A 56,408-nucleotide genomic window follows, 5' to 3' on the forward strand; every position below is an offset into this window, starting at 1 on the left:
ATGGAGCGGGTGGCGGCCATGGCCGACGTGCCCTACGTCCACCTGGAGTGGGCCACCGACCTGCCCAAGGCGCTGCTGGGGGAGGGGGTGCGCGTCGTGGAGGTGCGCACCGACCGCGCCGAGAGCGCGGCCCTGCGCCGCCGCCTCCAGGAATCGGTGGACACCGCCCTCGCCGAGGCCCTCTGACCCGGGTGAAGCCCCTGTCGGCCGGTCGTCCATCGGAGGACGGCCGGCCGATCACCGGAGTCCCTTTTCCCTCTCATCGGGCGCCGTAGGTTTTTTTCCTGTTTATTTGTTTTCCAGAAAAAAAATTCCAGAAAACGGACTTCGCAGGACGTTTCAAGAAAAAAAGCCCATGGCGTATTTGTCTCGCCCCTTCCTCGGTTGTATGCTCTTCCGAAAAGAGAGGGTCGGTGTGCATGCGCCTAAGGTTGCCGGGCCGCCAGCCGCTTGCCTCCGAAGGGTTGACTAAGTTCGCCTGGGCCATAATTCTCTTCTTGGTCGGGCTGGTTCTCCTCGTAATATCTTTTTATCTGTACATGTGGGATCAGGTTGTTCGGTTCTTCTCGTCGCATATCACGGACGAGCGTTTCTGGGGAATTTTTCTCCTGCTGCTCTCCCTGGCAGTTCTCTGCGGAGCCGTCTGGGCGGTGCTGCGCAAGGTGTCGAAGGGCGGAGAGGTCCCGCTGGCCCCCGCCGTGGTCCTCGCCGTCTTCTTCTTTCTCTTGATCTCGTTCTTCGGCCTCTTCTTCGCCTGGGTGCTCATGAACCGCCCGGATGTCGACTTCCCCGGGACCCTCGGTCCCAAGCAGGTCGAGATGATCATGACTCGGGTCTTCTCCGTCTCCGCCGCCCTGAGCGCGATCCTTCTGCTTGCCGTCACCTATCGGAAGCAGAAGGTGTCGGAGAAGGGGGAACAGAGAGAGGAGATCAAACATTTCGTCGACCTCTTCTCCAGCGCCGTGGAGCAACTCAGCCACGAGCATCCGACCGTGCGCCTGGCCGGTGCCAAGCACCTCGCGCTCCTGGCCGACAGCGCGCCGGACGGAAAGTACGCACAGCACTGTGTCGATCAGCTCTGCTCCTATCTGCGTACGCCGCACAAGGATCTGGCGTCCTGGGACAGGAACGGCCCGTTGACGGGCTTCTCCGACCCGGTGGAGGGGGCGGAGTTGCGGGCCGCCTACGAGGTCGATCAGATGATTATCCGCATGATCAGGGAACGCTGCCTGGAGACCTCGGAGTACGCTTCGTGGAGTGGTTGCGACTTTGATTTCACCGGTGCGGTCATTCACGATATGGACCTCTCCAGTGCCGTTTTCAAGGGGCGTGTCGATTTTCGCAATGCGCGTTTTGTCGGTGGGTTTGTGGACTTCAATAAATCGATCTTCGTGGGCGCTTCCCATGAAGCATGCATCGATTTCTCGAATGCCGTTTTCTCGCCCAAGGGAGTGAGTCTTAAAGAGATCGCCATAAAAGGTGCGTGCAGTTTCAGTGGTGCCGTTTTCGAAAAGGGTTATGTCGAGATATCCTTGGTCGAAACAGACAGGGGTGGTGATCTTCGGCGGGAGATCCGCTTCAACCAGGCCGAGTTCTCCGGAGGGCATGTTGAGATCGGCTTCCACCAGGGCGGGAGGACCACCGTATCCCTCGCGCAAGCGAAGATGACCGATGGTTGGTTGCGTTTTTCCAGCGAAGGCTTCAGTGAGGGCTACACGGTCGATTTGGGCCAATTTGATATCACTGAAGGAGAGCTCATCGTCCCTCCGCCGGCCCCCGGCCCCCCATGGCTCGTCAAATATCTCAGGGAAAAACCTGCTGCCGAACCTTTCGTGCGCGTCTCGTCTCTCCCGAATCGGAAAAGAGAACAATGATCATGGCCTGGCCGCCGGAGCCCGAGACCCCGGCCGAAGTCCGCTGGACGCACATACGAGGAGGACCGTCCACCCTCAGAGCCGGCATCGTCGGCACGGTCGAACCCGGGGGCGATCGTCCGCTGGTCGTGGCGACCATGGGATACCGGGCCTGTGTGGACGACTTCGAGATGCAACGCTTCCGCCTGCTCTCGGAGGCCCTGGAATGGGACATCGTTGTGCTGGACACCCCCGGTTACGGCTATTCCCAGGTCCGTCTAGATCGGCGGCAGCGGGGCGCCCTGTACCGGGGGGACTTCCGGCCACTGGTGGAGGACATGGCCGAGGCGCTGACCTCGCTCGTCCCCGGGCTGGACCGACGCGCCGTGTCGGTGCTGGGGTACTCGCTCGGGGCCTGTAGCGCCGCGGCCCTGGCAGGCCTGCTGGTGGAGCGGGGGGACGTGGCCGCCCTGGACAGGATGATCCTGGTCGAGCCGGTCGCGGCGCACCGGTGGACGCTGCCCGCCTTGGGCCTGGCCCGCCTGGCCGAGAGCCGGGCCGAGGAGCACTACCTGGACCTCAACCACCGTTTCGGCTGGGCGGTCCCGCCCACGGACCGGCGCTCCGGTCCGCAGTCGGTTCTCCCCCGACCCGCGTCGGCCGACCTCAGGGCCATGATCCACGGTCTCTCCCGAGGCCTGTTGCCACGCGACCTCATCGCCCTGGTGCGCGCGGTTCCCGGCCTGCGGATCGAAACCGTGGTCGGCGAGTCCAGCGCGATGGTCCCCGCAGAAGGACGCGACCGACTCTGCCGCCTCCTGGCCAGGGCCGGAGGGGACCACCGCGTCCACGGCATCGCCGGAGCCCACCACGCGCTGTGGCAGTCGATCGAACACGTGGGTGTTCTCGCGCGCCGCCTCGCCGACATCGATCAGGGCACCCTTCCCGACGACCGATCCGCGGAGGTGTGATGGGCTCCCCCGACCGTCACGGCAAGGTGACCTGGCTCGAATCGCTGTACGTCTCCGAGAAGGCCAAAGCCAACGACTGGGTCCTCAACGTCGTCGCCACCAGGATCAGTGTGTACGACGGGTACCGCGCCTTCATCACACGGGCGCTGCTGGCTTGCGGGATCATGGCCATCACGCTCTGGTACCTGCTGTTCTTCCCCGGGGCCGAACCCGCGGCCGCGGCCGCACTGCTGGTCTGCGGAGCGGTGAGCCTCATCCAGAGCACCCTGGAGATATTTGGAGAACGCAAGGGCCGTCAGCACCAACTCGACCGCAGCTACGCGCACAGGTCCGTGACGGGGACGTCCCCCTGGCGGCGCCACTTCCCCATCAACAACACCGGTCTCCTGGGCACGGTCACCTGTATCGCCAACATCCTGGCGGTCACCTTCCTCCTGCCCCCCGAACTCGGGCTTATCAAGGTCCTCGCCCTACTGCTGGCGGTGCTCTACATCAACTCCGGGGCCTCCGCCGTACTGGTCGACGCCCCTTTCCAGAACCGTGACGCCTTGCCTCTGCGGCACATCCGGTGGCGTCCTTTCGCCGGAACCCTGCTCGCCCTGTTCATCCTGGGCTGCCAGGTATACGTCTTCCAGCTGCTCCCCGAGGGAGGGCGCCCCTGGCCGGGCGACGGTACCGACCTGGTCCTGGGAGGCGGTTCGACGGAGGTCCTGGTCTCGGTGGCCCTGGTGAGCCTGCTTCCCATCGCCATCAGCCTCAGGGTGGCCGAGAACGAGCGGATACTCTCCGCGGCCCGGGACATGATGCTCACCGAAACCCGGCACGGCCTCGTCGAGGGCGCCCGATGGCTCTCCCGCCTGCTCGGCCGGGAGATCGACCGGGTACACGACATGGCCATGGCCGGTGAGGACCCGCGCCGGATCGCCGAGGCGGTGGACCGGCTGCGGGCGGTGTCCGACGACCTCCTGCTGAGGGGCGCCTCCGCCCGGCACGAGGACGCCGTTCCGCACGACAGGATCCTGCGCTGGGCGATCGACCTGATCGAGAAGGACGCGCAATCCCCGACCGTGTACCGCTTCTCGCCCAGTGTCCAGGTCCAGGCCATGTACGGCGGAGAGGACGCGCTCGCCGGTGAGATCCTGCGCCGCCTGTGCGGGAAGCTCGAAGTGAACCGCGCCACCAATCACTTCCTCGTCGTGCTGGACCAGGTCGACAACGACGAGGTGGACGATCACGCCCGGTTCTTCCTCCGCGTGGCCAATGAGTCCGTCGACCGTTCGGACGAGGACATGGAGAGGCTGTACGACGAACTGAGCCGCGAGAGCGGGTGGCGCGCGGACGGGACGACGGGCCATCGCAAAGAGCGGGTCCGCAGGGTCGCCCTTCCTCACGGAGAGGACGGCGCGACCGTGCGCGGCATCGAGGTGAGCTGGGTGGGACGGAAGGTACGGACATGAGCGAGACGCACCACCCGCACGACATCCTGCTGTACACCGATGATCCGACCCTGGCGTCCGGCGTGCGGCGCTCCGGCGCCGACCTGGCCGGGATCATCGTGGTCGACTCCCCGGCGGTCCTGTTCGCCGAGATGGATGCGCGACCGGACGCCCTGGTCCTGGTCGACCCCCGTTCCGGCCGCGACACGGTGGATCTGACCCCAAGCTGGTGGGAGGGGCCGAAGGCCGGTCCGCCCGGTGCCGGGGGCCCTGCCCGCACGGGCCTGGGGGTACTCGTGGACCTGCACCGCCAGGGGGTCACCGACCGTTGCCGCGCGTTCTTCCCGTTCGGCAGGTTCCGCCCGCAGGAGCACCCCTATGCCGCGGCCTGCGCGTGGTTGCTCGGTCCCGAACGGGTCGTACACTCAGTGCCTTCCAGCGCCCTGCTGGACCGTTCCACTCTCTTCCTTGACGAGGGCGGGGGCGGGGCGGGAACGGAGGGGGTCTTCGTCGAGGACACCCGGCTTCTCGCGGAGCACACCGCGCTGCTCTTCCAGGCGATGGAGAAGTCCCTGGCCGCCCCCTGGGGGTCCTTCGCCCTGTGGCTGCGCTGTCCCTGGGCCTCGTCCAGCAGTCGTGCCGAACTCGATCGCGGTCGGCGCCTTGAGAAGAGCCACTCCCTGCGTTCCTGGATCGAGAAGATCGAGCGCTCCCGGGGCAACCTGCGATCGCTGGCCGTGCTGCTGGGCGTCGACATGGTGGCCATGGCCATCCGTCACAAGGAGCTGAGCCGGCACATCGGCCTCCTCGAAATGTTCGCTGGCAACCCCGTCCCTGACAACGGCAGGGAGCTTTACCACTTCGTCCAGGAACGGATCGAGTTCTTCCGGGAGGACGCCTGCACGGAGGCCTGGGAGATCGTCAGGGGCGGTCTGGGGCGAGCGCCCGTGAATCAAGGAAAAGACGGGCCCGTACCAGCACTAGGCCGATGACGACCAGCACCAGGCTGATGGCCGAACAGGACAGGATGACCAGCGGCCAGCCGCCGAGGCCCGGGCGCAGGAAATCGTACGGGGGCTCGCCGACCCCGGTCACTGCCAGAGCGACCATGACCACCACGTACACCACCGCCGGAACCGGCCACAGCGTGACCGCGTCCGCATGGCGTAGCGGTCGTACCCGGGGTGACCGGAGGAAGTCGACCACGGCCAGGACGGGGAGCGGTACATGCAGGCACAGGGCGCCGATCCACGCCATGGCCCCGTCGGCGGCGGACAGAGGCTGGAGCGGTAGCAGCACGGTCAGGTAGACCAGCATCGAAATGCACAGGCTCCCGCAGGCGGCGTCGCGGACCGGTTCCCAGAAGCGGTTCGAGCGACCTGCCAACAGGCCGATCTGGGCGATGCCGCACAGGAGCGCGGACAGCACGGTGAAGTACAGCAGGGACAAGGTGGGGTCGGCCCGTTGGACCGTTTGAGCGCCCACACCGACGATCACGAGAGCGATGATGGCCACGCGGACACGGCGTGCGGCCCGGACGTCGGAGAACAGGGGGGAGGGGGGTCCCGGTCGGTCCATGGGCCGACTCTACCCTCACAGGCCCGCGGGTGAAGGAGGCTTGTCCGCTCCCGACCGCGGGAATGCGGGGCGGCCACTCGGCGGGGCGGTTCTCTCCCACGAGATCTCTGCTCTTCCCCGAGATCTGCGCGCGTCGCGATGAGTTCCGCGGTGTTCGGTGGTCATACCGTCGAACCCGGAACCGAGGAGGACCTCCGATGCGCAACGTGATCTGCTCCATGGCCGTCTCGCTCGACGGCTACATCGTCGGGCCGGACGGCGGATTCAACTGGTCTGTACCCGACCAGGAGGTCTTCGAGCTCGCCACCGACGAGGTGCGCCGGGTCGGCGTCCACCTGCTGGGGCGGCGGCTGTACGAGACGATGGTGTACTGGGAGACGGTCGACCAGAACCCGGAGCACGACCACTCGACGCGTGAGTTCGCCGAGATCTGGCGGGCGCTGCCCAAGGTGGTCTTCTCCACCACGCTCTCCGAAGTGCGGGGCAACACCCGCCTGGCCTCGGGAGGCCTGGCGGAGGAGATCGAGCGGCTGAGGGCCGAGCCGGGGGAGGGCGACATCGCTATCGGCGGCGCCACCCTGGCCGCCGAGGCTGCCGCGCTGGGACTGATCGACGAGTACCGGATCCGGGTCTACCCGGTTCTGGTCGGGGGCGGTATCCCGTTCTTCCCCCGGGCCGAGCGCCACGTGGACCTCGACCTCGTCGAGTCCCGCACCGTCGGTTCGACGGTGGTCTACCTCCGCTACCGCGTGGTCCGCTGACCGGCGCGCCTATCCGGCCGGCTGCCGGTCCGACCGTCGGGTCTGGTCCCGGAACCTCTTGGGCGAGACGCCGACCACGCGGCGGAACGCGGTGCTGAAAGCGCTCTCGGACCGGTAGCCGGTCCGGGAGGCGAGTTCGGAGATGGACATCGTGCCCTGGCGCAGTGCCTCGCGTGCCAGGCGCATGCGCCAGTGGATCAGGTACTCCCGCGGCGGGACCCCGACCTGGTCCTTGAACGACCGGGCGAACGCCGAACGCGACATGTGGCCGATGTCGGCGAGTTCCTGGAGCGTCCAGGCGTGCGCCAGGTCCTCGTGCATGGCGCGCATGGCCGTGCCGATCCCGTCGGCGCTGAGCGCGCAGAGCCGGCTGAAGGGACTGCGGGCCCGGCTCGCGTGGGCGCGGAGCAGGTGGATGAGCAGGACCTCCCCCAGACGGTCGAGGACCAGCGACCCGCCGCCGGCGGCGGTGGCCTCGAACCCGGCGACCAGGAGCCCTATCGGGTCGCTGTGGGCGGAGGGCTGGAGACCGACCTGCCCCGAAGGGTGGGGCAGCCCGTCAGCCGCTCACCACGCAAGGATGTAGGAGCTCATCCGGTGTGGGGAGGACCGTCCCGCAGGACGTGGTCCACTCGGAGCCGCTGGGTGTGGTGTATCGGCGGTTCGTCGATCTCGGCGGGCGCGAACCAGCGCACCTCATGTGATTCGTCGCTGACCGCGAGTTCTCCTCCCACCACCCGGGCGCGGAAGCACACGTTGAACCGGCGGCGCACCTCGCCGTCGCCGTAGGCGATGACGTGCCGGGCGTCGGTGCAGGTGCCGACCAGACCGGTCACCTCCACCTCGTACCCGGTCTCCTCGCGCACCGCCGCCTGCGGCAGGCTCTCGGTCATCTCCATCGCCCCGCCGGGCATCGCCCACAGTCCTTTGTCCACCCGCCGCTGCAACGGCAGCCGTCCCTCACCGTCGATGACGGCCGCACCGGCCGCGGCCACCAGACTGTTCGGGGCCGGTGCGGCCGGGGCGTCGTAGTGCTCGGTACGGGCCATATGCAGAGTCGCTCCTCAGGTGACCGGTCGAAGCCCCTCGGCCTCAGTCTTCCGCCATAGTCGCCTGGGCCGAACGAACGAGTTCCAGGGCCTGGTGACCACTGACCGCCGTGCGCGACAAAGCGGCGAACACGCGCCGGTAGGGTTCGACCGCGTCGTCGTCGGTCAGGTACAGCTCCGCGCTGACGGTCTCCACGATCACCCGTTCGTCGTCGTAGATCCAGAACCCGTGCATGGGGGAGACGGCCAGGGCCGCCGCCAGCGGGATGATGCCGATCCCGCCGATTCCTCGGCGGATGCACGTGGTCAGGTGGTCGAGTTGCTCGATCTGGACCTGCGCGGACGCGTGCCGGGTGCGCAGGGCCGGTTCCCACAACAGGATCCGCACCTTCCGGTCCCGGTCCCGGAGGATCGTGCGGCGCTCCATGCGCTTGCGGACGCCCTCCTCGATGTCGGCCGGGGTCCCGTAGAGTTCCACGGCCCGGCTGATCATGGCGCGGGCGTAGGCCGGTGTCTGCACCAGGCCCGGGACGCACACCGACTCGAAGATGTGCAGGGTGCGGGTGCGGTGCTCCAGGTCCACGGCGTTCTGTTGGCGGGCCCGGTCGCCGGCGGCGAGGCGGCGCCGCCATCCGGTGTAGTGGGTCTCCAGCGCGCCGAGCTGGGCCCCCAGTCCTTCGGCCGCGTCCTCGCGCCCGCACAGCAGGGCCCAGCGGCGCAGGTCGGCGGCGGCCGTGGTCTGGTTCCCGCGTTCGAGACGGGACACCTTGGAGGGGTGCCAACGGGCGCGGGCCGCCAGTTCCCGGCCGGACAGCCCGGCCTCCTCCCGGAGTGCGCGCAGCCGGACACCGAGGGAGGCACGGGCGGTCTGGTAGTCGGTCATAGGGCGCGAACCTCCAACCGTCGGGAAAGCGCCGGCATGCACCTCATGTCGACAGATCCCGGCCGATGGTCTGGACGAGTCGCACGGCTCGGGGACCGCGCAGGGCCGCGGCGGAGAGTTCCGCGAACGCGCGTCGGTAGGGCCCGGTCGCGAGGTCCTCGGTCAGGGACAGCTCGGCGCCGATGGTCTCCACCAGGACCTGTCTCTCGTCGAAGATCCAGAACCCGTGGGAGGGGACCACGTCCATGCTCGCCCCCATGGGGATGACGCCGATATCGGCCCGGCACCGGGTGATCTCCGAGGCGATGCGGGACAGCTGCCCGGCCATGACCGGGTCCGGACCCAACCTGATCCGCAGGGCCGGTTCCCAGATCAGGATCTCGAACCGCTTGCCGGATGCGTCCAGGATGCCCTGGCGATCCATGCGGGCGCTGACCGCCTTGTCGATGTCCTCGGGGGTGCGGTGGTGGCGCACCCCTCGGCGGAACATGAACGTCGCGTAGTCCGGTGTCTGGAGAAGGCCCGGCACACACGCGGTTTCGAGGATGCGAAAACGATGCGTCGCGGCGTCCAACGGGGAGTAGGAGCGTTGGAGCGGTTCGTGACCGCCGACAAGTCGCCGACGCCAGCTCGCATAGTGCGTCTCCAACGACCTCAACTGCGCCGATAGTCCCTCCGCCGCTTCGGAGCGCCCGCACACCCGCGCCCACGACCGGAGATCCTCCAGGCTCGCCGTCTGCTTGCCGTGCTCCAGTTTCGACACCTTGGAGGGGTGCCAGCTCAGACGCGCGGCCAGCTCCCGTCCGGACAGCCCGGCCTCCTCCCGGAGTTCGCGCAGGCGAACGCCGAGGGAGGCGCGGGCGGTCTGGTAGTCGGTCATAGGGCGCGGGCGGCCATGTACTCCGTGAAGGTCAGGGCGTGGTGCCAGGCGGCATCACGCGCCTGGAGGGAGGCCAGGACCTCCGCCGGTTCCTCACTGAGGTGGACGCCCAGGAACCGGTCGCCGTCGAAGGCCAGGCGGGCGACGGTGCGGCTGTCGAAAACCCAGAAGTCGTGGTCGGGCAGTTCCGCGACGATCGGGTGGGTGCGGGGCAGGTAGCGGATGTCCTCGCCCGCACCGAGGTTGTAGGGGGTGCCCCACAGCTCCCAGCGCAGGTAGTCCGACGGCGGGTCGTCGATGATCCGGACCCGTTCCATGCGCTTGCCGGTGGCGGTCTCCTCCCGCACCATGCGCAGCCACGGGGTGAACCAGTCCAGGTCGGGCTCTTTTCCGGTCAGCCATTCCTGAAAGGGCCGGTCCTCGTCGAGCTTGCCGTAGTAGGTGCGGGTCTCCAGTCTCCAGGCGGTGTGTCTGTACCGTCGGAAGAGGTCGTCAAAGGCTTCTCCGGATACCAGGTCGGGCACGTCACTCCTTGGGGGCGAAGCGGGTCAGCAGGGCTCGGGGGACCACGACGAACTCCTCGCCAGGCAGTACGTCCGCGAGCTGAGCGAGGGCTTCGGGATCCGTCAGCCGGTCGCCTTGGACCACGATGTCGCCGGTGTCGGTCTCGTACAGGGTCGGGCATCCGCCGTTCTGCGAAGTCGTGCCTATTTTGCGGAGTTTCGCAGAGGCTCCCTGTCTAGGAGGGGTGGAAACCCAGTTTCACCGACTCGGTTCTGCGCCCGCCAGAGCGGCGTCGACACCGCGCGAGCAATTCCGAGCAATCCCCGCTCGCGTGGCCCGAACCCGGGATTACGTTCGTCGGTACGCCGACCCTACCGACGAAGGAGACCTTGTGCGATCGGTGGAACCCCGCCTTGACGAACCCCGGGTGTTGGCCCCTTATGTCCGTGTCGGTTTCCAGGACGGGACGCTGTTCCTCGGGTTCGGGTCGATACGCCGACCCGTGCACGATCGGGCGCTGTGGGAGTCCCTGCTGCGACTGGCCGACCACTTCCGCACGCCTCGCACCCGGGCCGAGGCCCGTTCCTTCCTGGACGGTCCCTGCGGGGTGGATGTCGACCGGGCCGAGGCTGTGATGCGGCTGCTCGAAGACGGAAACCACCTGATACCCGCGCACACCTACGACCCGGCCGACCGCTACAGCCGCCACACGCTGTTCTACGCCCTCTCCGGGGCCGACGCGGTCAAGGTCCAGCTCCGGCTGGCCCGGTCCCGGGTCGTGCTGCTGGGGTGCGGTGGCATAGGCAGCCTGGTGGCGGTCACCCTGGCCACCGCCGGGGTCGGCGAACTGGTCCTGGTGGACGCCGACCAGGTGGAGCCGAGCAACCTGACCCGCCAGTTCCTGTTCACCGAGGCCGATATCGGACGGCCCAAGGCCGAGGTGCTCGCCCGGGAGCTGCGAAGGCGCAACCACGACTGCCGGGCGCGGCCGGTGGTCCACGAGGTCGGGGACGGGGAGGACCTGGAGCACCTGCCCGCCTGCGACCTGCTCGTGGTCTCGGCGGACTCTCCTGGGCTGACGGGCATGGTCAACGCCCACTGTGTCCGGAGCGGAACCCCCTGGTTGAACGCCTGCTACGTCAACGACATCGCGGTGTGGGGACCGCTGGTGGTGCCTGGGACGACCGGGTGCTGGGACTGCCGGCCCTTCACCGCCCATGCTCCGGAGGGGGAACCGGAGTTGGCCGGGCTCATGGCCCGGATCAACGACCGCTACCAGGCGCCCTCCAACGGCCCGGTGAACATGTTGGCCTCGTCCCTGGCCGTGCTGGACGTGCTCCGCTACCTGGGCGGCTTCGGGACCCCTTCCTCCTTGAACCGTCGGGTGGGTGTGTGGTCACACGACCTCACGCTCGACGAACAGGGGGCGGAACGCGACCCGGCCTGCCCCACCTGCGCCGATGCCGTTCCCCTCTGTGAAGGAGTCCGATGACCGCCGACGCGGGGTGCGTCTTCTGCCGGATCGTGGCCGGGCAGGCTCCCGCGCACCGGATCTGGGAGGACGCCGACCATCTGGCGTTCCTGTCGATCTTCCCCAACACCGAGGGGTTCTCGGTGGTGATCCCCAAAGCGCACCGGAGCAGCTACGTGGTGGACCTGGAAGACAAGGAGTACGTCGCGTTGCACCTGGCCGCGCGGGAGGTGGCGCGCCTGCTGGACGCGGCGTTCGCCGATGTGGCGCGCACCGGGATCATGTACGAGGGGTACGGGGTGGACCACGCCCACGCCAAGCTCTTCCCCATGCACGGAACGGCGGGCAACACCGGCGAGGACTGGCGGGCGGTGGTGTCGACCACCTCCGGCTACTTCGACCGCTACCAGGGCTACCTGTCCTCGCACGACCACGAGCGGGCCGACGACGGGTGGCTGGCCGAGGTCGCCGAACGGATCAGACGAGCAGAGCAGTGACAGCGGAGCCCGCTACCGCAAGTGTTCGAGGAACGGGTGCGGGGCGGCCCTGAGATGGGGCCGCCCCGCCGTTGCTTCTCGGGGGTCAGTTGTTGCCGTCGTCGTTCACGGCGGCCTCCTCGCTTTGTGTGGTGGATGCGCTGCGGGAGGCCGTTGTCCGTCCGGGGGTTCTCGGCGGCCTCCCGAAAACCATGGAAGCCCGGCGACCAGGCTCGGGGCAATGCGCTTGCTCGAAATTGCACCCGAAGGCGTGGCGGGAGAACAACGGCGCCCGGCAGGGGGTGTGGTTCTTCCTCGCCTGCGACCTGACCGGCGACCCCTGGGCCACCGCGGACTGGACCGGTCCGGGCGGGAAGCGCAGCCCCACCGGGCCAATGACACCCGCCCCCACAACAACTGAGAACACAGGTGCCCCGGCCGGTGCGCGAACACCGAGCCGGGGCGTGATCAGCACCTGCACCAGTCAGGAGATGACCATGGCACACCCTACAACCGGCCGCCACCGAAGGCCCTGCCACAGCATGGCCGGGTGCGTACGGGCCCTGACCACCGCGCTCCCGGCGACCGCCCTGGCCGCGCTCTTCAGCCCTCGACCGCCCCGGTAGCCCCACCGGGTTCCGCGCGCACTGCTCGCGCAGCCCACCGCCACCGCAAGGCGGGACGACCTGCTCGCCGACCCGCACGGCTTTCCCGACCCGGACACGGGGGCGGCCGGAGCCTGCACCGGCCCGACCGATCTGGTGGAGGACGACCCCGACCTGATCGCCGGGGCGCTGGTCCGCCCTTATCCCGACCTGGTTCCGCGGCCACGCCCGGCAGAGCGCGAGGACTCCCTGGCCTCCGGCGAGGATGAGTTCGCCGAGTCGGCCGACCGCATCCGCACCTACCTGGCCTTGCGGACCTGAAACGCTGCCCACGGATCCGGGGGCACCCTCTCCGATGAGGGGGCGGACCTGCCGTGACCGCTTCAGCGGGTCGGGGTCCCGGCGAGGGTGTCCGCGACCTGGCGCCAGGTCGGGAGGCCGCGGGTGGCGCTGCGCAGCAGGGTGAGGTTCGGGATCTCCTCCAGCATGCGTCGGCTGCGACCCCATGCGGGGTGGCCGGTCAGCCTGGCGCCGGTCTTGGGGACCAGGAACGTCGGCACGCCGCATCCGATCATCTCGCACACCAGCGCGACGGCGAGCGTGTCCGTGATGCCGAGCGCCGTCTTGTTCGTGCTGTTGAACGACCACGGGCAGGCCAGGACCGCGTCCGGGGGCGCCAGGCTCACGCCGGTTCCCGGATGGCGGAAGTCCACGCGCACCGGTTCGCCCGTCAGCTTCTCCAGCGCGTCGAGGTCGTGGAAGCGGGTGCCCGTCGGCGTACACAGCACGGTGACGCGCCACCCCTCGTTCTGGAGCAGGCGGACCAGGTCCGGAGCGGTCTCCTCCGGTGTCGTGGAGGCCCCTGAGAGGGTGAGGTACAGAGTTCGCATGCGGCCCAGTCTGGTCGCCGCGGGCGGACGGCGCCCCGCCGGGTCGGACCCGACGGGACACCGCCGCATCAACCCCGCTCGAAGTGGCGGCGGCGCTCGAAGTCGCTCACGGTGGCCGAGAACGCCGCCAGCTCCGCCCGCCCCGCAGCCGCGTAGTGGCGCACGATGTCGGGACCGAACACCGACCGGGCGATCTCACTCTCCTCCCAGGCGAGGACCGCCTCCTCCAGGGAGGCGGGCAGCCGGGGCAGGTCGGCCGCACCGGCGTCACCCGCCGTGGGCTCGGGCAGCGGCAGCTCCCGGTCGATCCCGTACAGCCCCGCGGCGATGATCGCCGCCACCGACAGGTACGGGTTGGCGTCCCCGCCCGGCACCCGGAACTCGATGCGCGCCGACTCCCCCTGCCCCACCACCCGTACCGGGCAGGTGCGGTTGTCCAGCCCCCACGCGATGGAGCTGGGCGCGTACGCCTGCGGCGACAACCTCTTGAACGAGTTCACGTTGGGCGCGTGCAGCAACGAGAACTCCCGCATGCACGCCAACTGTCCCGCCACGAAGTGCTCCATGTGCTCGGACATCCCGTACCGGCCCGACCCCGACCCGTCGTCGGCGAACACCGGCGCCCCGGTCCCGTCGCGCAGCGACAGGTGCACGTGGCAGGAGTTGCCCTCGCCCCCGTCGTACTTGGCCATGAACGTCAGCGCCACCCCGGCCTGGGCGGCCAGCGCCTTGGCCCCCGCCTTGTACACGACGTGGTTATCGCAGGTGCGCAGCGCGTCGTCGTAGCGGAACACGATCTCGTACTGCCCCGGATGGCACTCGCCGCGCGCCGACTCCACCCGCATCCCCGTGCGCTCCATCGCGGTCCGGATCCGCCGTACGAACGGGTCGATCTCGGTGACCTCGGGCAGCGCGTAGTCGGAGTTGAACCGGGTCGCCGTGGTCAGCCCCCGGTAGTCGCCCTCGAACGCCTCCTGGTAGGAGTCGCGGAAGACCAGGAACTCCAGCTCGGTCCCCGCCAGCGCCCGCCATCCGCGTTCGGCCAGCCGGTCCAGCTGGGCCTTGAGCACTTGGCGCGGCGCCACCGGTACCGGTCGCCCGTCGGCGTCCAGGGCGTCACCCAGCACCAGCGCCGTCCCCGGGTCCCAGGGCAGGTACCGCAGGGTGCCCGGGTCGGGCAGGATCGCGAAGTCGCCCAGGCCGCCGCCCCACGGATCGGTGGCGTACCCCGGCCGCGATTCCATCTCCACGTCGGTGGCCAGCAGGTACAGGCAGGCGTCGAAGCCGTGCTCCAGGACGCGTTCGGCGAAGTCGCGCGGCGCCACCCGGCTGCCCTGGACCCGTCCCTGGAGGTCGGGCAGGGCGACGATGACGTCGGTGATCCCCCCGGCCTCCACGTCGGCGCGCAACCGCTCCAGGGGGACCGGGAAGGGCGGCGGGGGAGGGGAGGGCGGCAGGGTCTCGAACAGGGGCGGCAGGCCGTCGCCGATCAGCGGGTTCACGCCGTCTCCTCGGTGGTGAGCAGCGGGTTGGGGATCGCCGGGGCGTCCAGGTGGAACTCGGCGTCGCGTTCGGCACGGTCGTGGTAGCCGCCGCCGAGCAGCCGCTCCCGGTTCAGGCACACCCGCTCGAACTCCGGTGCGAGCAGGTCGAACAGCGCGAACCGGTCGGCCAGCTCGGGGAACTCGGCCTGGTAGCGGTCGACCTCGGCGCGCGCCAACGCCCAGAACCGCTCCTCGGGCAGCCCCAGGTGTTCGTCCATCAGCGGTGCCAGGTAGCGGAAGTGGCCGACGAACAGGGACTTGACCACCGAGGAGGTGAGTTCGCGGGCGTCGAAGCGCATGAGCACGCCCAGCGCCTCGTCGGGCAGACCGGCGTATTCGGGCAGGTCGGTGTCCAGGAGCTTCATGTCGTCCACGAAGTCCTTGACGGCCAGCCGCGCCGGCCGGTCGTGCGCGTCGTAGACGACGATCGCGTTCTCCCCGTGCGGGTTGAACGCCACCCCGTACCGGTAGAGCAGGTGCAGGATGGGCGGCAGGACCGCGCCGAACAGCGCGGCCGTCCACGACTCGGCGTCCAGCCCGGAGCGCTTCACCAGCTCGGCCGTGAACGCACGGCCCTCCCCGTCCACGTGCAACAGGGCGGCCAGGGTGCGGGCCCGTTCGCCGGTGTCCAGGCGTTCGCCCACCGGTTCGCGCCACAGGGCGCCCAGGAGCTGCCGGTGCCGGTAGGGGGCGTCGGGGATGTCCTCCAGCACCGGGTGGCGCACCGCGACGGCGGCCACCTCGCCGGGCAGGATCACCCGGTGGCGCTCGGCCAGGAACGCGTCCCGCGCGTGCAGGGCGTGCACCCACCCGGTGCTGACCGGGGCGGCCCGGCACAGCTCCGTGGGGATGCCCCGGTAGACCATGGTGTTGAGGATCGCCAGCGACAGTTTGACGTTGAACCGGTCCGGGCGGGTGAGGTTGGTGAACGTGCGGATGGACTGCTGGGGCAGGTAGTCGTCCTCGGCCTCGCCGAGCGGGACGATCAGTCGGTGGGCGAGTTCGGCGGCGAACAGCGGCACCACCACCTCGTCCCACTGCCAGGGGTGGACCGGCAGCCACACGTACTCCTCGGGCCGCACCCCGGCCGCCGTCAGTCGTTCGGTGAACCGTGCGGTGACCGCCGCGCCCAACTCGCGCGAGCGCAGCGTCTCCGCCTCCAGGCCGGACACCCCGTGGTACTCCGCCAGGGAGGTGTGCACCGCGATCCACGGCAGCCGGGCCGGGCGTCGCGCCTCGGGTGGGAAGTCCGCGCGGTCGCGGGCCGAGAACCCCACCCGGCCCTTGTTGGCGAAGATCCACGGGTGGCCGGTCTGGTGTCCCTCCAACGCGGCGTAGGGCAGGTCGGCCAGCTCGGCGGCGCCCACCCGCTCCACCGCCAGGCGGGCGTCGGCGGACAGGGTCGCGTTCAGCTCCCCGACGGTGAAGGCCTCCACGGCCGGGTCCACGATCCCAGCCTCGCCCAGGTCGCGCAGGAGCGCGAACGGGGACGCCGGGGCGTCGTTCCCGTCGGGGCCGGTGCGCACGGCCGTGCCGGGCCGCACCCGCCACCCGTCCATGGTGGTGCGCCGTCCCGCGAACCGGTAGCGGGCACCGCCCACGTCGGCCCGCCATCGGTCGGGTCCCTCGGCCACGGGGGCCAGCGCGTACTCGAAGCACAGTTCGGCGAGCATCTTGGCGACCAGGTGGTCGCAGGCCCGGTCCCAGTGCTCGGCGGTGAGCTCGGCGGGCACCGGCAGGGGTGCGGCGGACGTGTCGGTCAAGGGGTTCACTCCTGCTCCTCGGGGACGGCCAGCGGGTTGTCGACCAGGCCGTGCATGACGTCGAACTCGGCGTCGCGTTCGGCGCGCTCGTGGAAGCCGCCGCCCATGAGCTGCTCGCGGTTGAGGGCCACCCGACCCACCTTCGGGGCCAGCAGGTCGAACCAGGCGAAGCGCTCGGCCAGCTCGGGGAAGCGCGCGTGGTAGGCCAGTACCTGCGCGCGGGCCAGCGCCCACAGCCGTTCCCCGGGCACGCCCAGGTCGTGGTCGACGATGTCGGCGAGGAAGCGCAGGTGCCCGGCGCAGATCGCGGACAGCACCGAGTGCGCCAGCTCCTCCGGCTTCCACCGGTGCAGCACCGACCGCACGTGCTCGGGGATCTCGGCGTACTCGGGCAGGTCGAAGGGGAGCAGTTCGACGTCCGAGCCGAAGTCCTTGAGCGCGATGCGCACCGGCACCTCGTTCTCGTCCAGGATGAGCACCACGTTCTCCCCGTGCGGGGTGAAGGAGGCGCCGTACCGGTACAGGTAGTGCAGGACCGGCGGGAACAGGGCGGAGACGAACCGCTCCAGCCACGCCTCGACGCCGAGCCCGGAGCGTTCGATCAGTTCGGCGACCAGGGGGCGGCCGTCGGAGCCCCTGAGGAGCAGGCAGGCCATGGTCCGGGCGCGCTCGCCCTCGCGCAGGTGCAGGTGGATCGGCTCGCGCCAGATGGTGCCCAGGAGTTCGTGGAACCGGTAGGGGGCCTGGGGCATGGCGGCGAACACCGGGTGCGACACGGTCGCCGAGGCGCGCTCGGCCAGCATCACCACCCCCGTCTCGGCGAAGAAGTCGTCGCGTTCGGCGAGGTCGCGCAGCCAGGTGCTGGTGTGCGGGGCGCATCCGGTCTGGGTGCCGGACAGGCCGCGCCACACCAGGGTGTTGCGGATCATCAGCGGCACCTTGACGTTGAGCCGGTCGGGCCGGTCCAGGTTCATCAGGGTGCGGATGGACTGGAAGGGTCGGTAGCGGTCGCGGCTCTCGCCCAGCCGGACGACCCGGCCCAGGGCGAGTTCGCCCGCGAACAGCGGGGCGATGACCTCGTCCCACTGGAAGGGGTGGACCGGGACCCACAGGTACCGGTCGGGGTCGCCGCCGCGCTCACGGATCCTCGCGGCGAACCCCGCGCGCTGGTCGTCGTCGAGTTCGGCGGCCAGGAGCGCGGCCCGGTCGGTGCCCGCCATGGCCTGGAACCGGCCCAGGTCGGGATGGACGGCGATCCACACCAGACGGAACGCGCCGCGGGCCTCGGGGGTGTAGCGGGCGGCGTCGTCGGCGGAGAACCCGAGCCTGCCCTTGTTGACGAAGATGCAGGGGTGGCCGGTCTGGTAGCCCTCCAGGTCCTCGTAGGGCAGGTCGACCAGGTCGGCGGCCGGGAGGGCGGCGGCCAGCAGGCGCGCGTCGGCGGCGTGGGTGGCCAGCAGGTCGCGCACCACCTCGGCCAGGGAGTCGCCGGGCAGGCCCACCGTCCGCTGGGCGTCGGTGACGAACCGGGTGGGGTCCCAGGCCGGTTCGGCGCCCTCGTCGTCCACGCGGACGAAGGAGTCGGGGTCCGCGTGCCAGGACCCGAACCCGCCGCGCCGGGCGGTGAAGGTGTAGACGACGCCGTCGTCCACGGGCAGCCGCCAGGCGGGGGAGCCGCCGGGGGCGTCGCCGGCGGGTGAGGGGACGATCATCTCCTCGTAGGCCATCTCGCCCACCATGTGGGCGAGCAGGCGACGCCCGGCCCGGCGCCACGCGTCGGCGTCGTGGGTGTGCTGTGCGTTCTCAGACATGGTGCGGTCTTTCGGTGGGGTGCGCGGTGGAGGGGACGGTGGTCGGCGGCCGACCGGTGAAGGCCAGGAGGAGGGCCAGGGCGGCGAACAGTCCCGCCCCGGCCAGCAGCGGCAGCCCCAGCCCGGCCCCGGCCAGGGCGGTGGCGGCCACCGGACTGATCAGGGTCGCGGCGACCCGCACGGTGGCCACGATCGAGAACGCCGGTCCGGCCGTGCCGGTGGCGGAGAACACCCGCAGGTCCAGGGCGATGTGTCCCAGGCCCAGCCCGACGCCGAAGACGATCCGGCCCAGGGCCAGCAGGGCGAGGTCGTCGGTGAGGAACTGTCCGGCCAGCCCGGCGGCGGCAGCCAGGCACGCCACCGGTAGCAGGGCCCGGCCCAGCAGGGCGTGGGCCCGGCCGGCCAGCGGCAGCACCGCCAGCACGGAGATCTGCGGCAGGAGGAAGAGGACGGCGGCGGTCGTGGTGCCGATGCCGCCGTCCTCCACGTAGAGGGTGAAGAAGGGCCGCACGATGAGCCGGGCGATCTCCACCGCCAGCACGATCGCGCTCACCGTGACGATCGCCGTCACTGCGCCGGGGGCCGTGCCGGGGGCCGTCTTCGTCCCTGCGGTCGTCGCGTCGGCGGTGTCGGTGACGGCGGGACCGGTCCTCCCCCCGGGCAGCCGCCGGTGACACAGCACCGCCAGGGCGACGTACAGCAGCGCGCAGGCGGCGATACCCCACCGGGGCTGGGGCAGGGCCATGATCCCTGCGCCGATGAGGGTCGCCACCACCGTGCCGCCGTTGATGACGTAGGCGAACACGGTGACGTCGCGGACCCGGTCGGTGCCGGTGCCCACGAACGCCGGGTAGGCCAGGGTGAACGCCATCGTGACCGCGACCTGCACCGCCGACAGCACCAGGAACACCGGGTAGGTCGGCGAGACGGCCAGTGCCACCTCCAGTACCGCCGCCACCCCCAGGGACCCCAGCACCAGGGACGACAGGGAGAACCGCCGGGCGATCAGCCCCCACAGGGGCATGGCCACCAGCGCGGTCACCCGGCACACCCAGATGTACACGCCGGTGGCCGCCGGGTCGGTGACCCCGAACAGACGCTCGAACAACTGCGGGTAGAACGGGCTCAACGCCACGTCGCCGACGAGGTGCAGGAGGACGACCAGCAGGTACAGCCGGCGGAACGTCGGCCCGCTCACCGCCCCGCCCCGGCCGGTGCGCCGAAGGACGTGAACGCCGTCCGCTCCGGCAGCCGGTACACGGGACGTCCGGCGATGGAGTTGAGGATGACGGCCGCCCGCCAGGCGCCGAGCCCCAGGTCGGGGGCGCCCACGCCGTGGGTGTGCAGTTCGGCGTTCTGCACGTGGACGGGCGCGGTGAGCGTCGGGTCGGTGGCCAGGCGCAGGTCCTCGTCGATGAGCGGACGCCCCTGGTCGTCGGTCTCGATCAGCTTGGCGATGGGCGCCAGGAAGTCGGGAGAGCGCTGGGCGTACCCGGAGGCGGAGATCACCGCGCCGGTGCGCACGGTGAACTCGGCGTCCTGCTCGCGGTGGCGGAAGCGCAGCGCGAACCCGTCCCCGTCGGCCTCGGCCGCCAGCAGCTCGCAGTGGGCGCGCAGGTCGACGCCCACCTCGGCGCCGGCGATCCCGCGCTCGTAGAGCACGTCGTGGATCTCGGCGATGGTGTCGCCGCTGATGCCCTTGTACAGCTGCCACTGGGCGGGCACCACCCGGTCCCTGGTCTCCTGGGGCAGGCCGTGGAAGTAGCGGGTGTAGTCGGGGGTGAAGTGCTCCAGACCGAGTTTGGAGTACTCCATGGGCGCGAACGCCGGGGAGCGGGTCAGCCAGTGCACCGCGCTCTCGCGGTGCTCGGCGGAGCGCAGCAGGTCCAGGAACACCTCGGCGCCGGACTGGCCCGATCCCAGGACGGTGATGTCGTCCACCCCGGCCAGGTGGGCGGCCTTGTCGAGGTACTCGGCGGCGTGGAGGACCCGGTCGCCCACCAGGGGGCGCAGCGGCTCGGGCAGGACCGGTTCGGTACCGATGCCCAGGACCAGGGCACGGCCGCGCGTGCGGGTCACGGTCCCCTCACCGTCGACGTGTTCCACGGTGAACACCCCGGCCTCGTGGTGGACGGCGGTCACCCGGGCGTCGAACCGGCACGAGTCCAGCGAGCGGGCCACCCAGCGGCAGTAGTCGTCGTACTCGCGGCGCGGCACGTGGAAGTGCTCGGAGAAGTAGAACGGGAACAGCCGGTCGTGTTCGCGCAGGTAGGACAGGAACGACCAGCGGCTGGTGGGGTCGACCAGGCTGACCAGGTCGGCGAGGAAGGGCACCTGGAGCCGGGCGCCCTCCAACAGCAGGCCCGGGTGCCAGGAGAACGTGGGTCGGGCCTCCAGGAACCGCGCGTCGAAACCGGGGACGCCGTCGGCCAGGGCGGCCAGGGCCAGGTTGAACGGGCCCAGTCCGACGCCCACCAGGTCGTGCGGCACGTCGTCCCCGGGGGTGAGGGAACGGAGATCGGTGCTGGTCAACGGGACTCCTTCAGGGCGGACACCTCGGTGTCGCCGGCGGTGACGACCTCGGCGAGCAGGGCGGCGGTGTCGTCGACGGTGGTGTCGGGGTTGAGCAGGGTGAGCTTGAGCCACACCCGGCCGTCGATGCGGGTCCGGCCCACCACGGCCCGGCCCTCCTCCAGGAGGCGACGGCGCAGCCGGGCGTTGACCTCGTCGGAGTCGGCGCCGGCGTCGTAGCGGAACACCACGGTGGTCAGGGAGGGGGTGGTGGCCAGGCGCAGACGGGGGTGGGCGGTGACCCGGGCGGCGGTGCGCAGGGTCAGGTCCCGGCAGGCGTCCACGAGACGCCCCAGTCCGTCGGTGCCCAGCACGCGCAGGGTGACGGCGATCTTGAACACGTCGGCACGGCGGGTGGTGCGCAGCGAGTAGCCGAGCAGGCTGGGGTAACCGGCCTCCTCGTCGTCGGTGGGGTTGAGGTAGTCCACCGACCGGGACAGGGGCGCGAACAGGGCGCGTTCGCGGGTGAGCAGAACGCCGGCGGCCACCGGCTGCCAGCCGAGTTTGTGCAGGTCGAGGCTGACCGAGTGGGCCCGGTCCAGCCCGGCGAGCAGTCCGCGCAGGCGGCGGGAGAACAGCAGCCCGCCACCGTAGGCGGCGTCCACGTGCAGCCACACCCCGTACTCGCGGGCGATGTGGGCGATCGCGCCCAGGGAGTCGATGCCGCCCAGGTCGGTGGTGCCGGCGGTGGCGACGATCGCGACGGGGAGGTCGCCGTCGGCGCGCAGGGTGTCCAGGGCCTCGCGCAGGGCGCGGGGGCGCATCCGGTGGTGGGAGTCGACGTCCACGGTGACGACGGCGTCCTCGCCCAGCCCGAGCAGGGCCGCCGAGCGCTGGACGGAGAAGTGGGCGGCGGCCCCGCACAGGACGCGCGGGCGGGCGCCCGCGGCGGCCCGTGCCACCCCGTGCCGGACCGGGTCGCGTTCGGGGCCCGCCAGGGCGTGGTCGCGGGCCAGCAGCAGGGCGGTGAGGTTGGACTCGGTGCCACCGGAGGTGACGACGCCGCCGGCGATCTCGGGGTCGTATCCGGCCAGTCCGGCGAGTTCGCCGATGACCTGGGTCTCCATGGCGGTCGCGGCGGGCGCCTGGTCCCAGGAGTCCATGGACTGGTTGAGGACGGAGGCGACGGCGTCGGCGGCCACGGCCACGGCCAGCGGCGGGCAGTGCAGATGGGCGGCGCAGCGCGGATGGGCGGGGTCGGCGGCGTTGACCGCCAGGGCGTGGGTGAGCCGGGTGAGGACCCGTTCGGCCGGGCCGGGGGCACGCGGGTCGCCCCCGGGGGTGGAGGCCAGGGGGCCCAGGGCGGCCCGCACCGCCTCGGCCACCTGGTGGGGGGTGCGGGCGGGCAGCGGACCGTCGCGTTCGTCGCGGGCCCGGGTCAGTGCCTCGGCGGCGGACGCCACGAGCGCGGCCACGGCCTCCGGGCCGCCGGGGGCGCCGGCCAGGCCGTCGGCCAGGAGGGTGGAGGCGTCGGTGGGGACGGTGAGGCCGTCGGGCCTCCAGGTCACGGTGTCGCCACCGGGAGTGAGGGTCATGGGGCGTCGGGCTCCTGTTCTCTCTCCGAAGCGGGTCGGGACGCGCGCGGACGAGGACGTGGTGGGGGAGTCCCGGGCCACGGGGCCCGGTGATGGGGTTCGCCGGACCGGGGGTCAGCGCAGGGGCATGATCAGGGCGTGGTGGCGGCGCCAGCCCGGGTGGGGCTCGACGTCGCCGACGTGGGTCCAGCCGTTGCGCAGGGTCAGGTCCAGGGCGTGGGCGTTGGTCTCGGCGACGAGCCCGGCGACGCGCTCCTCGGTCCGGCCCCGGATGAGGAAGGGGAAGGCGCGTTCGACGACGCCGCTGCGGCGGAAGGCCGTGGGGACGAGGGCCTCGCACATGGCGAAGGTGCGTCCCGGGCGCTCCGCGGTCATCTCGTCGGCGTCCACCCCGGGCAGCGGGGTGAATCCGTTCCACCAGCCGGTGGACGCGGGCAGCGTGTACCCGTAGGCGAATCCGGCCAGGACGCCGTCGGCGTGGCAGGAGGTGAGCCGGAAGCCCTCGCGACCGGCGCTGAAGGCCAGGCGTTCGGCGAAGGTCGGGTCGTTGTGGTCGGGCAGGTGCAGGGCGTGGGCGTAGACCTCTTCGTAGGCCTTCACCCAGGGGGTGGGGTCGGCGAGCACGTCGGCGCCGGTGTGGTCGTCGATCCGCCAGGTGACGGAGGTCGTCTGGGTCGCGATGGCGGGGGACACGGACACGGTGGGTGCTCCTCGGTCGGGACGCGCGGGGCGGTGACGGAACGCGGTCGCGCACGACACGACCGCATTAATTAGGGCAGGCTAACCTAAAGCTGTCAAGGGGTGTGCGTACGGCCCCGCCACGAGCGGGGCGACGCTCAGGGCGACCGGGTGTCGACGGTGGTGCGCGCCGCCGCCGGATGCCCCAGGAACGCGGGCATGGCGAACTCGAACCCGTAGGCGCCGGCGTTGGGGAAGACCAGCACGTCCCCGGCGCGCACCGATGCCACGCGCACGTCCCGGGCCAGCACGTCCTCGGGTGTGCACAGCTCACCGGACACCGTGACCGACGCCCCGAGCGCCTCCGGACGCGGCAGGAGGTCCGGCCACGACTCCTCCTCCAGTACCGCGAAGGTGTGGCGGATCTCCCACGAGGTGGGCAGTTGGAAGTGGTTGATCCCGCCTCGCACCACCGCGAAGGTCCCGCCGTGGGCCGACTTCACGTCCGTCACCCGGGTGGCGTACCACCCGGCCGGGGCCGTGATCCAGCGACCCGGTTCGAACACGAGCTCCACGCCCGGGTCGGGCACGTCCGCGAGCGCGGCACCGAACCCCTCCAGGTCGAAGGCCTCGTCGCCCTCTTCGAACGGCACGCCCAGACCGCCGCCCACGTCCACCGTGCGCAGGTCCACCCCGTGCCGGTCGGCCGTGCTCCGCGCCCACCCCAGGCACCACAGCACGTAGGCCGCGTGCGCCCGGGCGTCGGTGTTGCCGCTGACCGCGTGCACGTGGAACCCCGTCAGGTCCAGACCGGGCAGGGACGACACCGTCGCCACCACATCGGGGACCTCGTCCTCGGGCACTCCGAACGGGCCTGGGGCGCCGCCCATCACGAGCGAGCCGCTCACCGGGACCCGGGCGGGATTGACCCGGATCGTCACCGGCAGCACCGTGTCCGCGGCGACCGCCGCCGCCGAGGCCCGGTGCGCCTCCAGGGCGCTCTCCAGGTTGACCACCACGTCGGCACCGTGCTCGCCGCGCAATCGGGCCAGCCCGGCCAGCAGCTCGGGCGTCTTGCCCGGACCGCTCACCGCGATCCGTACGCCCGGACCGCCGCGCCGTTCGCGCAACGCCGCCAGGGAGGCGCGGGCCTCCCGCAGCGAGGCCGCCTCGAAACCGTCCACCGACTCGGCCAGGTGCGCCAGCATCGGCTCGAACCCGTTGGCCTTGACCGCGAAGTACACCCGGGCCCATGACGGCAGCACCTTGCGCAGCGTACGGACGCGATCGGCGGCCAGCAACGGGTCGTAGACGTACCCGGCGCCGGGGTCGGCGGCCAGACGCAGTGCCGCCTCCCGTACGGGAGCGGGGATCCGGTCGATGCCCAGGGCGGGGGCGTGCTCGAAGGAACGGGGTGGTTCCACGGGGGTCTCCCGGTAGGTCGTGATCATGCGGTCGCGCGGCGGGAGGGGCCGCCGCGCGACCGTACGAGCGAGAGCGGAGCGGTGAGGAGGGACTCCGTCAGCGCTGCGGGTCGACGTCGAAGATCTCGGCGACGTCGTCCAGCACCGCGTGCGCGGCGATCAGACCCACGCCGGAGATCCAGTACTCGTCGTTCACCTCGGTGATCCCGCCTTCGAGCTCGCTCCACAGGGGAGCGGACATGTACTCCTCCTTGCTCTCCTGGACGCCGTCGGCACCGCCGTCGTCGTAGGTGGCGACGAAGATGTACTCGGCGTCCAGGTCGAGCAGGCGCTCCTGGCTGTGGTAGGTGACGATGTCCTCGGCCTCGGTCTCCACGCCCGGACCCGGCTCCAGGCCGAGGTCCTCCAGGATCACGCCGATGTAGGACTTCGGGGTGTACAGGCGCACACCTTCGGCGTCACCGGCGAACCGGGCCACCGACACGGTCGGCGCCTCGCCGCCGTTGGCCTCGACGATCGCCTCGCCCAGGGCGGCGGCGCGCTCCTCGAACTCGGTGACGAGGCGTCCGGCCTCCTCCTCGGCGTCCAGGGCCGCACCGGTCAGGACCAGGTTCTCCTTCCAGGTGGCACCCGTGGTCTCCGACATCACGGTGGGGGCCACCTCGGAGAACTGCTCGTACCCGTCACCGTGGCGGACCTGGGCCGACAGGATCAGGTCGGGGTCGGTGGAGGCGACCAGCTCCGGGTCCAGGTCCCACAACAGACCCACCGGGACGGCCTCGTCGGAGGTGCCGACGTTCCAGTCGCTGTTCACCAGGTACTCGGGCAGCGAGGTGACGTCCTCGGCGAAGGTGGTGAAGCCCACCACGTTGCCGCCCAGGGCCAGCGTGGAGTCCACGTAGGCGGCGTCCAGGGGCAGGACCCGCTCGGGGGCCGCCGGGATCTCGGTCGACCCGAGGAAGTGCTCCACGGTGCGGGGGTAACCGTCGGTCGGCTCGTTGGTCGCCTCGGGGTTCCCACCGGGGCCGGAGGCCCCGCAGGCGGTGAGCATCGCGACGGTGACGGCCGCCGCGATGGAGGGCGGGGTCAGGCGACGCATCCGAGGGGGAAGGGTCATTCAAGGGCTCCATCAGGTCGGGGAACGGCCCCACGGTCGGGGTGAGCGGGGTACGCGGACTGCGGGGCGGTGTGTCGTTCCAGGCCAGAACGTGGCAAACTTAGATCATCCAGATGCGGCTAGGCAAACCTAACTAAGGATTGCCTGGCCTTCGTCATGATAGGAGTCCGGGTGCACGACACCTCCGGGCCGCCCCCCGTTACCGCGACGGCGGCCCCCATCGCGACCGCCGGTGCGACGGTCGCCGCCCGTCGCACCCGACGCCTGGCCGGGCTGCTGCTCCTCGTCCTGCTGCTGGGCGCGGCCGCACTCGCCAGCGTCCTGATCGGCGCCCGCGGCCTCACCCCCGACATCGTGTGGCGGGCGCTCACCGACACCGCCGGCGCCGAAGCCGACATCATCGTCCACGACATCCGCCTGCCCCGCACCGCCTTGGGCGTCCTCGCCGGGATCTCCCTGGGCATGGCCGGGGCCCTCATGCAGGGCCACACCCGCAACCCCCTGGGCGACCCCAGCATCCTCGGCGTCACCTTCGGCGCCGCCTTGGCCGTGGTCGTGGGCATCGCGTTCTTCGACCTCACCGCCGTGCACGTGCAGACCTGGCTGGCCTTCGCCGGGGCGGGCGTCGCCGTCGTCGTGGTCTACCTCATCGGATCGGTCCCCGGACGCGGGCCGACCCCCCTCACCCTGGCCCTGGCCGGGACCGCCGTGAGCTGGCTGGCCTACTCCCTGACCTCGGGGTTGGTCCTGCTGGACCGCTCCACCATGGACGACTTCCGCTTCTGGCGGGTGGGCTCCCTCATCGGCCGCGACCCCGAGATCCTCGGCCCGATGCTGCCCGTCGTCATCGTGGGCGTCGTGCTCGGCCTGGCCAACGCCGGGGCCCTCAACGCGCTCGCCCTGGGAGAGGACACCGCCCGCGCCCTCGGGCACCGGGTCGGTCGGGCCCGAGTGGTGGGTCTGACCGCGATCACCCTGCTCACCGGCGTCACCGTCGCCGCCTGCGGCCCCATCGCGTTCGTCGGCCTCATCGTCCCCCACCTGGCCCGCGGTCTGGTGGGCGCCGATCACCGGTGGCTGCTGCCCTACTCCGCCCTCATGGGCGCGGTCCTGCTGCTGGCCGCCGACGTGCTGGGCCGGTTCCTGGCCCCGCCCGGCGAACTCCAGGTCGGCGTCGTGCTCGCCCTGGTCGGGGCGCCCTTCTTCATCCACATCGTCCGTCGCCGGAGACTGCTCTCGCTATGACACCCCTCGCCCCCGAACGCGGAGCGCGTCAGGAACAGGTGCGCGACCGATTGCGCCGCAGCCACCGCAGCCTGACCCTGGGCCCGGTGGTCCTCCGCCTGCGACCGCGCCTGATCGCCGTGTCCCTGATCACCTCGGCGGTCCTGGCCGCCCTGGTCGCCCTCAACCTGTCCCTGGGACAGACGGCCCTGAGCCCCGCCCAGGTGTGGGCGCACATCATCGGCACCGACTACGAGCACCACTTCACCGTGTGGCGGGTGCGGATGCCGCGCGTGGTGGTGGGCCTGCTCGCCGGTGCCGCCCTGGCCGCCGCCGGCGCCATCACCCAGACCATCATGCGCAACCCCCTGGCCAGCCCCGACCTGCTCGGCGTCACCCACGGCGCCAGCGCGGGCGTGGTCGCCCTCCTGGCCTTCGGCGGCAGCTACGGCATCCTCACCGGCGGCCCCTCGGCCTCGCTGGGAGTGCCCGCCGTCGCCCTGATCGGCGGGCTCGCCGCGGGCGCGTTGTGCTACACCCTGTCCCTTCGCAACGGGATCGACGGCTACCGGCTGCTGCTGGTGGGCGTGGGCGTCTCCACCATCCTCATGAACCTCACCCTGTGGATGCTCACCCTGGGAGAGGTCACCGACACCGGCCGGGCCATGGTCTGGGTCGCCGGCAGCCTGACCATGCGCACCTGGGAGAACGCCGCGCCCGTCGCCCTGGCCCTGGCGATCCTGCTGCCGCTCGCGCTGGCCTCCTCGCGCACCCTGGACGCCCTGGCCCACGACGACGACGTGGTGCGCGGACTGGGCGTGGACCTGGGGCGCGCCCGCACCGCCATGCTGTTCCTGGCCGTGCTGTTGGCCGCCTTCGGGACCTCCGCCGCCGGCCCGATCCTCTTCGTCTCCCTGGCCTGCCCGCAGATCGCCCTGCGCCTGGCCGGCGCCTCCCGGCCGCCCGTGCTGCTGTCGGCCCTGGTCGGCGCCGCCCTGGTCTGCGCCGCCGACCTGCTGGCCCGCACCATGCTCGACAACATCCAGCTCCCGGTGGGCGTCGTCACCGGCTGCCTGGGCGCCCTGTACCTCATCTACCTGCTCGTCCGCGCCAACCGGAGGACCCAAGCATGACCGCCTCGCAGACCACCGGCATCGACGCCGTCCCCGCCGGCGGCCCGGTCCGCCTGAGCGCGCGCGGCCTGACCCTGGCCTACGACGACCATGTCATCGTCGACGGTCTGGACGCGGACATCACCGAGGGCACCATCACCTGTGTCATCGGCCCCAACGGGTGCGGCAAGTCCACGATGCTGCGCGCCCTGGGCCGGTTGATGCGGCCCAGGGCCGGACTGGTGGAACTGGACGGCCGCGACATCCACCGCACCCCCACCCGCGAGGTCGCCCGGGTGCTGGGCGTCCTGCCCCAGCAACCGGTGGCCCCTGACGGACTGACCGTCGCCGACCTGGTCGCGCGCGGCCGTCACCCGGCCCAACGCTGGTACCGCCAGTGGTCGGGAGACGACCACGAGGCGGTCGCCCGGGCGCTGGAGCAGACCGGGCTGGCCGAACTGGCCGACACCCCGCTGTCGGAGCTGTCCGGCGGGCAACGCCAGCGCGCCTGGATCTCCATGGTCCTGGCCCAGGGCACCGACCTGCTCCTGCTGGACGAGCCCACGACCTTCCTCGACCTGGTCCACCAGGTGGACGTGCTCGACCTGGTGCGCGAGCTGCACCGGGAGGGCGGGCGCACCATCGTCATGGTCCTGCACGACCTCAACCTCGCCGCCCGCTACGCCGACACGATCATCGCCATGCGCGAGGGCCGGGTGCTGGCCTGCGGCGCGCCCGCCGACGTGCTCACCCCCGGACTGCTCCGCGAGGCGTTCGGACTGGAGGCCGTGGTGGTGGACGACCCGGTCACCGGCGGGCCCATGGTCGTCCCGATCGGTCGCAGCAAGGACGACTGAGGAGGAAAGGGGAGGAGCGGAACGGGCCCGCGGACGGGCCCGGGCGTGGGATCTGGACCGGGAACCGGCGGTGGGGGATCATCGTGGACGAGTGTCGACGGTGAGTGTTCCCACGGTGGCGAGAAGTGATGAACTCAGCGATGCGCCGGAGTTGTGAGGGCGTTCACCTGGGTTTCACCCCTGCGAGTGGAACCTCGGCCAAGGTCGAGAGCGTCCGGCGGGACCACCCCGCCTGCCGCGACCCCGCGCGGCCCACCCCAGCCCCGTACCAGGGCGGAGCCGTTCGGGGAAGTCACGATCCCCAAGGAGAAGGTGTGCCCGAATCCGCGCCCCACCGCCGCCCGCTGCCGCTCATCGGCACGGTCGGGGGCGGTCGTTCCCGCAGGACGTGCGAGTTGCGCTGCGGCGATGCCTGTTTCCACCCCGCGCCCAACACCAGCGACAACCCCTACTTCGGTGACGTCTTCGCCAAGGCGCTCTCCCGCCGCTCGATGCTGGGCGCCGCCGTGATCGGCGCCGGCGCCGGCGCCCTGGGCGTGGCCGCGCCGGCGGCCGCGGATCGAGGCCCGAACCGCCCCAAGCCGGCCCCTCGGCCCACCTTCAAGAGCGTCCTGCCCAACAACGACGACAAGGTCACCATCCCCAACGGCTACGACCAGCACGTCATCGTCCGTTGGGGCGACCCCGTGGTGCCCGGCGCCCCCGCCTTCGACGTCGAGAACCAGACCGCCGAGGCCCAGGCCGAGCAGTTCGGCTACAACTGCGACTACGTCGGCTTTCACCAGCTCGACGAGAACCGCGGCCTGCTGTGGGTCAACCACGAGTACACCAACGAGCACATCATGTTCCGGGGCTACCGGGGTGGAGCCTCGGCGACCGCCGAGCAGATCCGCATCGCGATGGCGGCCCACGGCGGTTCCCTCGTCGAGCTCGACCGCGTCGGCCGCACCGGCCAGTGGCGCCTGTCCGGGGGCGAGCGGCGCTTCAACCGGCGGATCACCACCGAGACCCCGCTGACCCTCACCGGGCCGGCGGCCGGTCACGACCTCCTGAAGACGGCGGAGGACCCCACCGGGACCACGGTGCGGGGCATGCTCAACAACTGCGCCGGCGGCTACACCCCGTGGGGCACCTTCCTCAGCGGTGAGGAGAACTTCAACCAGTACTTCGCCAAGGCCCCCGCCAGGCCGGAGTACGCCCGCTACGGCCTGCCCACCGGTTCCTCCGGCCGACGCTGGGAGGGGGTCGACGAGCGCTTCGACCTCTCGCGTCACCCCAACGAGGCCAACCGCTTCGGCTGGATCGTCGAGATCGACCCGCTCGACCCCTCCGCGCCCCCCGCCAAGCGCACCATGCTCGGCCGCTTCAAGCACGAGGGCGCCACCATCCGTCTCGCGAAGGACGGTCGCGCGGTCGCCTACATGGGCGACGACGAGCGCTTCGACTACATCTACAAGTTCGTCAGCGCGAAGAAGTACCGCGAGGGCGACACCCGGCACAACCTCACGTTGCTCGACACCGGAGTCCTCTACGTCGCGCGCCTCACCGGCAACAGCCCGGAGGAGGAGATCGACGGCAGCGGAGCACTGCCCTCCGACGGTGAGTTCGACGGTTACGGCGACTGGATCGCGCTGACCAGCGACACCACGAGCTTCGTCGACGGATTCACCGTCGCCGAGGTGCTGATCCACACCCGGCTGGCCGCCGACACCGTCGGCGCCACCAAGATGGACCGCCCGGAGGACATGGAGGCCAGCCCCGCCACCGGCAAGGTCTACGTGGCCCTCACCAACAACTCCGCCCGTGAGCCGGGCCAGGCCGACGAGCCCAACCCGCGCGGGCCCAACAAGCACGGCCACATCCTGGAGATCATCGAGCACAACGCGGACTCCGCCGCCGAGGCCTTCGCCTGGAACGTCCCCCTGCTGTGCGGTGACCCCGAGGACGAGGACACCTACTACGCGGGCTACGACAAGTCGAAGGTCATGCCGATCTCCGCGCCGGACAACGTCGCCTTCGACAGGGACGGCAACCTGTGGATCTCCACCGACGGCCAGCCCGGCGCCATGGGGTTCAACGACGGCCTGCACGTCATGCCGGTCGAGGGCCGCTTCCGCGGTGAGCTGAAGACCTTCGCCACCGTCCCGGTGAGCGCCGAGGCCTGCGGTCCGCTGATCAGCGAGGACAACAAGACCGTGTTCCTCGCCCCGCAGCACCCCGGCGACAACGGCACCTTCGAGGCGCCCACCAGCGTGTGGCCCGACGGCGACTTCCCGCGCCCGTCGGTGGTCTGCATCTGGCACAAGGGCGGTCGCGACGTCGGTCAGTGATCGACGTCCCCGATCACCGGCCCCGGGACTCCATCGTGGGGGAGCCCCGGGGCCGGTTCACGCGCGGGGACCTACAGGACCTTGCCGAAGCACAGCGACGAGGGCGCGTCGGCGTAGGCGCCGAAGGGCTCCACCGGCTCGTACCCGGCCTTGGTGTAGAAGCGCACCGCGTCGGGCTGGCGGTCGCCGGTCTCCAGGCGCAACCGTTTCCACCCCCGTTCGAGGGCCCACTCCTCCAAGGCGAGCAGCAGGTGGGCGGCGGCCCCCGAGCCGCGGTGCTCGGGGAGCACGTACATCCGCTTGACCTCTCCGTCCTCGCCGAGGTCGCGCAGGCCTCCACAGGCCACGGCGGTTCCGTCGGCGGCCCGGGCCAGGGCGAACACGGCGATGTCGGACGCCGTCGGTGGAGTGCCCGGTTCGGAGTCGGGGGTGCCGTACCGTTCGGCGATCTCGGCCCGTTGGCGGGCCCGCAGGGCGGCCCCGTCGGGGTCCTCCCAGCTCACGAAGTCGATGTGCATGGCGGAACGGTAGCGACACCGTGTTACGGGCCCATGTCCCGCACCGCTCACCGATCGATGAGGGCTTCGCGCACCGCCCGGAACTTGGACTCGGTCTCGGCGATCTCCGACTCCGGCTCGGAACCGGAGACGATCCCGCCGCCGGCGAACAGGCGGATCGTGGAACCGTCCACGTACGCGCTGCGCAGGGCGATGCCCCACTCGGAGTTGCCCGCGCCGTCCACCCAGCCGACCGGACCGGCGTAGCCGCCGCGATCCATGCCCTCCGACGCGTCGATCAGCCGCATCGCCGTGGCGGTGGGGGTGCCGCCGACGGCGGCCGTCGGGTGCAGGGCGGCCACAGCGTCCAGGGCGGACACCCCCGGACGCAGCCGTGCGTGCGCGCGGGTGGCCAGGTGCTGGACGTTGGCCAACTGGAGCAGGTGCGGCCAGGCGGGGACGACCAGTTCCTCGGCGAGCGGTGCCAGGGCGTCGCGCAGGGAGTCCACCGCCAGTCCGTGCTCCTCCACGTCCTTGGCCGAGGACATCAGCTCCTCCGACAGGCGCCGGTCCTCCTCCGTGGTGGCGCCGCGCGGCCGGGTCCCGGCCAGCACCAGCGAGGTCAGGTCCGTGCCCTCGCGGCGCAGCAACAGCTCGGGGGTGGCGCCGACCATCCCCGCCACCGAGAAGGTGAGGCACCCCGGGTAGCGCTCGTTCAACCGCCCCAGGAGGGTGCGCACGTCGATGGGGGAGTCGGCCTCGGCGATCAGGTCGCGGGCCAGGACCGCCTTGTCGAGTTCCCCGTCGCGGATGCGGGCGATGGTGGCGGCGACGACCCGGCCCCACTCGGCGGAGGTCCGGGCGCCCGTGCGCCAGGAGAGCGGGCCGATCGGGCGCGGGGCGGGGGTGGGGTACAGGAGTTCGTCGGGATGCGCGCCGGGTTCTTCGGTGATCGTGGTCAGCCAGGCCCGGTCGCCGCGGCGGCCCAGCACGACGCGGGGGACCAGAATCGTCGAGCCCGCGGAGGTGGGCGAGAACGTGAACGTGCCGAAGGAGAGCATGCCGGTGCCGGGCAGGCGGACCTCGTCCTCCACCTCGGTCCGTTCCAGCAGTCCGTTGAGCCACCGGGCCGCCTCGGTGAACCGCGTGGTGTCGGTGGGCGCGGTCCCCTCGGGCTCGGCGGCCGGGGTCCACTGGGCGGCCCGTCCCCAGCCCACGAGTCCGTCATCGCCGTTCAGCCAGGCCAGTGGTGTGCCGGCGGGAAGTCGGCGCACCAGGGAACCGGCGTGTCCGCGTAGCGGAACGGTCCGGACGAAGAGCTTGGAGGGGCACACAACGGCGTTCACGACTCTCGATTCTAGGCCGCTTCGTGCCCCGAAGCGTCCCGTTTCGGGTGAATGGACGCGGGCCGTCAAGGACCCCCGCGAGCGAAGGGGTTGCCTCCTCTGCGGTTTCCGCACCCGGACCAGGTACATCGGTGGTCGTTCGGGGTGCTTCGTTGACCTGCGGAGATGTTCCCCGTCTCGAAGATGTGCGAGGTTATCCACAGATTGGCCTGATCGTGTCCGAAAGTTGACATTGTCCTCTACCCTGGTCCACGGCGCGCCGTCACGGGGAAGGCGGCGCGCGACCGGCCACAGAGGAGACGTCGTCGTGATGGGTTCAGTGACACGGACCGTGACCGCGCCGCGCGCCGCGCGATGGGCGACCGCCGCCGTCGCGTCCACCGTCCTGCTCACCGGATGCACCGCCGCCGGGGGCTCGGGGGGCGCGCCGACGAGCGGGGCCTCGGGCAGCGGGAACGCCGACGCCGGACGGGCGGTGTCCGCACCGTGCGCGACCGACTCCGACCGGCGGATGCGCGGGGCCTGGCTCACCACGGTCCGCAACATCGACTGGCCCTCGAAGCCCGGCCTGTCCGCCGACGAGCAGCGGGCCGAACTCGACGCCTACCTCGACGACGCCGTCGCCATGGGCCTCAACTCCGTCTTCCTGCACGTGCGTCCCACCGCCGACGCCGTCTACGCCTCCGACAAGGAGCCGTGGGCCCGCTACCTCACCGGCGAACAGGGCGGCGACCCCGGTTACGACCCGCTGGAGTACGCCGTCGCCGAGGCGCACGCGCGCGGCCTGGAGATGCACGCCTGGTTCAACCCCTACCGGGTGGGCTTCCAGGACCCCGACGTGGAGAACCTGGCGGACGGGCACCCCGTCGAGCGCAACCCCGAGTGGCTGGTGGACTACGGCCCCGAGGCCTACGTCGACCCCGGCAACCCCGAGGTGCGGGCGTGGGTCACCGACGTCATCATGGACGTCGTGGAGCGCTACGACATCGACGGCGTCCACTTCGACGACTTCTTCTACCCCTATCCCAAGGACGGCGAGGAGTTCGACGACGACGCCTCCTGGGAGGCCCACGGCGGCGACTTCGACGACCGGGGTGACTGGCGGCGCGACAACGTCGACCAACTGATGCGCGACGTGCACGGCCGTATCCAGGAGACCAAGCCCTGGGTGAGCTTCGGTGTCTCCCCGTTCGGTATCTGGCGCAACCAGAGCACCGACCCCACCGGGTCGTCCAGCTCCGGCCTCCAGTCCTACGACGCCCAGTACGCCGACACCCGCACCTGGATCCGAGAGGGGACCATCGACTACGTCGCGCCGCAGCTGTACTGGGAGCGCGGCTTCGGCACCGCCGACTACGAGGTCCTGGCCGACTGGTGGGCGAACGAGGTCGCCGACACCGACGTGGACCTGTACATCGGTCAGGCCGCCTACCGCCTGGGCGAGGACGGCTGGGGCGGCGACGACGCGCTCAGCACCCAGCTCGACTACTCCGGTGCGCTGGAGGAGGTCGACGGCGACGTCTACTTCTCCATCAAGAGCCTGCGTCAGCACGGGAAGGTGGTGGACCACCTGCTCGGCGGCCACTACGCGGATCCGGCGCTGCCACCGCGCACCGACTCCGGTGAGGAGGAGGCGCGGGTGGGCGCGGTGACCGGTGTCGCGGCCCAGACCGAGGGGGATCGGGTCGAGGTCACCTGGGACGCCACCGAGGGCGCCCGCTTCTACGCGGTGTACCGGCTGCCGGACGAGACGGCCGAGGCCGGGGACGAGGCGGTGTGCGAGGCGCTCACACCGGACAACCTGGTGGGTCTCACCGGCACCACCGGGCTCACCGACACCGCCGACGAGGACGTCGCGGGGTACGCGGTCACCGCTCTGGACGACTACCGGGCCCAAGGGCCGGTCGGCGAGATCGCCGACCCGCGCGGCTGACCCGCGTCCGGGCCAAGGGCCCCGATCCAATCGGACCAGGGCTCTCACGCGCCCCCGGGATGACCGCGCGCACCGGCCCGGACATCCCCGGCCGGGCGGAGAACGGCGGCGTGGCGCCGGACGCCCCCGGTTCCGGGCGCACCGGCCGTCAGGAGGGCCGGAGCCGTTCCTCGGGCCCGGGTTGGAGGATCATCTCACCCATGCCCGCCCATGGCCGGAAAAAAGTTATGATCCGCCAGTCTCATGGGTCTAACACCCTCGCAACTGCGAGATGTAGATTTCTCCCATGCCGACCTTTCAGATCAGCGAGGCCGCCGAGCTCCTGGGTGTCAGCGCCGACACCGTGCGCCGCTGGGTCGACTCCGGGCGCCTGCACGCCACCCGTGACGCCTCCGGACGCCGCCTCCTCGACGGGGCCGACCTGGCCGACTTCATGCGATCCGGATCCCACGAGGATCCCGACCGTCGCCGCTCCTCCGCGCGCAACCGGTTCCGCGGACTGGTCACCGGCATCGTCCGTGACACGGTCATGGCCCAGGTGGAGATCCAGGCCGGACCGCACCGGATCGTCTCCCTCATGAGCCGGGAGGCCGCCGACGAGCTGGGCCTGGAGGTCGGCGCCACCGCCACGGCCGTCGTGAAGTCGACCTCCGTGATCATCGAGACCACCGGGGAACACCATGCGTGACGCCCCCCGGCGGCTCGGTGCCGCCCTGACGGCCATCACCCTGGCCCTCACCGCCTGCGGGTCGGAGGACATCGGCCCCGACACGGACGCGGGGGGCGCCGAGGGGGACCTCACGGGGAGGCTCACCGTGTTCGCCGCCGCCTCCCTCACCGACGTCTTCGAGGAACTCGCCGAGGAGTTCGAGGCGCGCGAACCCGGCGCGGAGGTCGTCCTCAACTTCGCCGGCAGCACCGAACTCGCCACCCAGATCAACTCCGGCGCCCCCGCCGACGTGTTCGCCGCCGCCGACACCTCCACCATGGACCAGGTCGTCGAAGGCGAGGGCCTGGCCGGGGAATGGGTCGCCGAACACGGGGAGGGCGGCGCGATCTTCGCGACCAACACCATGGAGATCGCCGTTCCGCCGGGCAACCCCGCCGGCATCGAGGACCTCGACGACCTGGCCGCCGACGGCGTCTCCGTCGCCTTCTGCGCCGAGGAGGCCCCCTGTGGCGCGGCCACCCTCACCGTGCTGGAGGCCGCGGGACTCGACGTCGCCCCCGTCACCTACGAGGAGAACGTGCGCGCGGTCCTGACCAAGGTCGAACTGGGCGAGGTCGACGCCGGACTCGTCTACGTCACCGACGTCGACGCCGCCGGGACGGCCGTCACCGGCATCTCCTTCCCCGAGGCCGACGAGGTCGTCAACGACTACCCCATCGCCGTGCCGGCCGGAGCGCCGAGCCCCGCGCTCGCCGCCGCCTGGATCGACCTCGTCCTGTCCGAGACCGGCGCCTCCGTGCTCACCGAGGCGGGGTTCGGTACCCCGTGAACCGCTCCGGCCCCCGGTCCGGCCCCGCGACGCACGGCGTCATGCGGGTCGGATCGGGCCGCCCTCCCTGGCCCCTGGTCCTGCCCGCCCTGGTCGGCGTCGCCTTCCTCGTCCTGCCCCTGGTCGGCCTGGTCGTCCGCGCGCCCTGGCCGGACATGGGCCGTCGGATCACCGACCCCGAGGTGCTGGCGGCCCTGTGGCTGTCGCTGTCCACCGCGACCGTCTCCACCGTCCTGTGTCTGGTCTTCGGGGTGCCGCTGGCCTGGCTGCTGGCCCGCACCGCATTCCCCGGGCGCCGGTTCGTCCGCGCCCTGGTCACCGTCCCGCTGGTCATCCCGCCCGTGGTGGGCGGCGTCGCCCTGCTGCTCGTCCTGGGCCGCAACGGTCTGGTCGGCCGGTACCTGGACGCCTGGTTCGGGGTCACCATCCCCTTCACGTCCCTGGCCGTCGTGCTGGCCCAGGTGTTCGTCGCCATGCCGTTCCTGGTGATCAGCGTCGAAGGAGCCCTGCGCGGTGCCGACCGTCGCTACGAGGAGGCCGCCGCCACCCTCGGAGCCGGCAGGGTGACCGTGTTCGCCCGGGTCACCCTGCCCATGGTGCTCCCGGGCGTCGGCGCCGGCGCGATCCTGTGTTGGGCCCGTGCCCTGGGCGAGTTCGGCGCCACCATCACCTTCGCCGGGAACTTCCCCGGTACCACGCAGACCATGCCGTTGGCCGTCTACATGGCCCTGCAACGCGACCCCGAGGCCGCGATCGTGCTCAGCCTCGTCCTGCTCCTGGTCTCCCTGGCCGTGCTGGCCACCCTCCGCGAGAAATGGGTGAACGCCTGATGCCGGTGCTCTCCGCCGACCTGTGCCTGAGCCGAGGCGACTTCACGCTGGACGTCGCCCTGTCCGTGGCGCCGGGGGAGGTGCTGGCCCTGCTCGGGCCCAACGGCGCCGGCAAGTCCTCGGCCCTGCGCGCCCTGGCCGGGCTGATCCCGCTCACCGGCGGACACGTGCGCCTCGACGGCGACGATCACACCCGCACGCCCGTGGAACGACGCCCCATCGGCATGGTCTTCCAGGACTATCTGCTGTTCCAGCACATGAGCGCCCTGGACAACGTCGCCTTCGGGCCCCGCTGCCAAGGGTCGTCGAAGGCCGTCGCCCGGGCCCGGGCCGCCGCCCTGCTCGATCACATGGACCTGTCCGGATACGCCCGTTCCCGTCCCCGGGACCTGTCCGGCGGGCAGGCCCAGCGGGTGGCGTTGGCCCGCGCCCTGGCGGTGCGTCCCCGGCTGCTGCTGCTCGACGAGCCCATGGCCGCCCTGGACGTCGGCACCCGCGACCATGTGCGCGGCCGGCTGCGCCACCTCCTGGAGGAGTTCGACGGAGCGACCGTGCTGGTCACCCACGATCCGTTGGACGCCATGGTCCTCGCCGACCGCATCGCCGTCATCGAGAACGGCCGGGTGGTCCAGCAGGGGCCGCCCGCCGAGGTGGCCCGCCGGCCCCGCACCCCTTACGTGGCCCGGCTGGTGGGCCTCAACCTCTTCCACGGCCGTGCCGAGGGCACCGCGGTGACCCTGTCCGGGGGAGCCCGGGTGGAGGTGCGCGAGGCCTACGACGGGCCCGCGCTGGTGGCGTTCCCGCCCCGGGCGGTGGCCCTGTACCCGGAACGGCCGCGCGGCGGCCCGCGCAACGTGTGGCCGCTGGAGGTGGACGGGGTGGAGCGGTTCGGCGACCAGGTCCGGGTGCGCCTGACCGGCCCGCTCGACCTGGCCGCCGACATCGGTCCCGCAGCCCTGGCCGAACTCGGCCTCGCGCGCGGCGACACCGTATGGGCGGGGGTCAAGGCCGCCGAGGTCGAGTGCTATCCCGGATGACCATCCCTTGAGACGGTCCTTCCACGGAGTGGACCATTCCGGTGCGGTGACCTGCAAGGGGGGAGAACGGGCGGGGAAAACCTCCGGAACATTGGATATCCGGACCCCCCTCGGGGGAAACTGTAAGACACCCGGTGGCGACGGTAGTCCATCCCCCGGCCGCTGAAGGAGGGGTGCCATGTCCTTGAGAGAGAACGAGCGGAGAATCCTCCAGGAGATCGAGCGGCGGCTCAGCGAAGAGGAACCGGAGCTGGCCGGGCGCCTGGAGTCCTTCGGGGACCCCGACGCCCCCATCGACCCCGGGCTGAGCGGCTGGAAGCCCTGGGTGGCGTGCGGCCTGATCGCCGCGGTCACCGCCGGACTCCTGGTCCTGTTGTTCGTCCTCACGCCCGGTGCGCCACAGCCCGAACCGAGCGCCCCCGCGCAGACCACGCAACCGGTCGAGAACGAACCCGCCCGGTAGGCGGCGCTCCTCGGACCCTCGCGCCTGCCCGCCGGAGCCGGGGCCGTGCGGCCGAGCACGGGACCCGGCGGCGGGCGGCCCGGAAGCCCGCCTTGGGCCGCTCCGCTCCGATGGCCCGGCTCGGCGGCCGGTCGTCGGCCCCGGTCCGGACGAACGGCGAGGAGACGCCCGTCCGCCCGTCCGCGACACCCTCGGGGTCGGCCGCACCCGTCACGCCGACGCGGCACAGGGCCATGGCGATCCCCACGACCACGGTTCCGCGTACCGACTCCGCATGCCCCCTCTGCTCCCCATCGAGGGGACGTGCGGATCACGGCGTTCCCGCACACCCGAGGGGCGGCCGACCGAACGTCGTCCGCCCGACTCACTCGGCCGCACTGGTGACCCTGTTCACCCAGGCGCCTTCGGCCGTGGCCGTGTAGGTCACGTATTCGTAGGTCACCTTGCCGTCGTCTCCCGCGTGAGCGCGGACCACGGTCAGCGTCGCCCCCTTGGGGCCCGCGGAGCCGTAGCGGTTCTCGAAGTCCGCCCCGGCCATCGCCACGGAGGGCGCGCCCAGCGCAAGGCCGAGCGTGACGATCACCAAGGACAGCGTGCGTCGTACTGAGGTCATTGTTCCCATCTCTTCTTTCGATTCGTCCCGGATGACGCCCGCCGGGAACGCGACTAGTGAGCGGCGCTCGTGGAGCTGTTGGAGGCGGCGCCCTTCGGGCCCGCGAAGGTCGAGCTGTACTCGAAGTACGAGCCGCCCTTGCCGTGGCCGTGCTTGCCGTGGCCGTCCTTGGCGATCGCGGTCACGCTGTGGCTGGCGGCGCCGTAGGGTCCGGCAACGGTCGCCTTGCCCGAGAAGTAGCTGTCCGCCATGGCGACGGCCGGCGCACCGAAGGCCAGGGCGGGGGCGATGACGGCGGCGAAGGCGATCCGGGTGACGGTCTTGCGGTTCATGCTGTGTCCTTTCGAGCCGGATCGACGATCTGTCGATCCGAGCGGCGCCGGCCCCCTCCGTCGACCTTGGCGGGGACTCTTCGTTCGGCGCCACCTCTGAAGGTGCCCCATGAACAGTATTGATAGCTCTCAGTAGTGGGATGACTTCATAAAGTAACGAATGGATTTCTTTGCCAGGTCTTCCCCTCGGGCGCATGACGAACACCCTGAACGGGGAAGCCGCCCCCAGACCCGTCCGTCAGGCGAACGGTCGTGCGTCCTTCGGATGATCCGGGTCCTACGCGGTCGCTGTGAAAAGCGTCGGTCCGCGGCCCAGTGGAACGCCGACGGCGCGCGTCGGCGGTGCCGGCGCGCGCCGTCGGTCGGCGAGAGGGGACGGGGTCAGAGGGCGTTGGTGAACTTCGCGGCGATCGGTCCGGCGACGGACGAACCGCCACCGCCGCCCTCCACCACGACGGCGAACGCGATGTCGCCCTTGTAGCCGATCATCCAGGCGTGGCTGGGCAGTTCCTCGTCCTCGCCCTCGGCCGTGCCGAATTCGGCGGTGCCCGTCTTGCCGTGGACCTCACCCTGGAACGGCAGGTCCTTGGCGGTGCCCTCGGTGATGACCGCGCGCATCATCGTGCGCAGGGCGTCGGCGTTGCCGATCTGCCGGGGCTCGGGCAGGTCCTCCGCCGCCGGTTCGGTCACCAGCACCGGATGCCGCCAGGAACCGTCGGCGACCGCCGCCGGAATGGTGGCCATGTGCAGCGGGGAGGTCAGGATCTGGCCCTGTCCGATGCTCTGGGCGCCCAGCATCACGGCGCCGTCGCTGGGCGGGTAGACCGGCTCGAACGTCGGCACGCCGATGTTCAGCGGAGCGTTCATCCCGAACAGGTCGGCGCTGTTCACCATGGCGTCCGAGTTCATGTTGTCGACGGCCGCCCTGACGAGGGCGGTGTTGCAGGACGTGGCGAACGCCTGCGTCATCGTCTGGGACCCGTACTCGGCGCCGCCGGCGTTCGTGAACTCCCAGCCGCCGGGGTCGTACTCCTTGGGGCACTCCATGGGACTGTCCATGGTCATGCCGTTGTCGAGCAGGGCGTTGTAGCTGACGACCTTGAACGTCGAACCGGGCGGGTACTGGCCCTCGAAGGCGCGGTTGAAACCGCCTGGCACGTTCACCGCGGCCAGGATCTCACCGGTGGAGGGCCGGATCGCCACCATGCCCGCGGGGTCCGCGGAATCGATGATGGCGCTCGCCGCCGCGCTCTGGACGGACATGTCGATGCCGGTGGTGATGTTCTCACCGGGGGCGCCGTCCAGGGTGGCGACGGTGTTGTCCTCGGTCACCTCCAGGGCTTCGACGTCGGACCCGGTGTCCATCATGACGATGGTGGTGGCCGCCTGGCCCGCCAACCGCTCCTCGTAGGTCCGCTGGAGGCCGCTGGCGCCGACGGTGTCGCCGACCCGGTAGGCCGGGCCCAGACGTTCGACGTCCTCCTCGGTGGCCTCGCCCATCTCCCCGACGAGCATCTGGAGGGAACCGGAGATCTCCTGGCTGTCCAGCCGGGTGCCGTCGGCGGCCAGGATCTGGCCTCGCTCGCCCCACACGGCGGTGCGGCCCAGAGTCCGGCCCTCGGTGAGCCCGGGGAAGGCCACCTCGGGGGAGAAGTCCACCCACCACCGACCGTCCTGACGGACCAGGGGGAGTTCGCCCTCCCAGCCCCAGTCGCCGGCGTTGGACAGGGAGACGGAGACCTCGTAGGGGGCGGTCCCGGTGTCACCGTCGGTGACGGGATCGCCGACGGTGGCGTCGACGGCCTCCACACCGATCCCCGAGGCGAGGCCGCCGAACACCTCGGCCGCGTCGCCACCGGTGGTGACGGCGGCCAGCCGCTCGTAGTCCTGGGCCTCCCAGGCGGCCTCGTACTCGGCGGTGGCCTCCTGCGGTCTGGGCAGGGTGAGCACGTACCAGGACACACCGCCGCCGATCAGCGCCAGGACCACCACGGCGGAGAGGACACCGATGAGCAGCCCGCGCCGCGACTTGCGCCGGGGCGGTTCCTGCGGCCCCTGCGGTGCGCCGTCGCCGTCGTAGAGGTACTCGAAGCCACCGGCCCGGGGCTCCGGGGCATCGCCGTGGGGCGCCTCGTCCCAGTCGTCCCAGTCGTCGCCCTGACCGTCCCCTCGGGGCCGACCGCGATCGTCACCGGAGTCCCAGGCCTCGGCCTCCGGTCCGGGCGCGTTGTAGGCGCCACCGGCACTCCAGGCGGCCTCTTCGTCGCTTCGGGGGTCGCCGGAACGCTCGTCGTCGGGCCGGGGCGTGTTGTACGCGTCACCGGCGTTCCAGGTGGCGGTCTCCGGCGGGCCACCGTAGGCCTCGCCCCACGGGGCCGGTCCGTCCTCGGGACGCCGGGCACCCGTGGCCGTCGGTTCGGAGTCGCCGTACCGTCCGGTCCAGTCGTCCTGTCCGGATTCCCACGCGTCGTCGGCGTTCCGCCCCGAGGCGGCGTGCTGTTCGCCCCAGGGGTCCCGCCCGTGGTCGGCGCCTCGGTCGGCCGTGTCCTGTCGATGGCCACCGAGGGTGTCGTTCCAGGTGTCCCGGGGATCATCGATCTCGTGCCCGGCGGCGCCGTGGGCACCGGGCCGCTCTCGCCAGGCGTCGTCGCCCTGGGAGGCGGGGGTGTCCTGAGACCGCCCCCAGGTGTCGTGTCCGTCGCCGGTGTCCCAGGAAGCGCCGCTCGGCTGCGGTCCGCCGTGGATGTCGGGTCGGGTGGTCCGGGGGTCCTCGGGGGCGCGGTGCGAGCCGGTTCCGGTTCCGAGGTCGTCGGTCGTCCACGTCGGGGTGTCGGGGCGTGCGTCGCCCCGCGGGTCGCTCCAGGTGTCGTGTCCGTCGCCGGTGTCCCACGTGGTGCCGCTCGGCTGCGGTCCGCCGTGCGAACCGGTCCAGGTCTCCCGTGGATCGCCGATCCCGTGCGCGGTGGAGGGGGCTCCGGCTCCGGGGTGGGACGGGGCCTGGGACCCGAGGTCCCCGGCCTCCCGGGCGGTGGTGTCTTCTCGGGGTCCACTGTGGGCACCGCCCCGGCCCGCGCCGAAGTCGTCGGGGAGGCCGCGCTGTTCGCCCCAGGTGTCGGTGCCGTCAGGGAGGGTGGTGTCCTCGGACCGCCCCCAGGTGTCGCCTGCGTCGCCGATGCCCCGGTCGGTGCCGCTCGGCTGCGGTCCGCCGTGGATGTCGGGTCGGGTGGTCCGGGGGTCCTCGGGGGCGCGGTGCGAGCCGGTTCCGAGGTCGTCGGTCGTCCACGTCGGGGTGTCGGGATGTGCGTCGCCCCGCGGGTCGCTCCAGGTGTCGCCTGCGTCGCCGGTGTCCCACGTGGTGCCGCTCGGCTGCGGTCCGCCGTGCGAACCGGTCCAGGCGGCGTGGGATCCGGTTCCGGGTCGGGAGCCGAGTTCGTCGGTCGCCCATGCGGAGGGGTCGGCCTGCGGCGCCCCGTCGGCATCGCCGCGGTTCTCCCTGAGGCGGCCCCAGGAGTCGCGTCCGTCACCGGAGTCCCTGGCGGACGTTTCCGGCGCGTCGGTGCCGTCCTGTCGGGCACGCTTGGGGCGATCCCAGACGGACGTGCTCTCCCGAGGGTCCGCCTCGGCGGTCTCCTCGGGAGAACCTTCCGGGGTCTCCCAGTCCTTCCAGGTGTCCGCGGGAGGGGTCTCGTCGGGCTGGGGGATGTTCCACTCGCCGGTGGGCCCCTGCGCGGCCGGGTAAGGGGCGTCCCAGGACTCGGGACGGTCGGAGGGGGCGGCGGGGGTCTCCCGAGGGACAGGGGAGACCGGGTTCGTTCCTTCCGAAGCCGCGGGTCGCTGAGGAATGCGGTAGGGGTTCTCCGGGCGCACCCCTCGGGCCGGGGTGTCACCCGACTCCTCGGGCGGTCCGGAGGAATCCGGCTGCCGGGGGGACCGTTCGTCCACGCCTGACCGTCCTTCGTCGTTCTTCTCGGGGAGAATACCAAGATGCCCCGCTCCCACCTCGGTGGGAGCGGGGCACGAGGATGATGGTCGGCATGGTGGTCGCCTCTCGGCGCGGGGCACAACGGGGCTCCGGACCGTACGGTCACCCCTCGCGGGGGCCGTACGCGGTATTCCGCGAAGGCAATAGTTGAGGCCCGGGGGACACTTGCTACCACACCGACCAACAGTGACTCTAACCCATGGAACCGGGCCGTTGTTCCATGATCCCACGGCGAGTCGCATGCGCAATATCACGGTGGGGATCCGCCGTGACGGGGAACAAGGATGCCGGCCCCGCAGAGGGGAGCGGGGCCGGCGGGGACGTTCGCGCGGGGTCAGACCCGGCGCGCGATCGTGGTCTGTTCCTCGCGGGTGAGCAGCTTGAGGCGCTTGCGGCCGCGGGCGGCCCCCAGCTCCTCTTCGCGGGCCTCGATCCGCTGCCAGCCCTCCCAGGTGGTGTACTCCACGCCGCGCTCCTCCAGCAGGGCCCGGAACGCGATCGGGTCGGGTTCGACGGCGGGGGTGAACGTCTCGCGGTCGGAGACCAGGTTGGCGACGGTCTCCATGGCGTCGCCCTTGGTGTGGCCGATCAGGCCGACCGGGCCGCGCTTGATCCAGCCGGTGGCGTAGACCCCGGGGATGTGGTTCTCGTCCAGGTCCAGGACCCGGCCCTCGCGGTTGGGAACGACACCGCGCTCCTCGTCGAAGGGCAGGTCGGCCAGGGGCGACCCCAGGTAACCGATGGCCCGGTAGACGGCCTGGACCTCGTGGTCCACGTACTCGCCGGTGCCCCGGACGTTGCCGTCGCCGGTGAGTTCCATGCGCTCGGTGCGCAGACCGGTGACCCGGTCCTCGCCGAGCACCTCCACCGGGGCGTGCAGGAAGTGCAGGTGCAGGCGGACCTCGTCGCCGCGGGGGTCGCGGATCGCCCAGTTCTGCAGCACCTTGACGTTGGTCTTGACCTGGTTGGAGTCCTCGCAGGCCTGGAGGCTGCCCTCGTCCATCTCGAAGTCCTCGGGGTAGACGATGACCTCGACCCCGGGCTGCTTGTCGAGTTCGCGCAACTCCATCGGGGTGGCCTTGCACTGGGCGATGCCCCGGCGCGCGAAGACGTGCACGTCGGTGACCCGCTTGGCGCGCAGCCCCTCGTAGACGTTGTCGGTGATGTCGGTTTCGAGCAGGTCGTCGGCGTTCTTGGCGAGGATGCGGGCCACGTCGACGGCGACGTTGCCCGCGCCGATCACGGCGACGCTGCCGCCCTCGACGTGCCAGGACGGCGAGACGTCGGGGTGGGAGTCGTACCAGAAGACGAAGTCGGCGGCGCCGTGGCTGCCGGGCAGGTCGATACCGGGGATGTCCAGGGGGCGGTCGCGGTCGCTGCCGGTCGAGAAGATGACCGCGTCGTAGTGCCGGTGCAGGTCCTCCAGCTTGAGGTCCACGCCGTACTCGACGTTGCCGTAGAAGGTGATCTCCGGCTTGTCGAGGATCTTGTGCAGGGCCCCCTGGATCTGCTTGATCCGGGGGTGGTCCGGGGCGACGCCGTAGCGGACCAGGCCGTAGGGGGAGGGCAGCTTGTCCAGGATGTCGATGCTGACGGACGTGCCGCACGCGGACAGGGTCTCGTCCTTGGTGAGCAGGTCCGCGGCGTAGATGCCCGCCGGACCGGCACCAACGATTCCCACTCGCAGGGGTCGCGTCATCGCACAGCTCCAAGTCTTCGCGCCAGGGTCGGACGCCATCAAAAGGTAAGGCTTGCCTAATCTATCCGGTGGCGACACCGGTAATCCCCACTATAGTGGTGGGAAATTCCGCCTCCGTCTACGGGGGGCGGCTTCGAGGCCGGGGCCGCGCATCGGCGCCACCGCACACCGGCATCCCAGCTGGGGCGGGGGTCGCGGCGGCGACGTTCCCCTCCCCGCTGAAGGGTCAACGCGCCGTCAACGGCGAATCAGCCCCGAGTCCGTTGTGGGGAAAGTCACCCCTGGGATCCGCCCCGTTCCAGTTCCGCCTTGACCGAGGCGGCGTACCGGAGGACGCGCTCCTGGCCGGACAGCTTGGCGATCGCCTCCATGATGGCGTCGGTGGCCTCCCTGCGGGGCTTGGCCTTGTCGGCCAGGCCCTTCCACGGGGACAGGTCCACGGCCTCACCGAAACGCACGCCCACCCGGTTGAACGAGGGGACCCTGCGTCCCCGCGGAAAAATCCGCTCGGTCCCGGTCAGCGCCACCGGGATCACCGGGACGTCGGTGGTCAGCGCCAGCCAGGCCAGTCCGGTCTGGCCCTTGTACAGGCGGCCGTCGGGGGAGCGGGTGCCCTCGGGGAAGATCCCGAACACCTCGCCGCGTTCCAGCACCCCCAGACTGTTGTCCATCGCCTCCTGGGAGCTCTGGCCCGGACGGCGGTCCACCGACAGCTGGCCGAGTCCGCGCAGGATCCGCGCGAGCGTCCGACGCGGCAACGTTCCCTCGTCGAACAGCTCCTGCTTGGCGATGAACCGCACCGGCCGGGGGCAGGCGACGCCGATGAACAGGGGGTCGATGAGCGCCAGATGGTTGACCGCCAGGATGGCCCCGCCTTCGCGGGGCACGTGGTGGGCGCCCTCCATCTTCACGGGCCACACCATGCGGGTCGCGGGCGCGACGACGACCTTGGCCGCTCCGTACAGTGACACCATGAAGTGGACCCTTCTCCGTGGGTGAAGCCGATCGGCGTGTGCGGGGGAACTCCACGGATCCGCCGCTCCGCGCGTGCCATGACCTTACCCGGCCGGTGGGGTCCGGCGTCGGGTCGAGGGGGCCCGCCGATTCCGGGGGCTTCCCCCGAACTCCCCGGGGAGATCAATATGGTGGCGTGGGTCACACACGCTAGGCTCATGGTCTAGACCTCTGACGCAGGTCGGAGGTCGTGCACCGGACGCGCTCGTGAAGCGAGGAAGAACAGCCATGTCCAAACCGGTCGACGTCAGCCATCAGATCACCGACGGGATGATCACCAGTCCGAACCTTCCGGAACCGAGCATCACCGAGAGTTCGACCGCCCCGGGGACCGCCGGGCACGGCAACGGCGGTGGCCGTGTCGCCATGGCCGGTGCCACCGGCACCTACGTGGAGATGCCCGCCCACCGTTACCGGGACGGCGCCGACCTCGCCGATCTGGACCTGGACCGGGTCGCCGACCTCCCCGGCGCGGTCGTCGACGTGGCCGATGCCCGTCAGATCGGACCGGAGGCCTTCTCCGGTCTGGAACTGCGCGGCAGGGCCGTTCTGCTGCGCACCGGCTGGGACCGCCACTGGCGCACCGAGGCCTACGGCGGATTCGACCACCCGCACCTGACCGAGGCCGCGGCCAAGACCCTCGTCGAGGCCGGTGCGGTCCTGGTGGGCATCGACTCGGTGGGCGTGGACGACACGGCCCCGGCCACCGAGGGGGCCCGTCCCGCCCTGGCCGTACTCCTGGCCGCCGGGATCCCGGTCGTCTCGCACCTGTGCCTGCTCGACGAGCTGCCCAACGAGGGGTTCCGGTTCTTCGCCGTGCCCGCCAAGGTGCGCGGGTTGGCCGCCTTCCCCGTGCGAGCCTTCGCCCTCGTCGGCTGAGCCGTGGCGCGGGAGCGTCCCACCGGGGACGCTCCCGCGTCAAAGATCGGCGTCGACGTCGTCCTGTGCCCGGTGCCGCTCCAGTTCGGCCCGCTGCCGGGCCTCCAGCCGGGCCGTCCGCTCGTCCTGGGCGACCGCACCGGCCATCGACGTCGACAGGGCGCGCAGCTCCATGTTGATCCGCGGGTAGGCGGGCAGCCGGGGCAGCGCACCCATCCTCGGGGTGCGCCGCTCCTCCATCGCCGAGATCAGTTCGCAGAACGCCAGGTCCACCCGTTGCAGGGTGATCGTCCCGACCGGTTCGGGGTCCTCCAGCGCCAACGCGGACAACGCCAGGTATCCCGTGCGCTGGGTGGCCACCACCACCGGCCACAGCGGCCGGGTGGAGGCGGCGCGAGGAACATCGCCGATCGCGCTGTCGTAGACCCCGCGCAGGCTCACCAGCGCCGCCCGCATGTCCCGTCGCAGCTCGTAGCGGAGCCCGGGGTCGATCTCGGTGTCCTGGTCCAGCACCGCCGACACGCACCGGCGGGCCTCCTCCAGCACACCCACGATCGACTGCGGCAACCGGGTCGCCGACGCGCCCCGCCACAGCAGCATCGCCCCGGCCAGCCCCGCCAGGCCGCCGACCACGGTGTCGATGATGCGGGTCTCGGCCAGCTCGGTGATCGGGTGCGGCGCCGCCGTGTACGACAGCAGCAGCGCCATCGGGGTGATCAGCAGCGAACCGTAGAAGAAGTTGCGCCCGATGACCAGTTGGGCCGCCCCCTGGAACGCCGCCGCCAGCACGATGACCGCCGCCAGCGGCGGGTTCGCGGCGATGAGGAACGCCCCGATCACCACGCCGAGCAGGGTGCCGAGCGACCGCTGCACCGCCCGGTTGAGGGTCAGGACCACGTTGCCGCCTTGGAGGACGGCCGTCGTGGTGATGCCCACCCAGTAGGAGTTCTCCAGGCCCACGGCCAAGGCCAGGGCCCCCGCCGCCGTCACCGTGATCCACATGCGCAGCGCGGTGGGGCGGATGAGCGACTCCGGGCTCAGACTGGAGCGCAGCGCCCCCCACAGCGCCGGGTAACGCTCGTCGTGCAGGGTCCGGGCGCTCTCGTCGTCCTCGAACTCCTCCCCGTCCCTGCGTTCGGCCGAGGCGGCCCGCGCCATCAACCCGTACAGCCGCGCCTCCAGGGAACGGGGGCGCATGCCCCGACGCACCCCGTCCAGTTCGGCCGGATCGGGTGCCCGGTCGGGGTCGGCGACCGCCGCGGCCATCCTGTCGGCGAAGGCCGCCGCCTCCGGGGGCAGCGGGGTGGTGCGGGCCATGCACACCTGGGTCGTGGCCAGGTGGACGTCGGAGACCCGGCGCAGCAGCGAACGCAGTCGGGCCGCCTCGCCACTGGTCCGGTACCCGCGGGTCTGCGCCAACAGCACCAGGCGCCAGGCGTCGGCGACCGCGACCGAGGCGTCGTGCTGCGCGTGGTCCAGCTCCGGGGTGCCCACCGACCGCAGCAGGGCGGCGAGCCTGCGGTAGGCCACGGCCACCGCCTGGTACTCGGGGTGGCGGGCGCGCACGACGACACCCGACATCGACACCGCCCAGCCGATGGCCGCCCCGAGCGCGGCGATGGCGGCGTGCAGGGGGACGTCGGTCAGACCGCCGGGCACGATCGTGGAGATCGCGCCGACCAGGACGATGAACAGCGGGCCGGGCTTGTCCACCCGCCAGGCGGCGCAGATCCAGGTGGCCAGACCGGCGGTCAGTCCGATGGAGATCACCCCCGCCCACGGGGAGAGCGCCGAGGCCAGCGAACCCATCGTCACGCTGACCACGAAACCCAGGCCCACCAGGGCCAGCGCGGCCGACCGGTAGACGTAGGGGGTCTTCTTCTCGTACAGGACCGTCATCGAGCCCATCGCCGCGAGAGTGGCGACCTGCGCGTCGAACAGCCACGCCCCCAAGGCGAAGGAGACGGTCATGGCGATGGCGGCCTGCGCGGCGGTGGTCCAGGCCCAGGCACCCGACTCCAGCCCGAAGACGGCGCGCAGATCCACACGCGGTCGGGGACGCTCACCGATGGTGGCGCGTCGGGGGACCGGGTGCGAGGTGTCGCCCACATCGAGAGGTCCGGTATCGCCCGTGGTTCCCAGATCTCGCACGTGCCCCATCCTAGACCGGGACGAATCGGTACTCATGACTCAGAGGACGCTTTACCCCCGGTTTCGGGTTCGGTGCCCTCTCCGTGTCCTCGGCCACCCCGCCTTCGGCGCGTCCCTCATCGCGCGTCGATGCACCGACCCTTCCACCCCCTGAGCTGACAGGACGTCCCCGGGTCGGGTCCGCGCCCCCGAGAGGGTGTCCTCGGCCACCCCGTGCCCTCGGGCGCCGGGACGGACCCGGGCCCCAGGGCGGCCGGGAGTACGGGAAGGCCGCGGGTGGACCCGTGACGGGGCGCACGCCTCGGGCCGTCACGGGTGGTCCCGCTGCCCTCTCCTCCGGGAGGAGGGGAACTCAATTCCGCGTGGTGGCCGCCTCGGCCTCGGCCGCCCGGGTGAGGGCCTCGTCGCGTTCGGCCTCGGCCCGGTCGGCCCGTTCCGCGGCGCGGTCCCGCGCCTCCTCCGCCAACGCCAGCCGGGCGGCGGCGGCCTCGCGCGACTCGGCGAGGGTGAGTTCGGCCCCGCGCCGTTGCGCCGCCAGCTCCTCCGTCAGTCGCTCGCGTTCGGCCACCGAACGCTCCAGTTCGGCGGTGAGTCGTTCGCGTTCGGCCACGGCCGCCGTCCGTTCCGACTCCAGCGCGCGCTCGATCCGGGCGAGTTCGGCCTTGGCGCGTTCGCGTTCGGCGATCAGCGCCTCTTCGAGCCGGTGGATCCGCTCCTCGGCGCGGTCGGCCCGTTCCCGTTCGCCCCGGGCCTGGGCCAAGGCCTCGTCACGGCGGCGGGCGTGTTCGGCCGTCTCCGCCCGGAGCCCCTCGGCCTCGGTGTGCGCGTGCTGTAGACGCCGGGCGGCGTCGGCGCGTTCGTGCTCGGCCGCGTCACGGAGTTCGGCGATCCGGCGCTCGGCGGTGGCCAGCCCCGCGTTGGCCTCGGCGATGGCGGCGTCGCGTTCCTCCCCGGCCCGTTCCGCCTCCCGCTCCGCCCGCTCGCGTGCGCCCTCGGCCTCGTCCCGGCGGGCCAAGGCCTCCTCGGCCATCCGCTCGGCCTCGGTGGTCGCGGCGATCGCCGCCGACGCCGCCTCCTCGGCCGACCGTCGGGCCGACTCCGCCTCACGCCGACGGTTCTCCGCCTCCAGTCGGGCCGCGTCGGCCTCGGCGGCGTGCCGGCCCCCCGCCAGCCGGGCGGCCTCCACCTGTGCCTCGGCCGCGGCCGGGTCGGTCATCGTCGCGAACGCCTCGGTGGCGGACCGCAGTGTCTCGGTGAGCTGTTCGCTCTGTACCGCGAACCGGGTGAGCAGGTCGTCGGCGCGCAGCCGGGCGGCCGTCACCGGTTCGGCCGTGGCGAACGCGGGGGCGTCGGAAGCGGAGGGCTCTCGGGCGGCGCGCGCCTCGGCCTCCTGGCGTTCGGACTCCTGGGCCTGCCGCTGGCGCTCCTTCCAGGCGCGCCACCGGGTGTGCTCGGGCAGGTCGCAGTACTGGGGAGGTCGCCCGGGTGAGGAGGCCCGGGGCACCGGGCGGTCACAGCCGGGGAAGTTGCAGGTGTTGGAGTCGGAGGTCGCCACGCAGGCGAGCGTAGCGTTTCCGGCCCCGCCCGCGCCGGGGCGTGTCGCGCTGGGAGCGGCGCGGTGTGGGCGGGACACGGCGCGTGCGGGAAAGCGGTACGGGTGGGGCGAGGGAGAACGGGAGGCGGGGGAGAGGAGGGAAGCGCGGTGCGGGCGTGCGCGGCCGGTGTCCGTCCCCAACCCGACGCCCTTGTCCGCGAGGCCGCGCCGACGGACAATACCGCCATGCCGACTCCCCAACGTGACGATGTCGCCACGCGAAGCCTCCTCACCCGCCTGGACCGTTTCTCCCTGCTGCCCGAGGCCCGTGCCCTGCGCGATCGGGCCCGAGAACTGCTCCGGGCCGATCCCGGGGACGCCGTTGTGGACGTCGGCTGCGGAGGCGGCCGGGCCACCGGCGAACTCGCCGCGGCCGGCACGCGCGCCGTCGGCGTTGACCTGGACCCCCTCATGCTCGACGCCGCCCGTGCGGCCCACCCCGGAGCCGAGTTCCGCCACGGCGACGCCTATCGGCTGCCCCTGTCCGACGGTTCCATGCGGGGCTACCGGGCGGAGAAGGTCTACCACTCGCTCGACGACCCGCTGCGCGCCCTCGCCGAGGCGCGCCGGGTGCTGGTCCCGGGCGGCCGTGTGGTCCTGCTCGGCCAGGACTGGGACGCCTACATGGTCGACTCCGACGACCCCGACACCACCCGCCGCATCATCGCCGCCTACGCCGACACCATGGCCGACCCCCGCGCTCCGCGCCGACAGCGGGCGCTGCTGGCGTCGGCCGGGTTCACCGACATCGAGATCGAGGGCCGGATCGTGGTGTTCACCGAGGCGGAGGTCCTGGGCATGCTCATCGGATTCGCCGACGCGGCGGAACGCTCCGGAACGATCGATGGGGCACGGGCCCGATCCTGGGCGACGGAACAGCGCCAACGGGCGGAGGAAGGACGGCTCTTCGTCGCGGTCCCCTTCCTGCTGGTGAGCGCCGAACGCCCCTGAACGGCACCGCACGGCGGTCCTCAACCGAGGAACCGGACCACCGCCCGCACCCCGACCGGCTGCAAGGCCAGTGCCGGTCGGGGGCGCACCTCCTCGGGGCGCACCGGTTCCAGTCGGACCCGTGAGCAGAGGTGGGCCGCGATGACCTCCACCTCGCGCAGGGCCATGGACGCGCCCAGGCAACCGCGCGGCCCGGCACCGAAGGGGAAGTAGGCGTGCCGGTGCCCGGGGCGCCCGCCGTTCAGCCAACGTTCGGGACGGAACTCCTCCGGGTCCGGGAACCATCGCCCGTCGCGGTGGACGACCCATGGACTGAGGCCCAGGGTGACGCCGGCGGCCAGTGTGTACCCGCCCACCTCCAAGGGACCTACGGTCTCCCGGCTGATCACCCACGCCGGAGGGTACAGGCGCATCGCCTCCTTGGCGGCGGCCGAGGCGAACTCCGGTTCGCCCATCCGCGCGCCCGCCTCCGGATCCGCTCCCACGGCGTGGAAAAGCCAGGTCAACGCGTTGGCGGTGGTCTCGTACCCCGACATCAGCAGGGTGGCCAGCTCGTCGCGGACCTCGGGGAAGGGCGGGTCGTCGGCCAACAACCGGCCGAGGGCGTGGGCGTCCTCCCCGGGAGGGTTCTCGGTGATCAGGGCGGCGAGGGCGGCGTCGAAGTCGCGCAGGGCCCGGCGCAGGCCGCGATTGGTCCGGGTGGGCAGCCACATCGGCAGGCGCGGTGCCGAGGTCAGGCGCATGATCGCGGCCACGGCCCGGATCAGGGTCTCGCCGCGCTCGCCCAGGGGCCGTCCGGCGATGTGCACGGCGCCGACGCCCATCGCCAGCCGGGACATCTCGTCGTGGACGTCGATCTCCAGACCGTCGTGCCAGGTGTCCAGGAGACGGGTGACACCGTCCCGGGCGGCGTGTTCCAGGTGGTCGAGCCGGTCACTGCGGAAGGCCGGGCGCAACCGGGCCCGTTTGCGCTCCCAGTCGGCCCCCTCGCTGTTCATCATGGCGGAAGGGAAGCCCATGGGGCCGCGCCGCACCGCCTCGCCGATCTTGACGACACGCCCCTCGCGGTCCAGCAGGACCCGGCCGATGTCATCAGGGTGGGCCAACAGCACGTTGGTGGGGGTGAGGGAGACGACGTCCCCGAACTCGCGGGCGGCCCCCGTCAGGAAACCCAGGGGGTCCACCGCGTAGTCGGCGGCGTTGGAGGAGGAGCGCCCGCCCCGGGGACCCGGGGGAGCGGAGGAGGGAACCGCCATCGTGTCCGTTTCCGCACGAGGCCCGTGCCGCCGGGGCGGCACGGGCCGATCAGGGTGTGGCCTAGTAGTAGATGTAGGGGCGGGTCAGCCGCTCCGCGTCGATGAGGCGCAGCTTGGCGGCGATGCGATAGGCGGCCTTCTTCATGAGGTCTCCTTCCACGGGTGCCCCGGTCCCCTGTCGGTTCCGGGCGACGGGAAGAACGCTAGGCCTCCTGTGACGGAGGGGAACAGTGGCGCGACGGTGAGAAAACCGTGCGCGCAAGGTAACCCATTTCAGTTGTCATAACATGACCCAGCGTGATCGGGGCGCGCGGGGGAGTGCGGACACGGCGACGCCCCCGTGCCGAAGGGCACGGGGGCGTCCGCCCGGGGGAGGGGCGGCGTCAGTCGTGGGCGCCGAAACCGTCGACGCGGCAGACCATGGTGGTCACGAAGGGCCGGAAGCCCTCGGTCTCCAGGAAGCTGATGTCCTCCGAGGCCGTGGCCAGGGGGGAGAACTCGATGTCGCGGATGCCCATCGCGGCCAGCTGGTGGCGGATCTCCTCCAGCAGCTTGGAGCCCACGCGGGTGCCCGCGTACTCCGGGTCGATGGCGAACGTCTGCACGATCGCGACGCGCTCACCGCGGTCCCAGCTGCCCTGCGGGTTCTCGCGCAGCGTCACCATGGCGTACCCGGCCGGGTCGTCCCCGTTCTCGGCGAGGATCGCCAGGGTCTCGGGGTCGGACATCCACGCCAGGTACTGGGCGCGACGTCGTCGCCAGGACTCGTCCATGCTCGTGGTGCTGATGATGTCGGACAGGTGGGAGGCGCCCAGGGCGTGCTGCTGGTGGAGGGCGCACCACAGGTCCGCGAGTTCCTCCACCTCGTGAGCGCCCAGGTAGCGGAAGCCGAGCACACCGACGTCGTTCGGTCGAGGTTTGGTCATCAGCGAAGTTTGCATGTTCTTCTCACCCGTTCCACCAGCATTGGGTGCTGATCCCCCGGAGCGCCCAGGATGCGCGCCCTTGCTTGAGCTGTGGTCCTGACTGTACGTGCCGGTATTCACCGGAACGTGCGCGACACGAGGAAAGAATTCGGTCGCCATCACGATGAAAGAAGAAGTTCAAATTTTTCTTCTTGAATCGCCCGGAGAGGGCTCCTTGGACGTTGTGCAGCGAATCACTGTCGCAAGGCGGGCAATGTGTCGGAAACCGCCCGGAAACCTGTGCGTACTGACCTACATTGGAGACCATGATCGACGTACGGCGGTTGCAGCTCCTCCACGCTCTGGCGCACCACCACACGGTGGCCGCGACGGCCGAGGCGCTCAGCGTCACACCTTCGGCGGTCTCCCAGCAGCTCGCCGCCCTGGCCAGAGAGCCCGGGGTCCCCCTCGTCGAACGCCAGGGCCGCCGTTTCATGCTCACCGGCGGGGCCAGGGTCCTGCTCGAACGCGCCCCCACGATCTTCGCGGAGATGGAGCGCGCCGGCGCCGACCTGGCCGCCTACGCCGAAGGCGACCGTGGGGTCATCCGCGTCGGCTCCTTCTCCACCGGCATCAGCGACCTCATCGCCCCCGCCCTGGCCCGGCTGCGCGTCAGCCACCCGGGCTGGTCCTTCGAGGTCGTCCAGGCCGAACCCGAGCAGAGCGCCGACATGGTCCGCTCCGGCCGCCTCGACGTGGCGCTCACCATGTCCACCGGCCATCTGCCCGCCGCCGGCGACCCCGACTTCCGCACCGACTCGGTGATGGTCGAGCTGTTCGACGCGATCCTGCCCTACCAGCACCCGCTCGCCACCCGCAACGGCCTGCACCTGGCCGAGGACCTGGCCGACGAGGACTGGATCATGTCCGCGCCGGGCACGGCCTGGCACGAGTGCGTCACCGCGGCCACCAGCCAGGCCGGTTTCCAGCCGCGCGTGGTGCACACCGTCGACGACTTCAGCGCCGTGTTCTCCCTGGTCCAGGCGGGCCTGGGCATCGCGCTCATGCCGCGCCTGGCCTGGACCGGCATCAACACCCCGCAGATCGTCGTGCGCGGGGTGCGCGAGACCGCCCGTCGCCACATCATCGCGCTGTCCCGGTCCGGGGCCACCCCCGAACCGCTGCTCACCGCCGTGCGCGAGGCCGCCAGCAAGGTCCCGGTGCCCTCGGTGGGCCCCTTCGCCATCGCCGGATGATCGCGCGGCCCCAAGGCCGCGCTCACCCCGGGGAGGGCGAGGACCCCGGTAGCGGTGGCACGTCGTCGAGCACGTCCTCGGCGGCCTGGTGCAGATACCGGGCCACCACGCGGATCGGCCGCCAGGCCCACCCGCCGGTGCGTCCGGCCAGGTACACCTGGCGCACCCCGCCCAGCTCACCGAGCGGGGCATGGGCCACCCCGCGCCGAGTGGTCGCCGACAGGCGCGGGACGACCCCCACGCCCACCCCGGCGGCCACCAACTCCTCGAACAGTTCGAGGTTGTCGATGCGGTGCACGATGCGGGGCGTGAACCCCGCGTCGGCGCACATGCGCTGCACCAGCGTCTCCTCGTCACCCCGGTAGGGGCTGGCGATCCAGGCGGCGTCCGCCAGGTCGCGCAACCGGCGCCGGGTCAGGGCCCGGCTGTCCGCCCCCTGAGAGGGCTGGGACAGCAGTAGACCCTCGGTGCCGATCGAATGGACCGTCAGCGTCCCCGGAAAATCCCGGGGGAGGAGACTGTACTGGTACACCACCCCCAGATCGGCGCCGCCGTTCTGCAACAGGGTGAGCGCCTGCTCCGACTCGTACTCGGTCAGATGGATGTCGATGCCCGGGTGATCGTGGCGCAACCGGCGCAGCGCGGGCAGCACCAAGGGCGCGGCGCTGGTGTACATGACCAGGTCGACACGGCCCACCGGCTCGCCGTCGCCGTCGAACTCCGCCCGAGCGGCCTCCACCCGGGCCAGGATGTCCACCGCGTGTTCGGCCAACCGCCGCCCCGCCGGGGTCAGCCGTACCCGGCGCCCGTCGGGGACCAGCAGGGGCACCCCGGCCTCACGTTCGAGG

At 71.6% G+C, this 56,408-nt stretch carries 53 protein-coding genes (2 of these 53 cut by a window edge); 23 read left to right on the plus strand and 30 right to left on the minus strand.

Annotated features, from left to right (window positions below):
* From menD to RM479_RS12710, 5 genes are all read left to right on the plus strand, one after another.
* Positions 1 to 186: the final stretch of a 2-succinyl-5-enolpyruvyl-6-hydroxy-3-cyclohexene-1-carboxylic-acid synthase gene (gene menD / locus RM479_RS12690; protein WP_311511926.1), read on the plus strand. Its footprint begins 1,530 nt before the window's first position; only the last 186 of its 1,716 coding nucleotides appear in the window; its start codon lies off the left edge, out of view; the stop codon is at positions 184 to 186.
* Positions 187 to 539: 353 nt separating this feature from the next.
* Positions 540 to 1,874, plus strand: a complete 1,335-nt coding sequence (locus RM479_RS12695) for a pentapeptide repeat-containing protein (protein ID WP_311511927.1) — start codon at positions 540 to 542, stop codon at positions 1,872 to 1,874.
* A 2-nt stretch (positions 1,875 to 1,876) separates the two neighbouring features.
* On the plus strand, positions 1,877 to 2,824 hold the full coding sequence (locus tag RM479_RS12700; RefSeq protein WP_311511928.1) for an alpha/beta fold hydrolase: 948 nt from the start codon (positions 1,877 to 1,879) through the stop codon (positions 2,822 to 2,824).
* Positions 2,824 to 4,281 (plus strand): hypothetical protein, encoded by a 1,458-nt coding sequence (locus tag RM479_RS12705; protein ID WP_311511929.1) that lies wholly within the window; start codon positions 2,824 to 2,826, stop codon positions 4,279 to 4,281. The genes RM479_RS12700 and RM479_RS12705 overlap by 1 nt, the downstream gene beginning before the upstream one ends.
* Entirely contained in the window at positions 4,278 to 5,252 is a 975-nt protein-coding gene (locus RM479_RS12710) for a hypothetical protein (protein ID WP_311511930.1), read from the plus strand. The genes RM479_RS12705 and RM479_RS12710 overlap by 4 nt, the downstream gene beginning before the upstream one ends.
* Here RM479_RS12710 and RM479_RS12715 read toward each other — a convergent pair.
* Positions 5,182 to 5,838: a hypothetical protein gene (locus RM479_RS12715; protein ID WP_311511931.1), complete on the minus strand. Its 657-nt coding sequence runs from the start codon at positions 5,836 to 5,838 to the stop codon at positions 5,182 to 5,184. The genes RM479_RS12710 and RM479_RS12715 overlap by 71 nt on opposite strands.
* 197 nt (positions 5,839 to 6,035) lie before the next feature.
* On the opposite strand from RM479_RS12715, the gene RM479_RS12720 reads away from it, so the two are divergent.
* Entirely contained in the window at positions 6,036 to 6,599 is a 564-nt protein-coding gene (locus RM479_RS12720; RefSeq protein ID WP_311511932.1) for a dihydrofolate reductase family protein, read from the plus strand.
* Positions 6,600 to 6,608: 9 nt separating this feature from the next.
* On the opposite strand, the gene RM479_RS12725 is transcribed toward RM479_RS12720, so the two are convergent.
* The 6 genes from RM479_RS12725 to RM479_RS12750 form a co-directional block, all read right to left on the minus strand.
* Positions 6,609 to 6,929 carry a helix-turn-helix transcriptional regulator gene (locus tag RM479_RS12725; protein WP_311511933.1) on the minus strand — a complete coding sequence of 107 codons (321 nt, stop codon included), beginning with the start codon at positions 6,927 to 6,929 and terminating at the stop codon, positions 6,609 to 6,611.
* Between the two features lie 260 nt (positions 6,930 to 7,189).
* Positions 7,190 to 7,648, minus strand: coding sequence for an NUDIX domain-containing protein (locus RM479_RS12730; protein WP_311511934.1), 459 nt, complete (start codon positions 7,646 to 7,648; stop codon positions 7,190 to 7,192).
* Between the two features lie 43 nt (positions 7,649 to 7,691).
* On the minus strand, positions 7,692 to 8,531 hold the full coding sequence (locus RM479_RS12735) for a helix-turn-helix domain-containing protein (protein WP_311511935.1): 840 nt from the start codon (positions 8,529 to 8,531) through the stop codon (positions 7,692 to 7,694).
* A gap of 43 nt (positions 8,532 to 8,574) precedes the next feature.
* Positions 8,575 to 9,411 carry a helix-turn-helix domain-containing protein gene (locus RM479_RS12740; RefSeq protein WP_311511936.1) on the minus strand — a complete coding sequence of 279 codons (837 nt, stop codon included), beginning with the start codon at positions 9,409 to 9,411 and terminating at the stop codon, positions 8,575 to 8,577.
* On the minus strand, positions 9,408 to 9,935 hold the full coding sequence (locus RM479_RS12745; protein ID WP_311511937.1) for a DUF6879 family protein: 528 nt from the start codon (positions 9,933 to 9,935) through the stop codon (positions 9,408 to 9,410). The genes RM479_RS12740 and RM479_RS12745 overlap by 4 nt, the downstream gene beginning before the upstream one ends.
* Before the next feature lies 1 nt (position 9,936).
* A complete protein-coding gene (locus RM479_RS12750) occupies positions 9,937 to 10,122 on the minus strand; it encodes a hypothetical protein (protein WP_311512081.1) in 186 nt (61 codons plus the stop codon).
* 193 nt (positions 10,123 to 10,315) lie between these two features.
* Here RM479_RS12750 and RM479_RS12755 point away from each other — a divergent pair, with 193 nt between their 5' ends.
* The 4 genes from RM479_RS12755 (at position 10,316) to RM479_RS12770 (ending at position 12,788) form a co-directional block, all read left to right on the plus strand.
* The gene (locus RM479_RS12755; protein WP_311511938.1) at positions 10,316 to 11,407 is read left to right on the plus strand and encodes a HesA/MoeB/ThiF family protein; all 1,092 of its coding nucleotides are present in this window, start codon (positions 10,316 to 10,318) and stop codon (positions 11,405 to 11,407) included.
* Complete coding sequence (locus tag RM479_RS12760; protein WP_311511939.1) at positions 11,404 to 11,883, plus strand: HIT family protein; 480 nt, start codon at positions 11,404 to 11,406, stop codon at positions 11,881 to 11,883. Before RM479_RS12755 ends, RM479_RS12760 begins: the two co-directional genes overlap by 4 nt.
* A gap of 476 nt (positions 11,884 to 12,359) precedes the next feature.
* Entirely contained in the window at positions 12,360 to 12,488 is a 129-nt protein-coding gene (locus RM479_RS12765) for a hypothetical protein (RefSeq protein WP_311511940.1), read from the plus strand.
* Positions 12,489 to 12,623: 135 nt separating this feature from the next.
* The gene (locus tag RM479_RS12770; protein WP_311511941.1) at positions 12,624 to 12,788 is read left to right on the plus strand and encodes a hypothetical protein; all 165 of its coding nucleotides are present in this window, start codon (positions 12,624 to 12,626) and stop codon (positions 12,786 to 12,788) included.
* 62 nt (positions 12,789 to 12,850) lie between these two features.
* Here the strand turns inward: RM479_RS12770 and RM479_RS12775 are convergent, their stop codons facing one another.
* The 10 genes from RM479_RS12775 to RM479_RS12820 form a co-directional block, all read right to left on the minus strand.
* On the minus strand, positions 12,851 to 13,357 hold the full coding sequence (locus RM479_RS12775) for a flavoprotein (protein ID WP_311511942.1): 507 nt from the start codon (positions 13,355 to 13,357) through the stop codon (positions 12,851 to 12,853).
* A 68-nt stretch (positions 13,358 to 13,425) separates the two neighbouring features.
* On the minus strand, positions 13,426 to 14,859 hold the full coding sequence (locus RM479_RS12780) for a glutamine synthetase family protein (protein WP_311511943.1): 1,434 nt from the start codon (positions 14,857 to 14,859) through the stop codon (positions 13,426 to 13,428).
* Entirely contained in the window at positions 14,856 to 16,673 is a 1,818-nt protein-coding gene (locus tag RM479_RS12785) for an IucA/IucC family protein (RefSeq protein WP_397222031.1), read from the minus strand. The genes RM479_RS12780 and RM479_RS12785 overlap by 4 nt, the downstream gene beginning before the upstream one ends.
* Positions 16,670 to 18,475, minus strand: coding sequence for an IucA/IucC family protein (locus RM479_RS12790; protein WP_311511945.1), 1,806 nt, complete (start codon positions 18,473 to 18,475; stop codon positions 16,670 to 16,672). The genes RM479_RS12785 and RM479_RS12790 overlap by 4 nt, the downstream gene beginning before the upstream one ends.
* Complete coding sequence (locus tag RM479_RS12795) at positions 18,468 to 19,673, minus strand: MFS transporter (protein WP_311511946.1); 1,206 nt, start codon at positions 19,671 to 19,673, stop codon at positions 18,468 to 18,470. Before RM479_RS12795 ends, RM479_RS12790 begins: the two co-directional genes overlap by 8 nt.
* Positions 19,670 to 21,007, minus strand: a complete 1,338-nt coding sequence (locus RM479_RS12800; protein ID WP_311511947.1) for a lysine N(6)-hydroxylase/L-ornithine N(5)-oxygenase family protein — start codon at positions 21,005 to 21,007, stop codon at positions 19,670 to 19,672. Before RM479_RS12800 ends, RM479_RS12795 begins: the two co-directional genes overlap by 4 nt.
* Complete coding sequence (locus RM479_RS12805; protein ID WP_311511948.1) at positions 21,004 to 22,581, minus strand: pyridoxal phosphate-dependent decarboxylase family protein; 1,578 nt, start codon at positions 22,579 to 22,581, stop codon at positions 21,004 to 21,006. The genes RM479_RS12800 and RM479_RS12805 overlap by 4 nt, the downstream gene beginning before the upstream one ends.
* 114 nt (positions 22,582 to 22,695) lie before the next feature.
* Positions 22,696 to 23,280, minus strand: coding sequence for a GNAT family N-acetyltransferase (locus tag RM479_RS12810; RefSeq protein WP_311511949.1), 585 nt, complete (start codon positions 23,278 to 23,280; stop codon positions 22,696 to 22,698).
* Between the two features lie 137 nt (positions 23,281 to 23,417).
* Positions 23,418 to 24,710 (minus strand): alanine racemase, encoded by a 1,293-nt coding sequence (locus tag RM479_RS12815; protein ID WP_311511950.1) that lies wholly within the window; start codon positions 24,708 to 24,710, stop codon positions 23,418 to 23,420.
* A 70-nt stretch (positions 24,711 to 24,780) separates the two neighbouring features.
* Positions 24,781 to 25,800: an iron-siderophore ABC transporter substrate-binding protein gene (locus RM479_RS12820; protein ID WP_311511951.1), complete on the minus strand. Its 1,020-nt coding sequence runs from the start codon at positions 25,798 to 25,800 to the stop codon at positions 24,781 to 24,783.
* 171 nt (positions 25,801 to 25,971) lie between these two features.
* On the opposite strand from RM479_RS12820, the gene RM479_RS12825 reads away from it, so the two are divergent.
* The 4 genes from RM479_RS12825 (at position 25,972) to RM479_RS12840 (ending at position 31,323) form a co-directional block, all read left to right on the plus strand.
* Positions 25,972 to 27,045, plus strand: coding sequence for a FecCD family ABC transporter permease (locus RM479_RS12825; RefSeq protein ID WP_311511952.1), 1,074 nt, complete (start codon positions 25,972 to 25,974; stop codon positions 27,043 to 27,045).
* A complete protein-coding gene (locus RM479_RS12830) occupies positions 27,042 to 28,157 on the plus strand; it encodes a FecCD family ABC transporter permease (RefSeq protein ID WP_311511953.1) in 1,116 nt (371 codons plus the stop codon). The genes RM479_RS12825 and RM479_RS12830 overlap by 4 nt, the downstream gene beginning before the upstream one ends.
* Positions 28,154 to 28,993, plus strand: coding sequence for an ABC transporter ATP-binding protein (locus RM479_RS12835; protein ID WP_311511954.1), 840 nt, complete (start codon positions 28,154 to 28,156; stop codon positions 28,991 to 28,993). Before RM479_RS12830 ends, RM479_RS12835 begins: the two co-directional genes overlap by 4 nt.
* A gap of 314 nt (positions 28,994 to 29,307) precedes the next feature.
* Positions 29,308 to 31,323, plus strand: a complete 2,016-nt coding sequence (locus RM479_RS12840; RefSeq protein WP_311511955.1) for a PhoX family protein — start codon at positions 29,308 to 29,310, stop codon at positions 31,321 to 31,323.
* A 71-nt stretch (positions 31,324 to 31,394) separates the two neighbouring features.
* On the opposite strand, the gene RM479_RS12845 is transcribed toward RM479_RS12840, so the two are convergent.
* Positions 31,395 to 31,841, minus strand: a complete 447-nt coding sequence (locus RM479_RS12845) for a GNAT family N-acetyltransferase (RefSeq protein ID WP_311511956.1) — start codon at positions 31,839 to 31,841, stop codon at positions 31,395 to 31,397.
* A 47-nt stretch (positions 31,842 to 31,888) separates the two neighbouring features.
* On the minus strand, positions 31,889 to 33,166 hold the full coding sequence (locus RM479_RS12850; protein WP_311511957.1) for an isochorismate synthase: 1,278 nt from the start codon (positions 33,164 to 33,166) through the stop codon (positions 31,889 to 31,891).
* Between the two features lie 310 nt (positions 33,167 to 33,476).
* Between RM479_RS12850 and RM479_RS12855 the strand changes: the two genes are divergently transcribed.
* From RM479_RS12855 to RM479_RS12880, 6 genes are all read left to right on the plus strand, one after another.
* Positions 33,477 to 35,099: a glycoside hydrolase family 10 protein gene (locus tag RM479_RS12855; protein ID WP_311511958.1), complete on the plus strand. Its 1,623-nt coding sequence runs from the start codon at positions 33,477 to 33,479 to the stop codon at positions 35,097 to 35,099.
* A 286-nt stretch (positions 35,100 to 35,385) separates the two neighbouring features.
* On the plus strand, positions 35,386 to 35,787 hold the full coding sequence (locus tag RM479_RS12860; RefSeq protein WP_311511959.1) for a TOBE domain-containing protein: 402 nt from the start codon (positions 35,386 to 35,388) through the stop codon (positions 35,785 to 35,787).
* On the plus strand, positions 35,780 to 36,598 hold the full coding sequence (modA, locus tag RM479_RS12865) for a molybdate ABC transporter substrate-binding protein (protein ID WP_311511960.1): 819 nt from the start codon (positions 35,780 to 35,782) through the stop codon (positions 36,596 to 36,598). The genes RM479_RS12860 and modA overlap by 8 nt, the downstream gene beginning before the upstream one ends.
* Before the next feature lie 41 nt (positions 36,599 to 36,639).
* Positions 36,640 to 37,428, plus strand: a complete 789-nt coding sequence (locus RM479_RS12870) for an ABC transporter permease (RefSeq protein WP_311511961.1) — start codon at positions 36,640 to 36,642, stop codon at positions 37,426 to 37,428.
* Complete coding sequence (locus RM479_RS12875; RefSeq protein ID WP_311511962.1) at positions 37,413 to 38,465, plus strand: ABC transporter ATP-binding protein; 1,053 nt, start codon at positions 37,413 to 37,415, stop codon at positions 38,463 to 38,465. Before RM479_RS12870 ends, RM479_RS12875 begins: the two co-directional genes overlap by 16 nt.
* Before the next feature lie 178 nt (positions 38,466 to 38,643).
* On the plus strand, positions 38,644 to 38,928 hold the full coding sequence (locus tag RM479_RS12880) for a DUF3040 domain-containing protein (protein ID WP_274812774.1): 285 nt from the start codon (positions 38,644 to 38,646) through the stop codon (positions 38,926 to 38,928).
* A gap of 364 nt (positions 38,929 to 39,292) precedes the next feature.
* Here the strand turns inward: RM479_RS12880 and RM479_RS12885 are convergent, their stop codons facing one another.
* The 5 genes from RM479_RS12885 to RM479_RS12905 form a co-directional block, all read right to left on the minus strand.
* Positions 39,293 to 39,541 carry a hypothetical protein gene (locus RM479_RS12885; protein WP_311511963.1) on the minus strand — a complete coding sequence of 83 codons (249 nt, stop codon included), beginning with the start codon at positions 39,539 to 39,541 and terminating at the stop codon, positions 39,293 to 39,295.
* Positions 39,542 to 39,594: 53 nt separating this feature from the next.
* Positions 39,595 to 39,873 (minus strand): hypothetical protein, encoded by a 279-nt coding sequence (locus RM479_RS12890; RefSeq protein ID WP_311511964.1) that lies wholly within the window; start codon positions 39,871 to 39,873, stop codon positions 39,595 to 39,597.
* 381 nt (positions 39,874 to 40,254) lie between these two features.
* Positions 40,255 to 43,815, minus strand: coding sequence for a penicillin-binding transpeptidase domain-containing protein (locus RM479_RS12895; protein WP_311511965.1), 3,561 nt, complete (start codon positions 43,813 to 43,815; stop codon positions 40,255 to 40,257).
* 374 nt (positions 43,816 to 44,189) lie between these two features.
* Entirely contained in the window at positions 44,190 to 45,536 is a 1,347-nt protein-coding gene (locus RM479_RS12900; protein WP_311512082.1) for an FAD-dependent oxidoreductase, read from the minus strand.
* A gap of 293 nt (positions 45,537 to 45,829) precedes the next feature.
* Positions 45,830 to 46,525, minus strand: a complete 696-nt coding sequence (locus RM479_RS12905; RefSeq protein WP_311512083.1) for a lysophospholipid acyltransferase family protein — start codon at positions 46,523 to 46,525, stop codon at positions 45,830 to 45,832.
* 271 nt (positions 46,526 to 46,796) lie between these two features.
* Between RM479_RS12905 and RM479_RS12910 the strand changes: the two genes are divergently transcribed.
* Positions 46,797 to 47,447 (plus strand): cyclase family protein, encoded by a 651-nt coding sequence (locus RM479_RS12910; protein WP_311511966.1) that lies wholly within the window; start codon positions 46,797 to 46,799, stop codon positions 47,445 to 47,447.
* Positions 47,448 to 47,486: 39 nt separating this feature from the next.
* Here the strand turns inward: RM479_RS12910 and RM479_RS12915 are convergent, their stop codons facing one another.
* Positions 47,487 to 49,607 carry an FUSC family protein gene (locus tag RM479_RS12915; protein ID WP_311511967.1) on the minus strand — a complete coding sequence of 707 codons (2,121 nt, stop codon included), beginning with the start codon at positions 49,605 to 49,607 and terminating at the stop codon, positions 47,487 to 47,489.
* A 343-nt stretch (positions 49,608 to 49,950) separates the two neighbouring features.
* A complete protein-coding gene (locus tag RM479_RS12920; protein WP_311511968.1) occupies positions 49,951 to 51,153 on the minus strand; it encodes a coiled-coil domain-containing protein in 1,203 nt (400 codons plus the stop codon).
* A 225-nt stretch (positions 51,154 to 51,378) separates the two neighbouring features.
* Here RM479_RS12920 and RM479_RS12925 point away from each other — a divergent pair, with 225 nt between their 5' ends.
* Positions 51,379 to 52,143, plus strand: a complete 765-nt coding sequence (locus RM479_RS12925; RefSeq protein ID WP_311511969.1) for a methyltransferase domain-containing protein — start codon at positions 51,379 to 51,381, stop codon at positions 52,141 to 52,143.
* A 20-nt stretch (positions 52,144 to 52,163) separates the two neighbouring features.
* Here the strand turns inward: RM479_RS12925 and RM479_RS12930 are convergent, their stop codons facing one another.
* The 3 genes from RM479_RS12930 to RM479_RS12940 form a co-directional block, all read right to left on the minus strand.
* Positions 52,164 to 53,399 carry a cytochrome P450 gene (locus RM479_RS12930; protein ID WP_311511970.1) on the minus strand — a complete coding sequence of 412 codons (1,236 nt, stop codon included), beginning with the start codon at positions 53,397 to 53,399 and terminating at the stop codon, positions 52,164 to 52,166.
* 61 nt (positions 53,400 to 53,460) lie between these two features.
* Positions 53,461 to 53,559, minus strand: coding sequence for a cittilin family RiPP precursor (locus RM479_RS12935; RefSeq protein ID WP_274812764.1), 99 nt, complete (start codon positions 53,557 to 53,559; stop codon positions 53,461 to 53,463).
* 223 nt (positions 53,560 to 53,782) lie between these two features.
* Positions 53,783 to 54,325 (minus strand): GNAT family N-acetyltransferase, encoded by a 543-nt coding sequence (locus tag RM479_RS12940; RefSeq protein ID WP_311511971.1) that lies wholly within the window; start codon positions 54,323 to 54,325, stop codon positions 53,783 to 53,785.
* A 305-nt stretch (positions 54,326 to 54,630) separates the two neighbouring features.
* Here RM479_RS12940 and RM479_RS12945 point away from each other — a divergent pair, with 305 nt between their 5' ends.
* A complete protein-coding gene (locus RM479_RS12945; RefSeq protein ID WP_311511972.1) occupies positions 54,631 to 55,560 on the plus strand; it encodes a LysR family transcriptional regulator in 930 nt (309 codons plus the stop codon).
* Positions 55,561 to 55,582: 22 nt separating this feature from the next.
* Here the strand turns inward: RM479_RS12945 and RM479_RS12950 are convergent, their stop codons facing one another.
* On the minus strand, positions 55,583 to 56,408 hold the 3' portion of the coding sequence (locus RM479_RS12950) for a LysR family transcriptional regulator (RefSeq protein ID WP_311511973.1). It continues 113 nt past the right edge of the window; 826 of the gene's 939 nt are visible here — the last part of the coding sequence; its start codon lies beyond the right edge, outside the window; it ends in the stop codon at positions 55,583 to 55,585.

The sequence above is a fragment of the Nocardiopsis lambiniae genome (assembly GCF_031845465.1).
Lineage (GTDB): Bacteria > Actinomycetota > Actinomycetes > Streptosporangiales > Streptosporangiaceae > Nocardiopsis > Nocardiopsis lambiniae.

Excerpts from the sequence above, each read along its gene's own strand:
- RM479_RS12700 (WP_311511928.1), top strand. The coding sequence starts at position 1,877 with ATGGCCTGGCCGCCGGAGCCCGAGACCCCGGCCGAAGTCCGCTGGACG.
- RM479_RS12860 (WP_311511959.1), top strand. The coding sequence starts at position 35,386 with ATGCCGACCTTTCAGATCAGCGAGGCCGCCGAGCTCCTGGGTGTCAGC.
- RM479_RS12885 (WP_311511963.1), bottom strand. The coding sequence starts at position 39,541 with ATGACCTCAGTACGACGCACGCTGTCCTTGGTGATCGTCACGCTCGGC.
- RM479_RS12820 (WP_311511951.1), bottom strand. The coding sequence starts at position 25,800 with ATGACCCTTCCCCCTCGGATGCGTCGCCTGACCCCGCCCTCCATCGCG.
- RM479_RS12835 (WP_311511954.1), top strand. The coding sequence starts at position 28,154 with ATGACCGCCTCGCAGACCACCGGCATCGACGCCGTCCCCGCCGGCGGC.
- RM479_RS12925 (WP_311511969.1), top strand. The coding sequence starts at position 51,379 with ATGCCGACTCCCCAACGTGACGATGTCGCCACGCGAAGCCTCCTCACC.
- RM479_RS12805 (WP_311511948.1), bottom strand. The coding sequence starts at position 22,581 with ATGACCCTCACTCCCGGTGGCGACACCGTGACCTGGAGGCCCGACGGC.
- RM479_RS12910 (WP_311511966.1), top strand. The coding sequence starts at position 46,797 with ATGTCCAAACCGGTCGACGTCAGCCATCAGATCACCGACGGGATGATC.
- RM479_RS12930 (WP_311511970.1), bottom strand. The coding sequence starts at position 53,399 with ATGGCGGTTCCCTCCTCCGCTCCCCCGGGTCCCCGGGGCGGGCGCTCC.
- RM479_RS12740 (WP_311511936.1), bottom strand. The coding sequence starts at position 9,411 with ATGACCGACTACCAGACCGCCCGCGCCTCCCTCGGCGTTCGCCTGCGC.
- RM479_RS12725 (WP_311511933.1), bottom strand. The coding sequence starts at position 6,929 with ATGCGCGCCATGCACGAGGACCTGGCGCACGCCTGGACGCTCCAGGAA.
- RM479_RS12940 (WP_311511971.1), bottom strand. The coding sequence starts at position 54,325 with ATGACCAAACCTCGACCGAACGACGTCGGTGTGCTCGGCTTCCGCTAC.
- RM479_RS12720 (WP_311511932.1), top strand. The coding sequence starts at position 6,036 with ATGCGCAACGTGATCTGCTCCATGGCCGTCTCGCTCGACGGCTACATC.
- RM479_RS12880 (WP_274812774.1), top strand. The coding sequence starts at position 38,644 with ATGTCCTTGAGAGAGAACGAGCGGAGAATCCTCCAGGAGATCGAGCGG.
- RM479_RS12790 (WP_311511945.1), bottom strand. The coding sequence starts at position 18,475 with ATGTCTGAGAACGCACAGCACACCCACGACGCCGACGCGTGGCGCCGG.
- RM479_RS12815 (WP_311511950.1), bottom strand. The coding sequence starts at position 24,710 with ATGATCACGACCTACCGGGAGACCCCCGTGGAACCACCCCGTTCCTTC.
- RM479_RS12845 (WP_311511956.1), bottom strand. The coding sequence starts at position 31,841 with ATGCACATCGACTTCGTGAGCTGGGAGGACCCCGACGGGGCCGCCCTG.
- RM479_RS12915 (WP_311511967.1), bottom strand. The coding sequence starts at position 49,607 with ATGGGGCACGTGCGAGATCTGGGAACCACGGGCGATACCGGACCTCTC.
- RM479_RS12830 (WP_311511953.1), top strand. The coding sequence starts at position 27,042 with ATGACACCCCTCGCCCCCGAACGCGGAGCGCGTCAGGAACAGGTGCGC.
- RM479_RS12870 (WP_311511961.1), top strand. The coding sequence starts at position 36,640 with ATGCGGGTCGGATCGGGCCGCCCTCCCTGGCCCCTGGTCCTGCCCGCC.
- modA (WP_311511960.1), top strand. The coding sequence starts at position 35,780 with ATGCGTGACGCCCCCCGGCGGCTCGGTGCCGCCCTGACGGCCATCACC.
- RM479_RS12890 (WP_311511964.1), bottom strand. The coding sequence starts at position 39,873 with ATGAACCGCAAGACCGTCACCCGGATCGCCTTCGCCGCCGTCATCGCC.
- RM479_RS12735 (WP_311511935.1), bottom strand. The coding sequence starts at position 8,531 with ATGACCGACTACCAGACCGCCCGTGCCTCCCTCGGTGTCCGGCTGCGC.
- RM479_RS12710 (WP_311511930.1), top strand. The coding sequence starts at position 4,278 with ATGAGCGAGACGCACCACCCGCACGACATCCTGCTGTACACCGATGAT.
- RM479_RS12695 (WP_311511927.1), top strand. The coding sequence starts at position 540 with ATGTGGGATCAGGTTGTTCGGTTCTTCTCGTCGCATATCACGGACGAG.
- RM479_RS12730 (WP_311511934.1), bottom strand. The coding sequence starts at position 7,648 with ATGGCCCGTACCGAGCACTACGACGCCCCGGCCGCACCGGCCCCGAAC.
- RM479_RS12705 (WP_311511929.1), top strand. The coding sequence starts at position 2,824 with ATGGGCTCCCCCGACCGTCACGGCAAGGTGACCTGGCTCGAATCGCTG.
- RM479_RS12715 (WP_311511931.1), bottom strand. The coding sequence starts at position 5,838 with ATGGACCGACCGGGACCCCCCTCCCCCCTGTTCTCCGACGTCCGGGCC.
- RM479_RS12760 (WP_311511939.1), top strand. The coding sequence starts at position 11,404 with ATGACCGCCGACGCGGGGTGCGTCTTCTGCCGGATCGTGGCCGGGCAG.
- RM479_RS12945 (WP_311511972.1), top strand. The coding sequence starts at position 54,631 with ATGATCGACGTACGGCGGTTGCAGCTCCTCCACGCTCTGGCGCACCAC.
- RM479_RS12775 (WP_311511942.1), bottom strand. The coding sequence starts at position 13,357 with ATGCGAACTCTGTACCTCACCCTCTCAGGGGCCTCCACGACACCGGAG.
- RM479_RS12855 (WP_311511958.1), top strand. The coding sequence starts at position 33,477 with ATGGGTTCAGTGACACGGACCGTGACCGCGCCGCGCGCCGCGCGATGG.
- RM479_RS12765 (WP_311511940.1), top strand. The coding sequence starts at position 12,360 with ATGGCACACCCTACAACCGGCCGCCACCGAAGGCCCTGCCACAGCATG.
- RM479_RS12875 (WP_311511962.1), top strand. The coding sequence starts at position 37,413 with ATGGGTGAACGCCTGATGCCGGTGCTCTCCGCCGACCTGTGCCTGAGC.